48 protein-coding genes and 2 pseudogenes (2 of these 50 running past the window's edge) are annotated in these 57671 nt (G+C 37.7%); 25 read left to right on the top strand and 25 right to left on the bottom strand.

What is annotated here, in order from left to right:
- From ACQKL0_RS09640 to ACQKL0_RS09650, 3 genes are all read left to right on the top strand, one after another.
- Positions 1–146: the end of an MBL fold metallo-hydrolase gene (locus ACQKL0_RS09640; RefSeq protein ID WP_402873018.1), read on the top strand. Its footprint begins 793 nt before the window's first position; only the last 146 of its 939 coding nucleotides appear in the window; its start codon lies beyond the left edge, outside the window; its stop codon occupies positions 144–146.
- 177 nt (positions 147–323) lie between these two features.
- Positions 324–596 (top strand): hypothetical protein, encoded by a 273-nt coding sequence (locus ACQKL0_RS09645; protein WP_427687216.1) that lies wholly within the window; start codon positions 324–326, stop codon positions 594–596.
- A gap of 172 nt (positions 597–768) precedes the next feature.
- Entirely contained in the window at positions 769–2004 is a 1236-nt protein-coding gene (locus ACQKL0_RS09650; RefSeq protein WP_427687218.1) for an MFS transporter, read from the top strand.
- Positions 2005–2081: 77 nt separating this feature from the next.
- On the opposite strand, the gene ACQKL0_RS09655 is transcribed toward ACQKL0_RS09650, so the two are convergent.
- The gene (locus ACQKL0_RS09655; protein WP_402873010.1) at positions 2082–3686 is read right to left on the bottom strand and encodes an FMN-binding glutamate synthase family protein; all 1605 of its coding nucleotides are present in this window, start codon (positions 3684–3686) and stop codon (positions 2082–2084) included.
- A gap of 203 nt (positions 3687–3889) precedes the next feature.
- Here ACQKL0_RS09655 and ACQKL0_RS09660 point away from each other — a divergent pair, with 203 nt between their 5' ends.
- The 10 genes from ACQKL0_RS09660 (at position 3890) to ACQKL0_RS09705 (ending at position 14930) form a co-directional block, all read left to right on the top strand.
- Positions 3890–5029 carry a glycerate kinase gene (locus ACQKL0_RS09660; RefSeq protein WP_427687221.1) on the top strand — a complete coding sequence of 380 codons (1140 nt, stop codon included), beginning with the start codon at positions 3890–3892 and terminating at the stop codon, positions 5027–5029.
- 254 nt (positions 5030–5283) lie between these two features.
- The gene (locus ACQKL0_RS09665; RefSeq protein WP_402873005.1) at positions 5284–6495 is read left to right on the top strand and encodes a quaternary amine ABC transporter ATP-binding protein; all 1212 of its coding nucleotides are present in this window, start codon (positions 5284–5286) and stop codon (positions 6493–6495) included.
- A complete protein-coding gene (locus ACQKL0_RS09670) occupies positions 6492–8222 on the top strand; it encodes a glycine betaine ABC transporter substrate-binding protein (protein ID WP_403122831.1) in 1731 nt (576 codons plus the stop codon). Before ACQKL0_RS09665 ends, ACQKL0_RS09670 begins: the two co-directional genes overlap by 4 nt.
- A 273-nt stretch (positions 8223–8495) precedes the next feature.
- Positions 8496–8942: a HEAT repeat domain-containing protein gene (locus tag ACQKL0_RS09675; RefSeq protein ID WP_402873001.1), complete on the top strand. Its 447-nt coding sequence runs from the start codon at positions 8496–8498 to the stop codon at positions 8940–8942.
- 259 nt (positions 8943–9201) lie between these two features.
- Positions 9202–10155 (top strand): XdhC family protein, encoded by a 954-nt coding sequence (locus ACQKL0_RS09680; RefSeq protein WP_403080074.1) that lies wholly within the window; start codon positions 9202–9204, stop codon positions 10153–10155.
- The gene (locus tag ACQKL0_RS09685) at positions 10152–10757 is read left to right on the top strand and encodes a nucleotidyltransferase family protein (protein ID WP_402872998.1); all 606 of its coding nucleotides are present in this window, start codon (positions 10152–10154) and stop codon (positions 10755–10757) included. Before ACQKL0_RS09680 ends, ACQKL0_RS09685 begins: the two co-directional genes overlap by 4 nt.
- A gap of 13 nt (positions 10758–10770) precedes the next feature.
- Positions 10771–13095, top strand: coding sequence for a xanthine dehydrogenase family protein molybdopterin-binding subunit (locus ACQKL0_RS09690; RefSeq protein WP_402872995.1), 2325 nt, complete (start codon positions 10771–10773; stop codon positions 13093–13095).
- Positions 13095–13937: an FAD binding domain-containing protein gene (locus ACQKL0_RS09695; protein ID WP_427687224.1), complete on the top strand. Its 843-nt coding sequence runs from the start codon at positions 13095–13097 to the stop codon at positions 13935–13937. The genes ACQKL0_RS09690 and ACQKL0_RS09695 overlap by 1 nt, the downstream gene beginning before the upstream one ends.
- On the top strand, positions 13930–14412 hold the full coding sequence (locus tag ACQKL0_RS09700) for a (2Fe-2S)-binding protein (RefSeq protein WP_402872989.1): 483 nt from the start codon (positions 13930–13932) through the stop codon (positions 14410–14412). Before ACQKL0_RS09695 ends, ACQKL0_RS09700 begins: the two co-directional genes overlap by 8 nt.
- A 47-nt stretch (positions 14413–14459) precedes the next feature.
- Positions 14460–14930: a hypothetical protein gene (locus ACQKL0_RS09705; protein ID WP_402872986.1), complete on the top strand. Its 471-nt coding sequence runs from the start codon at positions 14460–14462 to the stop codon at positions 14928–14930.
- A 318-nt stretch (positions 14931–15248) separates the two neighbouring features.
- Here the strand turns inward: ACQKL0_RS09705 and ACQKL0_RS09710 are convergent, their stop codons facing one another.
- The gene (locus ACQKL0_RS09710) at positions 15249–15467 is read right to left on the bottom strand and encodes a Parvovirus coat protein VP1-like protein (RefSeq protein WP_427687226.1); all 219 of its coding nucleotides are present in this window, start codon (positions 15465–15467) and stop codon (positions 15249–15251) included.
- 342 nt (positions 15468–15809) lie between these two features.
- Here ACQKL0_RS09710 and ACQKL0_RS09715 point away from each other — a divergent pair, with 342 nt between their 5' ends.
- Positions 15810–16106 carry a hypothetical protein gene (locus tag ACQKL0_RS09715; protein WP_402959426.1) on the top strand — a complete coding sequence of 99 codons (297 nt, stop codon included), beginning with the start codon at positions 15810–15812 and terminating at the stop codon, positions 16104–16106.
- Positions 16107–16191: 85 nt separating this feature from the next.
- Here ACQKL0_RS09715 and ACQKL0_RS09720 read toward each other — a convergent pair whose 3' ends face one another.
- Complete coding sequence (locus ACQKL0_RS09720) at positions 16192–16944, bottom strand: FadR/GntR family transcriptional regulator (RefSeq protein WP_427687228.1); 753 nt, start codon at positions 16942–16944, stop codon at positions 16192–16194.
- Between the two features lie 401 nt (positions 16945–17345).
- On the opposite strand from ACQKL0_RS09720, the gene ACQKL0_RS09725 reads away from it, so the two are divergent.
- The 4 genes and pseudogenes from ACQKL0_RS09725 (at position 17346) to ACQKL0_RS09740 (ending at position 21119) form a co-directional block, all read left to right on the top strand.
- The gene (locus ACQKL0_RS09725) at positions 17346–18734 is read left to right on the top strand and encodes an FAD-binding oxidoreductase (RefSeq protein WP_427687230.1); all 1389 of its coding nucleotides are present in this window, start codon (positions 17346–17348) and stop codon (positions 18732–18734) included.
- A 4-nt stretch (positions 18735–18738) separates the two neighbouring features.
- Positions 18739–19716, top strand: coding sequence for a bile acid:sodium symporter family protein (locus ACQKL0_RS09730; RefSeq protein ID WP_427687231.1), 978 nt, complete (start codon positions 18739–18741; stop codon positions 19714–19716).
- Between the two features lie 209 nt (positions 19717–19925).
- Positions 19926–20174 (top strand): annotated as a pseudogene (locus tag ACQKL0_RS09735) (hypothetical protein).
- Between the two features lie 234 nt (positions 20175–20408).
- On the top strand, positions 20409–21119 hold the full coding sequence (locus ACQKL0_RS09740; protein WP_427687233.1) for a nucleotidyltransferase domain-containing protein: 711 nt from the start codon (positions 20409–20411) through the stop codon (positions 21117–21119).
- A gap of 187 nt (positions 21120–21306) precedes the next feature.
- Here ACQKL0_RS09740 and ACQKL0_RS09745 read toward each other — a convergent pair whose 3' ends face one another.
- Positions 21307–21858: an NADPH-dependent FMN reductase gene (locus tag ACQKL0_RS09745; protein WP_427687235.1), complete on the bottom strand. Its 552-nt coding sequence runs from the start codon at positions 21856–21858 to the stop codon at positions 21307–21309.
- Positions 21859–22028: 170 nt separating this feature from the next.
- Here ACQKL0_RS09745 and ACQKL0_RS09750 point away from each other — a divergent pair, with 170 nt between their 5' ends.
- Together ACQKL0_RS09750 and ACQKL0_RS09755 are read left to right on the top strand one after the other, a co-directional pair.
- Positions 22029–22391: a winged helix-turn-helix transcriptional regulator gene (locus tag ACQKL0_RS09750; RefSeq protein ID WP_427687237.1), complete on the top strand. Its 363-nt coding sequence runs from the start codon at positions 22029–22031 to the stop codon at positions 22389–22391.
- Between the two features lie 2285 nt (positions 22392–24676).
- Positions 24677–25936: a cytochrome P450 family protein gene (locus ACQKL0_RS09755; protein WP_427687239.1), complete on the top strand. Its 1260-nt coding sequence runs from the start codon at positions 24677–24679 to the stop codon at positions 25934–25936.
- A gap of 122 nt (positions 25937–26058) precedes the next feature.
- On the opposite strand, the gene ACQKL0_RS09760 is transcribed toward ACQKL0_RS09755, so the two are convergent.
- From ACQKL0_RS09760 to map, 6 genes are all read right to left on the bottom strand, one after another.
- Positions 26059–26529, bottom strand: coding sequence for a hypothetical protein (locus ACQKL0_RS09760; RefSeq protein ID WP_427687241.1), 471 nt, complete (start codon positions 26527–26529; stop codon positions 26059–26061).
- A gap of 468 nt (positions 26530–26997) precedes the next feature.
- Positions 26998–28986 (bottom strand): acetoacetate--CoA ligase, encoded by a 1989-nt coding sequence (locus tag ACQKL0_RS09765; protein ID WP_427687243.1) that lies wholly within the window; start codon positions 28984–28986, stop codon positions 26998–27000.
- Positions 28987–29375: 389 nt separating this feature from the next.
- Positions 29376–30521 carry an acyl-CoA dehydrogenase family protein gene (locus tag ACQKL0_RS09770; RefSeq protein WP_427687245.1) on the bottom strand — a complete coding sequence of 382 codons (1146 nt, stop codon included), beginning with the start codon at positions 30519–30521 and terminating at the stop codon, positions 29376–29378.
- A gap of 124 nt (positions 30522–30645) precedes the next feature.
- The gene (locus ACQKL0_RS09775; RefSeq protein WP_427687247.1) at positions 30646–31902 is read right to left on the bottom strand and encodes a GTPase family protein; all 1257 of its coding nucleotides are present in this window, start codon (positions 31900–31902) and stop codon (positions 30646–30648) included.
- Positions 31903–32043: 141 nt separating this feature from the next.
- Positions 32044–32796 carry a helix-turn-helix transcriptional regulator gene (locus ACQKL0_RS09780; protein WP_402872911.1) on the bottom strand — a complete coding sequence of 251 codons (753 nt, stop codon included), beginning with the start codon at positions 32794–32796 and terminating at the stop codon, positions 32044–32046.
- A 245-nt stretch (positions 32797–33041) separates the two neighbouring features.
- Positions 33042–33788 carry a type I methionyl aminopeptidase gene (gene map / locus ACQKL0_RS09785; RefSeq protein ID WP_402872909.1) on the bottom strand — a complete coding sequence of 249 codons (747 nt, stop codon included), beginning with the start codon at positions 33786–33788 and terminating at the stop codon, positions 33042–33044.
- A gap of 322 nt (positions 33789–34110) precedes the next feature.
- Between map and ACQKL0_RS09790 the strand changes: the two genes are divergently transcribed.
- Entirely contained in the window at positions 34111–34776 is a 666-nt protein-coding gene (locus tag ACQKL0_RS09790; protein ID WP_427687249.1) for a lysozyme family protein, read from the top strand.
- Positions 34777–34828: 52 nt separating this feature from the next.
- Here ACQKL0_RS09790 and ACQKL0_RS09795 read toward each other — a convergent pair whose 3' ends face one another.
- Positions 34829–36784, bottom strand: coding sequence for a GTP-binding protein (locus ACQKL0_RS09795; protein ID WP_427687251.1), 1956 nt, complete (start codon positions 36782–36784; stop codon positions 34829–34831).
- Positions 36785–37092: 308 nt separating this feature from the next.
- Here ACQKL0_RS09795 and ACQKL0_RS09800 point away from each other — a divergent pair, with 308 nt between their 5' ends.
- Both ACQKL0_RS09800 and ACQKL0_RS09805 read left to right on the top strand, forming a co-directional pair.
- Positions 37093–37815, top strand: a complete 723-nt coding sequence (locus ACQKL0_RS09800; protein WP_427687253.1) for a class I SAM-dependent methyltransferase — start codon at positions 37093–37095, stop codon at positions 37813–37815.
- 731 nt (positions 37816–38546) lie between these two features.
- Positions 38547–39257, top strand: coding sequence for a class I SAM-dependent methyltransferase (locus tag ACQKL0_RS09805; RefSeq protein WP_427651294.1), 711 nt, complete (start codon positions 38547–38549; stop codon positions 39255–39257).
- A 63-nt stretch (positions 39258–39320) separates the two neighbouring features.
- Here ACQKL0_RS09805 and ACQKL0_RS09810 read toward each other — a convergent pair whose 3' ends face one another.
- The 6 genes from ACQKL0_RS09810 to ACQKL0_RS09835 form a co-directional block, all read right to left on the bottom strand.
- Entirely contained in the window at positions 39321–39512 is a 192-nt protein-coding gene (locus ACQKL0_RS09810) for a hypothetical protein (protein WP_402872894.1), read from the bottom strand.
- A 260-nt stretch (positions 39513–39772) separates the two neighbouring features.
- Positions 39773–40831, bottom strand: coding sequence for a hypothetical protein (locus ACQKL0_RS09815; RefSeq protein WP_402991692.1), 1059 nt, complete (start codon positions 40829–40831; stop codon positions 39773–39775).
- A 121-nt stretch (positions 40832–40952) separates the two neighbouring features.
- The gene (locus ACQKL0_RS09820) at positions 40953–42359 is read right to left on the bottom strand and encodes an alpha/beta fold hydrolase (RefSeq protein WP_427687256.1); all 1407 of its coding nucleotides are present in this window, start codon (positions 42357–42359) and stop codon (positions 40953–40955) included.
- A gap of 21 nt (positions 42360–42380) precedes the next feature.
- The gene (locus ACQKL0_RS09825; protein ID WP_427687258.1) at positions 42381–43019 is read right to left on the bottom strand and encodes a hypothetical protein; all 639 of its coding nucleotides are present in this window, start codon (positions 43017–43019) and stop codon (positions 42381–42383) included.
- A complete protein-coding gene (locus ACQKL0_RS09830) occupies positions 43006–43395 on the bottom strand; it encodes a DUF4176 domain-containing protein (RefSeq protein WP_402959540.1) in 390 nt (129 codons plus the stop codon). The genes ACQKL0_RS09825 and ACQKL0_RS09830 overlap by 14 nt, the downstream gene beginning before the upstream one ends.
- 195 nt (positions 43396–43590) lie before the next feature.
- On the bottom strand, positions 43591–44823 hold the full coding sequence (locus ACQKL0_RS09835) for a Zn-dependent hydrolase (RefSeq protein WP_403080098.1): 1233 nt from the start codon (positions 44821–44823) through the stop codon (positions 43591–43593).
- 282 nt (positions 44824–45105) lie between these two features.
- Here ACQKL0_RS09835 and ACQKL0_RS09840 point away from each other — a divergent pair, with 282 nt between their 5' ends.
- Positions 45106–45825 carry a MerR family transcriptional regulator gene (locus ACQKL0_RS09840; RefSeq protein WP_427687260.1) on the top strand — a complete coding sequence of 240 codons (720 nt, stop codon included), beginning with the start codon at positions 45106–45108 and terminating at the stop codon, positions 45823–45825.
- Here the strand turns inward: ACQKL0_RS09840 and ACQKL0_RS09845 are convergent.
- Entirely contained in the window at positions 45820–47841 is a 2022-nt protein-coding gene (locus ACQKL0_RS09845; protein WP_427687262.1) for a HelD family protein, read from the bottom strand. The genes ACQKL0_RS09840 and ACQKL0_RS09845 overlap by 6 nt on opposite strands.
- 271 nt (positions 47842–48112) lie before the next feature.
- Positions 48113–48997 carry a hypothetical protein gene (locus ACQKL0_RS09850; RefSeq protein WP_427687264.1) on the bottom strand — a complete coding sequence of 295 codons (885 nt, stop codon included), beginning with the start codon at positions 48995–48997 and terminating at the stop codon, positions 48113–48115.
- A gap of 188 nt (positions 48998–49185) precedes the next feature.
- Here ACQKL0_RS09850 and ACQKL0_RS09855 point away from each other — a divergent pair, with 188 nt between their 5' ends.
- On the top strand, positions 49186–49917 hold the full coding sequence (locus ACQKL0_RS09855) for a hypothetical protein (protein WP_427687266.1): 732 nt from the start codon (positions 49186–49188) through the stop codon (positions 49915–49917).
- Positions 49918–50050: 133 nt separating this feature from the next.
- On the opposite strand, the pseudogene ACQKL0_RS09860 reads toward ACQKL0_RS09855, so the two are convergent.
- The 6 genes and pseudogenes from ACQKL0_RS09860 to ACQKL0_RS09885 all read right to left on the bottom strand — a co-directional run.
- Positions 50051–50318 (bottom strand): annotated as a pseudogene (locus ACQKL0_RS09860) (HU family DNA-binding protein).
- Between the two features lie 141 nt (positions 50319–50459).
- The gene (locus tag ACQKL0_RS09865) at positions 50460–51356 is read right to left on the bottom strand and encodes a peptidylprolyl isomerase (protein WP_427687268.1); all 897 of its coding nucleotides are present in this window, start codon (positions 51354–51356) and stop codon (positions 50460–50462) included.
- Between the two features lie 350 nt (positions 51357–51706).
- Entirely contained in the window at positions 51707–52294 is a 588-nt protein-coding gene (locus ACQKL0_RS09870; RefSeq protein ID WP_427687270.1) for a TasA family protein, read from the bottom strand.
- 538 nt (positions 52295–52832) lie between these two features.
- Positions 52833–55115, bottom strand: a complete 2283-nt coding sequence (locus ACQKL0_RS09875) for a M6 family metalloprotease domain-containing protein (protein ID WP_407407311.1) — start codon at positions 55113–55115, stop codon at positions 52833–52835.
- 1091 nt (positions 55116–56206) lie between these two features.
- Entirely contained in the window at positions 56207–57484 is a 1278-nt protein-coding gene (locus ACQKL0_RS09880; protein ID WP_427687272.1) for an MFS transporter, read from the bottom strand.
- Positions 57485–57526: 42 nt separating this feature from the next.
- Positions 57527–57671, bottom strand: the 3' portion of a protein-coding gene (locus ACQKL0_RS09885; RefSeq protein ID WP_427687274.1) for an aldehyde dehydrogenase family protein. It continues 1331 nt past the right edge of the window; 145 of the gene's 1476 nt are visible here — the last part of the coding sequence; the start codon falls outside the window, past its right edge — the gene reads right to left on this strand; its stop codon occupies positions 57527–57529.

Genomic DNA, 57671 nt, shown 5'->3' on the forward strand with positions numbered 1-57671 from the left:
CTTGTAAGATTCTGTTCAAACACCTATCGACTCACGAATCTCGGTTTGCAATTGGGGAGACATTGGCTCACCTAGAGTATCTCCATTCCGAAGGAAAATGCCGAAAATATAAAAGAGATGGGATTTGGTATTACCAATCGATTTAATGATTAAGCTCATTTTATGAGCTTTTTTAACGTTTTGACCCAATATATTCAATATTAAAAAACTGCCAACATTGTCCTATCCCATTTTAATCTTACAATTGAAGTTGAGATTTACCATTATTCTTTTTTTGTTTCGAAGTTTATACTAATAATCAAGTGAAAGGAAGAGGGTACTCCGTGGACAAAGTATTATTTTGGGATAAAGCGAAGAAAGAACATTTCGTTAAAGAGCTTACTAATCAAATGAAAATTAAAAATCGGCTTTTAGGATTAATAATTTCGAATGTCGATAAAAAGACTAGTAGAGTGGAGAGCAATAATAAAGCTTTTAAATATGAACAACAAATAATCGTATTACAAAAAATGGCGGATCTTTGCAGAGGAATCAGAGGAAGACATGATATTAAACAACTTAATCTGCTGATCGATACGTATAATTCTTTAAGTTAGGAAAATAGGACAGCACTAAGAGATGGAGATTATTCATACTCATTAAAAATATGAATATATGGCGTTATTTACATGACGGGGTATCGTAATATGATGGAAAGTGTTATATAATTATATTATTCAGAAAATTTAAAGTTGATTCTCTGTCACTAATTAGTTGGGAGTTTTGAGAATGAAGAACAGGCATTTGAATACCGCAACAGGAGTTTATATGAATTATTTCTTGCTTGGTATGGTGAATATCATGCTGGCATCGAATATGTCTTATTTATCGGAGCAATGGGATACGGATAGTGCTGGTATTAGTTATATTATTGCTGCTATCGGAGTAGGGAAATTGCTTACATATGCCTATACTGGTTATTTATCAGATAAAATCGGGCGGAAACCGCTAGTCTATGCCTCTGCATTCGGTATGGGCATTTTTCTAATCGGGATTCCCCTGTCCCCGAATTATCAATTGGCTTTTGTTTTTGCAATACTCGCAGGTGTTGCCAATTCATCGATGGATGCTGGTTCATATCCGGGTCTGATCGAGATTTTCCCTAATTCGGCTGGCTCTGCTAGTGTTTTAGTTAAAGCCTTTATGTCTGCAGGAGCATTCCTTCTTCCTTTCATGATTCTATTTATCTCAGATCATGATATGTTTTACGGATACGCCTTCTTTATACCTGCTGCTATTTATTTAATCAATATGCTATTTTTATTTACTGTATCTTTCCCGAGTAACCCAAAAGGTAATACCAGCATTTCCGAGAATAATACAAAGAAGAGCAAGTTCAAAGGGAAACCGGTGTTGAGGAAAGAGGGATTTGCCCTTATTTTAATTGGGTTTACATCGACTGGCTTGTTCACCGTTTCCCAAATATGGCTTCCATCATATGGACAGGAAGCGGTAGGCATGAGTATGGCCAATTCAATAAAACTATTAAGTTATTATAGTTTGGGTGCTCTCCTTTCCGTTTTGGTTCTATCTGTATTACTAAAGAAATTTTTACAACCCATTACCGTCATCATGGTTTATCCGATTATTACCTTTGTTTCTATTTTGACAATCCTTTTAGTTAAGATACCTATCATCGTGTCCATTACAGCCTTTTTTATAGGCCTTTCAACTGCAGGCGTTTTCCAATTAGCCATTACAATTATGACTGAATTCTTTTGGGAGAAAAAAGGGACCGTTACAGGGTTTGTTGCAACCGCTGCAGGATTGGCATCTATTGTCATGCCGCTTATCACAGGGATTATGTCAAAAAGTGGGAATATATCTATCATATTCATTTTCGATGCTTTTCTCTCAATAATAGGTTTTATTTCTGCGGTGTATGTCTATTATCGCCATGGTCAGTTGGTAGACAAGAACAAGAAACCTGAAGAGGAAAAAGTGGATTTTCGTTTAAATGCCTAATTCTTGATATATATATGAAAAGGGTCTCTCGTCGGGAGGCCCTTTTCTTTTATGAAAATAAAGTGTAGGAGTAGACGTTATTGTGTGGCTATTTTTTCTTTTACTTCGTGCATGATATTTTCCAATGAAGTTACGATGCCTTTTTCATCTTTATAGCTAATATGCTTTGGTTGAAAATCGACAGGTGAATCTAAACCAGCAGCAGCCGATATACGAAAAAGACCTTTTCGTAAAGTGACAAGAAAGTTAACGACCCGGTACTTCTTTTCGTCAATGACCAGTGCCTTTTGCAAGTCTGGGTCAGTTGTCGCTACTCCGACTGGACATGCGTTGGATTGACATTTCATTGTCTGTATACAACCAATCGCTATCATGAATCCCCGGGCAATATTGACCAAATCAGCTCCCATGGCTAAAGCAATTGCTATCCGATCCGGGGTGAATAATTTTCCTGAGGCAATGATTTTAACCTGATTCCTTACTCCATATTTCTCAAGGGTTGATACAAGAATGGGTAACGCCGATTTAATAGGCAATCCTACGCTATCAATCAATTCCTGATATGAAGCTCCCGTACCGCCTTCCCCACCATCCAATGAAATGAAATCAGGCCCTTTTCCAGTATCTTTCATATATTTAGCCAATTCCTCGACACTATCATTTCCCCCGATGACCATCTTGATTCCTACTGGTATCCCTGTATGATTCCTGATTTTTTCAATGAATTCACATAAAGTACCTACATCACTAAATTGATGAAAACGATTCGGGCTATCTATCGATTTATAAGGCTCAACTTTTCGTATTTCGGCAATTTCAGGATTTACCTTTTCTGCATCGATATGTCCTCCGCGAGTTTTAGCTCCTTGAGCTAATTTTATTTCAAATGCCTTGATTTGTGGAATTTCGCTTTTCCTTTTCAGTTCATCCCAATCCATCTCACCAAACTTATCCCGTACGCCAAACATTGCGGGGCCGATTTGCATGATGATATCCACTCCACCTTCTAAATGATAAGGAGACAAACCACCTTCACCCGTGTTCATCCAAGTACCTTTAGCCATGCCTAACCCTTCAGACAAAGCTGTAATAGCATTCTTACCCAGAGATCCATAGCTCATCGCAGACATTCCGATAAGACCTTTTAATTTAAATGGGTATTTTACGTTTGGGCCTATAACTACCGTATCATTGTCGTGCAATAAAAAGGCAAGTGATTCTTCATCTTCCCATTTTTCCTCTCTTTGCGAAAAGAGAGGATCTTTTAGGAGGATATACCTTTTGGTTTTCACTTTTGTTTCCCTATCGTATTTCTCTTCTTCGGCTAGTTTTGGGAACATACTATTTCGAACAAAAAGACCTTCCTCATCAAAATCACGTTTTGAACCAAACCCTACCACATCTCTTAAATATTTAGAACCTTTAACCATATGCTCGTATTCATCACGGGAAAAAGGTTTCCCTTCATTATCACTGTTAAACCAATATTGCCGCATTTCTGGTCCGATTTTTTCCAAGAAATAGCGAACCCTTCCGAGTACGGGATAGTTTCTAAGTATTGCATGATGCTTCTGGTTTCGGTCAAAGAAAATCATGTAAATCAACATCAGGACAGCCATAATTATAATGATAAAGACAAGAGCGAATCCCAAGATAATCAAAAGATTGGCTATGACATCCATTTTACCCCTCCTATATGCAGAACTATATCGTTTAATCTACGCGGTCCTTCCTGCATTTATACAATTATCCAATGGGGGCACATGCGCTTCATTTTTTCCTCATGGTCCCCGTTTACTGCGTGATTCAATAGAAGAAGGAATAATCCGTCTATTAAGTTTATAATTAACTGTATATATAAACCGCTTAGGAAGGAGATGGAATTATGAAAATCGTTCTTGCACCAGATTCCTTTAAAGGAAGTTTGACGGCCCCTGAGGTGGCACAGGCAATGGAGCGTGGCGTTAAAAGGGTTTTGCCTGCGGCAGAAACAGTAGTAGTCCCCATGGCTGATGGCGGTGAGGGAACGATGGAAAGTCTAATAGCTGCGACACATGGTCAAAGAGTTGACGTACTAGTAAATGGACCACTATTAAACAAAGTACAAGCTGCCTATGGGGTTTTAGGAGATGAAGAAACCTGTGTAGTCGAAATGGCTTCTGCATCCGGTTTATGTCTAGTTGAACCCAATAAGCTGAATCCTTTAATTGCGACGACTTATGGAACGGGTGAGCTTATTCATCAAGCGCTAAATGACGGGTATCGAAAATTCATATTAGCCATCGGTGGTAGCGCCACAAATGATGCTGGTGTCGGTATGCTCCAAGCGTTAGGGCTGAAGGTTTTAGATAAAGAAGGGGTAGAAATCGGATATGGAGGAGCGGAACTATCACGCATTACAGCGATTGAGATGCATGATTTCGATCCAAGAATAGCTGAATGTGAATTCATCATTGCTACAGATGTCCAAAATCCGTTGATTGGAGCCGATGGGGCAACTAAAGTATTCGGTCCGCAAAAAGGGGCAACCCCAGACATGGTTGAAATGTTGGAAGAGGCTTTATCGACCTGGGCGGATCTGGTGGAAATCAAGACAGGTGTCCAATTACACCATAAAGCAGGGGCTGGTGCAGCGGGTGGGATTGGTGGTGCCTTTCAAGCTTTCTTTCCTTCTAAAACGAGAAGAGGCGTCGATATCGTCATGGAATATTCAAGTCTTATAGAAAAGTTATCGGGAGCACAATGTGTTTTTACTGGAGAGGGACAAATCGATGTTCAAACGACATCAGGGAAGACGCCAATGGGAGTGGCTGAAGAAGCGAAGAAACTAAGAATCCCTGTATTTGCCCTAGCAGGCTCAATAGGCAAAGGAGTTGATGCTTTATATCAACATGGATTTACAAGTGTGCATAGCCTTGTCAACGAACCTATGTCACTACAAGAAGCTATGGAACGTGGAGCTGAACTGTTAGAGATGCTGACTGAACAAGTTCTGCGTACCTTTATTGCTTCTTCTGGACAGTAATTATTAACATGAGGGATTGAGAAAATATAGTGGAAATTTCTTAAACACAGTGTACTTGCTGTGTTTTTTTATCGTATGCCAGATAAGAACATAGCCTTATAGAACATTCCTTTTCACATCCGGTGGGTCTAAAAAGTTCCTGAATCCTCGATGGGATGATTGTACATACTTAGTTGCATACGAATGTATTTGGTTTGGAAGCACATTCTATACATAACTCGTTAAGAACACATGATGAATGAAGAGGTGAGTTGATGGAAGAACCAATTGTAACGGTTAGGAATGTATCAAAGATCTTCGGTAAGTCTCCAAAAGCAGCCATCGATTTATTGGAGAAAGGGAAATCCAAAAAGGAAATTTTAAAAGAAACTGGTCAAACAGTTGGTGTCAATAAAGTGAACTTCGAAATCTATCCGGGTGAAATCTTCGTGATCATGGGGCTATCTGGAAGCGGGAAGTCCACCTTAATTCGAATGTTCAATCGTTTAATTTCACCTACTAGGGGAGAAATCCTCATCAATAATGAAGACATTGTTAAAATGAATGCTTCTCGTTTAAGGGAAGTTAGACGAAAAAAAATTAGTATGGTGTTTCAAAACTTTGCTTTATTCCCTCATAAAACGATCTTGGAAAACACCGAGTTTGGATTAGAAATACAAAAAGTGCCGGTAGAAGAACGAGAAAAAAGGGCGATGCAATCCCTAGAGGTTGTGGGACTAAAAGGGTATGAAAATCAGGTACCCTCCCAATTGAGCGGTGGGATGCAGCAACGTGTCGGCTTAGCCCGGGCACTTGCTAGCCATACTGATATCATCTTAATGGATGAAGCATTCAGTGCGCTTGACCCGCTAATTCGAAAAGATATGCAAGATGAATTACTTGAGATACAAGACCAATTTAAGAAAACCATCATTTTCATCACACATGATTTGGATGAAGCTTTACGGATTGGTGATAGAATCGCATTGATGAAGGATGGAAGCGTCATCCAGCTCGGGACACCTGAACAGATCATGATGAACCCTGCAAATGAATACGTTGAGAAATTCGTTGAAGATGTAGATTTATCGAAGGTATTAACCGCTTCCCATGTTATGAAAAGAGCAGAGAAAATCAGTGTGGACCGTGGTCCAAGGGTTGCATTGGAAATTATGCGGAAGCAAGGATATTCAAGTATCTTTGTAGTAGATCGAAGGCTAAGGTTATTGGGCGCCATTACAGCTGAGCAGGCCCTTAAAGCTATAGACAGCCATCAACCTATATCAGAGGTCATGACAACTGATATACCGCTAGCTAAGGAAGACCAATTACTCATTGAAATACTAGATGTGATGTCCACTTCAACACTTCCGATATCTGTAGTCGATGAAGAGAAAAGATTGAAAGGAGTCATTATCCGTGGAGCCGTCATTGGTGCTTTGGCTGGTAATAAAGATTCCTTGAACGAGATGGAAGTGAATACATGAATATCACAAGAATCCCATTAGGCAATTGGGTTGATAAAATCGTTGATTGGATCACCATCACATTCGCTGGTTTATTCTCTTTTCTAACACGATTAATCGAAGGGATTTTAAATATCCTTGTTGATGCTTTGAGTATAGGGCCACCACTGGTTTTAATTATATTTTTGACGCTTTTAGTTGCCTATACGAGTAAATGGAAGTTAGGCCTTTTTACAGTATTAGCCCTCCTGTTAATCGATAATCTGGGTTATTGGGAAGCTAGTGTCCAAACTTTGGCCCTCGTTCTTTCATCGGCGATCTTAACGATTGCGATTGGTATTCCGATAGGGATTTGGGCTGCCCAAAGTCCTACTGCGAGAAAAATCATCATTCCAACTCTGGATTTCATGCAGACAATGCCAGCTTTCGTATATTTGATTCCAGCCATCTTATTTTTTGGAATTGGGGTTGTTCCTGGTATTTTCGCTTCGATTATCTTTGCAGTTGCACCGACAATTCGCTTAACCAATCTTGGCATACAGGAAGTTCCGAAAGAATTAATTGAAGCTTCTGATGCGTTCGGTTCAACAAATAATCAAAAATTACTCAAAGTTCAATTACCATTGGCTGCGCCAACCATTTTTGCCGGCATTAATCAAAGCATTATGTTAGCTCTCTCCATGGTTGTTATAGCTTCCTTGGTAGGAGCACCAGGTCTAGGTGCAGAAGTTTATCGTGCTGTAGCTCAGATCAAAGTAGGACAAGGGTTTGAAGCGGGTTTGTCTATTGTCATAATCGCCGTTATCCTAGACCGAATTACACAAAACCTACGAAATCCTGCCTATACGAATTTTTTGAGTAAACGAATCGTCTTCTCAGTTTTTGGTGTCTTGTTTCTAGGTGCCTGTATTTTTGCTTCTTTACAAGGAGAGAACCCTTCCGAGGAGAATTCAGGTAGTGTAGGCAGTCTGACCGATTATGAAATTATCGGTATTGACCCAGGAGCAGGAATCATGAAATCCACCAAAAAGGCTATGGAAGATTATAACCTGGATGATTGGACCCTTGTTGAAGGATCATCAGCTGCCATGACCGCGGAATTGAAAAAAGCTTATGGCAATAAAGAACCCATCATTGTAACTGGCTGGACCCCGCACTGGATGTTTCAATCATTCGACTTGAAATATCTTGAAGACCCCAAAAACTCCTATGGTAAAGATGAAGACATTCATACCATTACTAGAAAAGGCCTTGAAAAGGATGCGAAAGGAGCCCATACCGTACTGGATCAATTCTTCTGGAAATCGAGTGATATGGAAGAAGTGATGGCAGATACAGCAACTGGAATCGAACCCGAAGAAGCTGCAGAAAAATGGATAGCGGCACATCCAAAACAAGTAGCAGAGTGGACAGACGGGGCACAAAAAGGAAATGGAGAAAGTATCAGTCTAGTTTACGTAGCATGGGAATCAGAAATCGCTAGCACCCATGTAATTGGAAAGGTTCTGGAACAACAAGGGTTCAAGGTTACTTTACAGCAAGTAGAGATAGGTCCTATGTTCGCAGGAATCGCAAATGGTAGCGCTGATGCTATGGTTGCCGCCTGGCTACCAACCACTTCAGCTGAATATTACGAAGAATACAAAGAAGATATTGTAGATCTTGGGCCAAACTTGAAAGGTACGAAACTCGGGTTAGTGGTACCAACCTATATGGATATCGATTCTATTGAAGAATTAAATGACTAAAGAAAAGGGATTCTCATTTTGGGGATCCCTTTTTGCATTAGACTATTTGAAGCAGAATGTAAGGTAACAAAACCAAAATGGTGAATATTGTTTATACTTTTGTGCAGATTAGGACATTTACTTAGGCAGTCTATAAAATTTTCCTATATTAACATAAAGAAAAGGGTATACTAGATAGATAAGAATATATATATTCTTAGTAACACATGTAAGAATGGTTTCATTTAGTCAGAACTTGATTCTTACATACAGACAGAAGGAGAATTGATACGTTTGAATAATAAAGAAGCAAAAGCAATCGAATTACCAGCAAATTATGAGGAATTAAAAAAATCGGCACACCGTACTGCGAACTGGAGAGAACGGTTAGATGCTATCGAAGAGTTAGGACAGCTGAAAAACCAACAAGTAATTGATATTCTAACACATATTATGAATAACGATGCTGTATATAAAGTACAAGAGGCAGCCTACCGTCAATTAAAAGGTTTAGGCGAAGATGTCCAGTTACCTGCAAAGAAAAAAGGTGAATTGTTTAAAGGGGTAACCAAAGTCTTGGTAAGAATTAAAAAGAGCTTGCCTGAAGGCCATGCGTATAACGAGTTCAAAGAGAAGTTCAAAAAGATGAGAATTGATATATATGATGCCTACGAAGGCGAAAAGGGAGCCGACTTCGATAAGTGGCTTCAGTCTACCTGGGAAGGGTTATCGAAAAAGTAATTCGATTTAGTTTCATAGCATAGAGAAAAGGAGCAATCATTTTGCTCCTTTTTCTTATGCATACATATTAGTTTGATTATGCATCTCGTCACATATTCTAAACATTCATAAACCATTGAAAGGCCTAACCTCCTAGAGCTTGTAAATCGAATCATAAAAAGAAGTAATCCTACTTTCTCCACTAAGATTCATTTTTTTCATAACTCAACATAATGATAGTAATACCCTATTTGAATTCATACATGACCGGGGGAGGATCATGAATCAACTATTCGAAATCTTGGAAGAAGTGCAAAACACTTCTATGGAGTGTGTCTTAGCAACAATTATTCAGGTGGAGGGTTCGGCATACTTGCGTGAAGGTACCTCGATGCTCATAAAAAAAGATGGCACATTCACAGGCATTATTAGTGCTGGTTGTTTGGAAACCGATTTATTGCATCATTCTCAAAGAATATTTGAAAGTAAAAAAGCGGAAACCGTCGTCTATAACATGGAAAATAATGAAGATTTGGATTGGGGAGTATCTACAGGTTGTAATGGAATCTTATATATTTTACTTGAATATGTAGATCATAAGTTAAAAGAAAATCTTTTATGTATCAACGACACAATCACCAAGGGTAAGGATAGCATTTATCAAAGAGTACTAAGTAATGAATGGAACTTATCAGAATCCTATTTTTCACCAGAAGATTCATTCAAAGACGAATCGCTTAGATATAGTCAAACATCCAATTATGTATTTACTCAAAAGTTCTCGCCAAAACCTCGATTAATTATCTTTGGTGCTGGAGCAGATGCACATCCAGTTGTTTCTTTAGCTTCCCAAACCGGATTCTCGGTTACAGTTTGTGATTGGAGAGAATCACTTTGTAACGAACATAATATACCTGAAGCGGATAAGTATATAATTGGCTTCCCAAAAGAAATCGAGAAACAAATTTCCTTCAAAAAAGACGATTATGTCATTATAATGACCCATAACTTTAAAAGAGATAAGGAAATCCTTTCTTTTGTTAAAGATGAGTCATTATTCTATTTAGGCATTTTAGGTTCAAGAAAGCGAACGGCAAGTCTATTTGATGATGAAATTCCTAAGAATATACATGCACCCATTGGTTTATCGATCGGAGCTGTAGGACCATATGAGATTGCAGTAAGTATCATAGCTGAACTAATTCAAATAAAAACAAGGAAGACCGGTCAATGAGAATTTCCGGTATATACTTGGCTGCTGGTAATAGTTATCGTATGGGAACAAATAAATTAACCTTAACATTAGGTAATAAAGAAATAGGTAGATGGGGTTTAGAAAAGGCCCTCGATTCAAATCTGGATGATATTATCCTCATTTCTCAACACCAAAATCGACTAGACTTATCTGGATTATGCACCCAAAAAGTAATGGAAGTAGAAGTTACCAAATCTAATGCGGGACAATCTCACTCACTTAAAGTCGGTATAGAACAAGCGAACATCTTACATTCGGATGCAGTCATCATTTTACTTGCCGATCAACCTTTTATTACGACAGATATGATAAATCAACTCATTAAAATATATAAACAAAAACCTACGACCTCCTTTGTTGCCTCTAGTTTTCTTGATATTATCCAGCCACCCATTCTTTTAGATAACCAGCTTTTTTCCAAGATACTTCACTTAACAGGAGATCAAGGTGCAAAAAAGATATTGAAGGAGCAAATGGAGCAAGGAATTCTTTTACCCTTTAATGACGAACAACTGTTTACTGACATTGATTGTATGAAAGAGTACTTGTTTTGGAAAAAACACGTAGAATCAAACAGATAATGAGGGGATTTCTATGGATATCATTGGAAAAGGTGTGATTCGTAAAGATGCGTGGGATAAGGTGACCGGTCAAGCCAGGTATACAGGAGATCATCATCATGCAAATATCCTTTCCGTTAAAAAGGTAATCAGTCCTTATGCTCATGCACTAATTAGAAAGATTGATATATCGAAAGCTGAAAAAATCGGTGGGGTCCGTGCAATCATAACAGGTGGAAATTTACCGCTAACAGGAGAAGAGATTAGAGATCGTTATCCCATAGCTCAAGACAAAGTCCGTTATCACGGTGAAGTTGTCGCACTTGTAGTCGCGGACACGCCTAAACAAGCAAGAATGGCTGCTGACCAGGTAAAAGTTGTTTATGAACCTTTGCCTGTTGTCAATTCTCCGACTGAAAGCATAGACCCTTCATCCCCTCTACTCCATTCCCATTTAGGTACATATACAAAAATATCCGAGGTATATCCTGAACCAGGTACGAATATAGCAAATCATTCGAAAATCCGAAAAGGTGATAAAGAAATTGGATGGCAAGAGAGCGATATAATCGTTGAAGAAAAGTTTTCCTTTTCTCCTTCTGATCATGTTGCTATGGAAACAAGATGTTCATTGGCAGAAATACATGCAGATCAAAAAGTCTTTATCACTTCTTCTTCGCAAGCTCCTTTCATGATCAAGCGGCTGATAAGCGATTACTTTGGCGTTGAAATCGGAAAAGTCGTCGTAAACACTCCTTTGGTTGGAGGGGGATTCGGCGGTAAAGCCTCAGTACAACTTGAGCTATTAGCCTATATCGCTTCTAAAGCGGTCGGTGGAAAGTTGGTTAAGGTGGAAAATAGTCGTGAAGAGGATATTATTACATCCCCTTGCCATATAGGTTTAGATGCAACAGTGAAACTGGGATGCACACAGTCTGGGGTCCTTAAGGTAGCTGAATTGACTTATCTCTGGGATGGGGGAGCGTATGCTGACAAGGCTACAGACCTTAGTCGTGCTGGAGCAGTGGATTGCACGGGACCCTACCACATTGAAAATGTTTGGTGTGATTCTTTTTGTATGTATACAAATCATCCATACGCCTCTCCATATCGAGGGTTTGCCCATGCAGAGGTTTTGTTTGCTTTTGAGAGGACCATGGATTCTCTTTCAAAAAAACTTGGCATGGATCCACTTGAACTTCGTGAACGGAATGCGATACTTCCTGGACATTCTACTCCAACTCAAGTTACGTTGAATTCAAGTACCGTAGGGAATCTTCCTGAATGTATACATGTCCTCAAGAAAAAAATGAATTGGGAAGAAGGACAGTTCATTAGAAAAAGTGACAAAACAGTATTGGCGAAGGGGATAGCTTGCGTATGGAAAAATTCCACCATTGATACAAACGCAGGGTCCGGTGTGATTTTAACATTCAATCCTGATGGGAGTGTTAACCTTATATCAGGAGTAGTGGAAATCGGCACAGGTACGAAAACGGTGTTGGCACAAATTGTATCAGATAAATTGAAGATAGAAGTCGATCGTGTGAATGTTCAGATGGGAGTCCATACGCTAAGTACTCCTGAGCATTGGAAGACGGTCGCTAGTCGTGGAACGTTCATGGCTGGAAGAGCAGCGATCCAAGCTGCTGAAGATGCTATCTTTCAAATCAAGAAACTTGCTTCGGTTGTATTAGGAGTTCCCCTGGAAGACATTGAAATCGGTCAGGAAATTGTATATCTCAAGGGTGATCCAACAATACGCATTCCTTTCAAGGAGCTAGTTTATGGATATACTTATCCAAACGGAAATGCCATTGGAGGACAAATCATCGGTAGAGGACATTATATAACTCCCCATATTTCCAAATTAGATTCCGAAACGGGAGCAGGGAACCCAGGACCTGAATGGACAGTAGGCGTACAAGGGGTGGAAGTAGAATATGATACCCATGAATATACCTATAAGGTAGTAAGAGCCATATCCGTCATCGATGCAGGGAAAGTGCTGAACCAAAAAACGGCAGAAGGTCAAATAATGGGGGCAATGAGTATGGGCTTAGCCTTTGCTGGTCGTGAAACGTTCTATTTCGACCATGCAGGCAGGGTCCTTAACCCGCAATTCCGGACGTACCGACCCTTAAGATATGGTGAAAATCCCGAATACATTTGTGAGTTTTTAGAGACACCGCATCTAGAAGCACCATATGGGGCAAGAGGTCTCGGTGAACATGGCCTGTTAGGAATGCCAGCTGCATTAGGTAACTGTTTATCCCTTGCTGCGGGTATACCTTTAAATCACTTACCCTTACTTCCCGAACTAATTTGGGAAGGGAAGAAAGAAGGGAGGCATCACTGATGTTACCCTTCCATTTTGATTATTATAAACCAGAATCCATACAAGAAGCTCTAGACCTTTTTCAAACATTAAAAGGTCTAGGGAAGACTCCTTTGTACTATGGTGGAGGAACAGAGATTATAACATTAGGACGACTGAATCTTGTATATGCCGATGCTATTATTGATTTAAAAGGGATTTACGAATGTAATATATTTGAATTCCAAAATAATGAACTCATTATTGGTTCTACAGTGAGCCTAAGCGCTTTTGAAGAGAAAATGCTTTTCCCTTTATTAACGAAGACTTCAAAGGAAGTTGCAGATTATACTTCAAGAAATAAGATTACCATTGGTGGGAATATATGTGGGAACATTTTTTATAGGGAGTCTGTTCTGCCATTCTTATTAGCGGATAGTGCTGTAATTATTGCAGGACCTAAAGGAATAAGAAAATTATTATTAAGCAAAGTTTTTCATAAAGAATTACAACTGGAAGAAGGTGAATTTCTAGTGCAAATCCTTACAGAAAAAGAGTATCTTCCTGCTCCCCATCTGAGTATTAAGAAACGGAAACAATGGGATACGGGATATCCACTTTTAACTGTGGCCTCCCTAAAAAAAGACGGTTATGTACGTTTTGCATTTAGCGGAGTTTGTCCATTTCCCTTTCGTTCGATCCCAATGGAAGAAACCCTCAATGACCAGAATTTATCCTATAAAGACCGAGTTTTGGCATCTTTTGAATACTTGCCTAATTCAATTTTAAATGACATTGAAGGATCTAATGAATATCGACTATTTGTATTGGAAAATACGCTAACTTCTATTTTGTCTAAGTTGGGTGATGAAGAATATGAATAGGAATTTGGGGAATCAAAATACAACAATTCGCTTAAAAATTAATCAGGAGAGGTACGAGAGAGAGATACTGGCCTCAGATCTATTACTAGATGTATTGCGAAAAATAGGATTCACGGGAGCCAAGCCAGGATGCTTAAATGGTGATTGCGGGGCATGCACGGTAATCATGGGTAAACAGCCAATGAAATCATGTTTAGTATTAGCGATTGAAGCCAATGATACAGAAATCATTACTATTGAAGGTCTTCACAAAACCCCCATACAACAGGCATTCGTTGAGCATTTTGCTTTTCAATGCGGGTACTGTACACCTGGATTTATCATGAATGCTACGGCTTTACTTCTTAATGACGACGACCCAACCCCTGAGAAAATCAAAACATGGCTTTCTTCTAATATTTGTCGATGCACCGGGTACAAAGAAATTGAAGAAGCGATACATTCAGCCATACACAATATAAAATTCATTGAATGAAGTGACAGATTTCTGTTTACCTGAATAAAATGCCTACATGGGGAGTGATGATATTGAATGAATCCTGTGAGAAGGATACCAATTTAACAATAATTCACTCCTTTCAGCGTAGTATTGAAATTACGACAGCCATCCTATTATTGACCGGACAAATCACAATTATTGGCGTGTTTGTAAGACCGGGTAGATTTAGCCTCTCTTTAGGTGGGCCACTTTTTGGAGGGCATCGTTTAGAGGGAAAGAATCATGAGGAAGTGGGAAATCTTTTCATCGATATACTTGATATTATTTTAGCTATATTACTCATCAATAACGTCATACATGTTACTGGCACATTCGTTTCATCCGGTGACTTCTCCATTAATGTTTCGGGCCCCATTTTTGGTTACCCGGAAGTTGTCCCTGCACTGCCTTTTGAAGATTATGACTTTTTTAATAAAATCGTAAGTAAACATTACAACGTTCCTCCAGAAATGGTAACTAAATTAAGAGGGAATGAGTATAATGTCATTAACTGATATACCTACCGTAAAAAATTCGAGGTACAATGTATTTCTAATAGCTCTTCCTATAATTTTTTTCATTTTTTTCTTCACTCAACAAAAAACCACGGACCAATAAACTACAAAAAGGAATTGTCATCATTTTATAGACATTTAGAGGTAAAGCATATCAAATGGCTTTACCTTTCTTATTTCATACACTTCATGGACCAAAGTGACAGGTAATATTGGACTCTTCAATGGAAGAGCAATTAAGTGACAGACACGTGATCAGAAGGTATCCACTAAATACAGCTCTGCTTAACCAGAGTTCCTGATTAGAGAGCATTATTTCTAGCCCATTTTGTTACGTGTATTCATGTATGGACGAAGACAATTCTGGAAGATTCGATCACAGTGTTCTGAAGGTCCATATTTTTCATAACAAATATCATGTGATTTGCAGCACGAATCGACCGCGTTAGTAGGTGCACCAGGTCCCGAACAACTCGGACCACACCATCTATACCCTGGTACACAAAAACCTCGATTTAATCGTTTACTTCTGTTCAAAATACCGCCTTCTTTCCTAAGAGGGATTAGCTATAATACTTTATGTAGGAATACCTGGAAGCGGTAGGGCTTTTTGCAGACTGTCATAAAATATATAGGAAAAGGGCATTGGCTTTAGAAATGAGAAAATGAAATGAAGACAAAGCACGCTATCCTATTTTCAAAACGTTATTCTATATGGATAGATATCGTTTGATTACTGATACTATGAGGTTTTAAAAGGGTAATAGCTTCCTCTTTCGGAGGTTGGTTATAAGTTCCAAACCCTTTCTCTTGAACTCGTTCCTTTTAAGGAGTACATTATTTTGTGACTTATGAAAAACTTACTAAAGGAGAACTAAATTGAACAGAAGTGATAGATTAAAAAAGCGTCAATGGACTTTATATATAGCCATAGCAATCTTTACTCTTATCCTTTTTCTCGGCACATGGAATCAGGTAGCCAATAAGAAGAATACTTTCGTTCCAGCTGGGGGAAGTTCAAATGAAAGTGATCAAATGTTAATAATTGAATTGCCTGATGGTAACGTGATGACTACTGAACAAAAGAACATCTATTATAAAGGGGACAAAGTATATTATAAGAGTAAATATAATGAAATTGATATTTCCGGTTCCAAAATTAAACAAAAAAAGTAGATAGCTAATCTTCCAATAACTGTATGAAATGAAGTGGGAAGCGAAAATGGGGACGATAATACAAAATATTTCCTTTCCGATTCTTTTAAACAATTGGAAGCTTATTTTCTCCGTTATCTCCAATGCTATCAAGTGTAGCTGTGGCCATTTGTTCTCTAATACGTTTAATATGGACATCCATTAGGTGCTTGGCTTTGTCGGCATCTTTTAATGCGATAGAAATATAGATATCTTTATGTTCTTGAAGGGTTTCTTGAAAGTGACCTGGTTTTGAAAAACGGTGCTGTCTAGTCGCTTGAATCGTTTCTTTCATTTGACCACTAAGGGTATGTACCAGTCCTGCAAATATGGAATTGTTTGTAGCTTGTGCAATGCTATTATGAAATAACAGATCTGCTTGTAAACCCAATTCCTCATCGTGTTCTGAATTCGCCATATCTTCTAAAGCCTTAAGCATTTTTTGTAAATCTAGCGAGGTCGCTTTCTGTGCAGCTAAAAATGCACACTCCGTTTCAATTACTCTACGAACTTCGAGCATTTCATAAACCATATCATTCTCAGCATCAGTGATGGTGGTAGATAACTGATTGATCAGTGACTGAACTTCAGAATGTCTTATAAATCTCCCATCGCCTGGTCTTACCTCTATGACTCCGTTAATCTCCAATACCCGAAGAGCTTCTCTGATTGAAGTTCGACTCACCTTAAAACGTATGGATAGATCCCGCTCAGAGGGTAATTTATCACCAGGTTTGAGTTCCCCAGTAATAAAAGATTCTTTAATTTGATTGAAGATTATTTCGTATACTTTTGGCGATTTAACTGGTATAGAATCCATTACTCATTACACATCCTTATCCCACTATAAGTGGACTCATTTTAACAAGCATTTCTCATTGTAGCAAGCGGATAAGCGGAATGTTATTTACACTTTACATAATAAATACGAGTTTTACATTGGTTAGACCAATGTTAAGAATATCCCACCTTTATTTTAAAATAAAAAAAGATTTCATAGATGGTGATATTGTTGGAACCTACTAATCTACAATAAAAATGTGTGTTATTAGCATTCATTTCAAGGAAATGAAAAGTTATTGAAAAAATCAAAATATTTAGTATAATGAAAATTGGTTGGACCAATCATAAAGGTTCATAATGAATTTGACAAATCATTCATTTATGAAATCGTTTACTTTTATTATAATCAAATATTTAAGTAGAAAGTGGGAGATGGGGATGGAAGCAACTAGCATAGATTTGGTAAACGCTTTAAAAGAAGTGCTATCGGAAAGTCAAGTAACCGAAAATCAGACAGTAAGAGAATTGCATGGCAGAGATGAATCCTATCATGCTACAAGCCTTCCGGATATTGTTGTGTTTCCAGAAACGACGAAGCAAGTGAGCGAAGTTGTAAAGGTGGCTAATATGCATAAGATTCCAGTGGTTCCTTTTGGATTGGGATCTAGCTTAGAAGGGCATGTCATCCCATATCAACATGGTATCACCATTGACTTTTCACTAATGAATAAAGTATTGGAAGTACGTGGTGATGATTTTCTTGTAAAGGTGCAGCCTGGCGTGACTCGTTCTCAACTGAACAAAGAATTGAAAAAATACGGTTTATTCTTTTCCGTCGATCCGGGAGCAGATGCTACCCTAGGAGGAATGACTGCTACCAATGCTAGTGGAACTACATCAGTTAAATATGGCGTGATGCGTGACCAGGTCCGTGATCTTGAAGTGGTTCTTGCGGATGGTTCAATTATACATACCGGTAATTTGGCTGCCAAATCATCATCAGGTTATCATCTAAACGGCCTATTCGTTGGTTCTGAGGGGACCCTTGGATGTTTTACTGAATTAACCCTTAGAGTTTACGGGATTCCTGAACATATTATGGCGGCAAGAGCATCCTTTCCTTCATTGAATGATGCAGTTGAGGGCGTAGTATCCATATTACAGTCTGGCATTCCAATCGCAAGGGTAGAGCTAGTGGATGAGCCTTCCATGAAACAGGTAAATCTCCATAGCGATACAAGCTACAACGAAGGCCCTACGCTATTTTTGGAGTTTCATGGGAATGAAGCTGGGTTGAAACAAGATGTAGCCTTCACAAAAGAAATAGTAGCAGAACATAATTGTCTCGATATTGAATTCGAAACGGATAATGCTGCTAGGAACCGCCTATGGGAGGCTCGTCATAATCTTGCCTATGCTTATATTCACGGCCATCCCGGAAAAAAACTGATGGTAACGGACGTCTGCCTGCCTATATCGGAGTTATCTGGAGCCATTCAGCACGCTAGGGAAACGGTGGATTCATTAGCTCTGACCGGAGGAATCGTTGGCCATGTAGGGGATGGTAACTATCATATCCTCTTAATGATCGATAACGAAAATCAAGAAGAGGTTGAAAGAGCTAAACAGTTAAATGAACAAATTGTTCTATATGCTCTAGATCGCAACGGAACATGCACCGGAGAACATGGGGTAGGGGTCGGTAAACAAAAATATCAGAAACAGGAACATGGAGAGTCACTCTTGGTGATGGAAAAAATAAAAAAAGCCCTTGATCCTGAAAATCTATTGAATCCACGCAAAATATTCATGCAAGAAGGAGAGTGATGAGATGAAAGTTCTAGAAACACTCAGTGCGTTAGCCGGAAAATATTTTGCTGTTTGGGTAATTTTAATCTCCGTCATTGCTTTTATGTTTCCTGAACCATTTTTGGGTCTTGGGGGATATATCACGATTTTGCTAGGCGTTGTCATGTTCGGAATGGGACTTACGTTGAAGGCAGTTGATTTTAAAATCATCATTACAAAACCTCTGCCTGTAATCATTGGCGTTTGCGCACAGTTTATCATCATGCCACTTGTCGCTTTCTTTATTGCAAAGATCATGAATTTGCCAGCTGAATTAGCTGCAGGTTTGGTGTTACTTGGCTGTGTACCGGGCGGGACCGCCTCGAACGTTATGGTATATCTAGCAAAAGGGAATGTTCCCTTGTCCATAGCTATGACTTCGGTATCAACCTTACTGGCTCCAATTATGACACCTTTGCTTCTGCTGTTACTGGCAGGCCAATGGATGCCGGTTAATTTTTCATCCATGTTCATGTCCATCGTTCAAGTCATCATTCTTCCCATTGTTTTAGGTCTGATCATTAAAAAGTTTTTCCCTGTTATAGTAGAGAAAAGCTTAACCGTGTTACCGCTTATATCCGTTGTAGCCATTATCACTATTGTCAGCGCAGTAGTTTCAGGAAATGCCTCCAGTATTGCTACATCTGGGTTCTTTATTTTCACGGCAGTTATGCTTCACAATGGATTCGGACTTCTTTTAGGTTACTTTGCAGCAAAAATGTCAGGACTTGACGAAGTGAATAGAAGGGCGATATCGATTGAAGTGGGCATGCAGAACTCAGGATTAGGTGTTGCCCTTGCAACTGCCCATTTCGGACCGTTAGCAGCGCTCCCAAGCGTTCTGGCGGCTGCTTGGCATAATATATCCGGTCCCATTCTTGCAACATACTGGTCAAAAAAGTCTGCTGGTAATAAAGGAATCGAGGAAATACCGGTGCAGCCAGTGGAGACGAAGGCATAAATGTGAATGATTTAAGAATCCCATTCTTCATGGGATTCTTTTTTTGTCTGAAATTGAAAAGTCCAGAAAGCCAATAGTAGAAGAGATAATCATTAAATTAATACTTACGACAGTAACAAAATATTATCGTTAAATAAAAGGAAATATGTAAAGTATCTCGAATGGAATGTAGATTCGGAGTTTATTAGGGAGGTTTATAAGCGGGAAATATTGATAATAGAAAACGATTAGATGAAGCTCGGTTTAGTTACAGAGTTACCAAAAATAATACTGTTTTTATCGATTATAAGGGAAAATAAGTAAAATTATTAAAAGGTAAAGATGCCTAAAAAATTTTAGAAAAGATTAACATTGCTGAAAATGAAAAAGCAGTGCAACTGATATTGGCAAAGATCACAGGGAACTTTAAAAGAGGAAATGAACGTATTGTGAATTCAAAGAATAATGGAAAATCCTAAAAAAGTAATACACTATTGAGCTAATAGGGGCTTTAGTTCAATAACGAGTCGGCCACTTCCACTTACTTTGTTGAAAATAGTGAAATCAATAAAGTTTGACATATCCCTCTTACTCAAATTGATCGTCTCGTGCTTAAGTTCCTTGATTAGAGAGCTTCTTGAAGTTTGTAGCGGTACACTGCATAACAAAGAAGAGGAAAAAAGGTAGTTTAGTTGAATAAAGGAGTAAGTAATATGAAAAATAGACCTGATCCAATAGAAGCGGCCTTTCAGTTTATTGAAAAATATTTTCCTAATTGTCAGGGTGCTATCTTGGCTGGCAGTGTTGTTCGTGGAGAAGCAACTGAAACATCTGACTTAGATATAGTGATTTTTGATAAAGTTTTATCTTCTTTTCGTGTATCACTTATTGAATTTGGATGGAATATTGAACTATTTGCACATAATTTATCGTCTTATCAATTCTTTTTTGAAAGTGATTGTAAAGAAGCAAGACCTTGTATGCCAAGAATGATAAGCGAAGGAAAGACTTTAAAAGATACAGGTGTGTTGTCGAAAATCAGAAAGGAAGCAAAAAACTTATTAGAACAAGGACCAGAGGAATGGTCAAAAGAAATAATTGATATGAAGCGATATTTTATCACGGATGCGTTAGATGATTTAATCGGTTGCCAAAAGAGAGGAGAACGAATTTTCATTGCAAATAAACTCGGTGAATTAGTAAGTGAATTCATTCTTCGTAGTAATCGTAAATGGATTGGATCATCAAAATGGGTTGTTCGTTCTTTAGTTCATCATGACAAGGAAGTTGCAAACGAATTCGTTGATGCATTTGACACGTTTTATAAAACAAATGATATTGATAAGATAGTAATCCTAACTGAACAAGTCCTTAAACCTTTTGGTGGAAGGTTATTTGAAGGCTTCTCTTTAGGTGAAAAATAAAACAATCGTTTAAAACACGAGAAAAAAAGGATTTTTTTTCCGATTTTCTCTCGTGTTAAAGAGCATTTTTAATATGATTTTGCTTATAATAAATTAGGATAATCTGGATTATCTCGCTACACAGTTTCCTCAGCAAGTAATATGGAAAGTGGAAGATAATTCATCAAATGCTTTCTTCAAAACCTGATTAGTCACGAACTGTTTTTAAAGCAACACTCCAAGAAATCACTTCATTGAGCATTGTTTCAACAACGGGTATGTGCAAGTCAGCTGGCTTGAATGTGAAACGATCTTCGAAGTCTGTAAATACAGAAAGTGCTGGGTGTGTACGTACATCCGCGATCGCTAATTCACCTAAAATGCCACGTAAATGTTCCGCTGCACGTGCTCCACCTACTGACCCATAAGAAACGATACCTGCTGCTTTATTATTCCAAGGTTCACGTGCTAAGTCTAATGCATTTTTCAGTGCACCTGTAATACTGTGATTATACTCTTGCACGATGAAAATGAACCCATCATAAGTTCCTACTGTTTGATTCCATTTTATGATACGCTCATCGTCCATCGCTGTTGTACCGAAGAATGGTAAATCAAAATCTACAATATCAACTATTTCGAATGTAGCATCTTCCTGTTTATCTGCTAATGACTTTACCCATTCACCAACTTGTGGACTGTTTCGTCCATCACGTGTGCTTCCTAAAATAATCCCGATTTTAACTGCTTTAATAGACATTCATAATTCCTCCTCATATTCATTATCAACAGCACGAATAAATGGAAATAATTTACTCTAAGAGTTATTATAAATTCTAAGGTAATGAAGTAAAAGGAGGCACTTCAAATATACATAGTTACTTTAAAGTGACTATTGGTTTTGGAGGGATTTAAAGAGGAGTGATTAAAATGGAAACAATAGAAAACACACATAACAGCGATAATTGTGCCAATATTGAAATCGCCCTGGATATAATTGTTGGGAAATGGCAACCAATTATCCTTTTCCATTTAATAAATAACGAAAAGTTACGTTTTAGTGAATTCCAAAGGGCGATCCCGAATATTTCAAAAAAAGTGTTAACGAATCAACTGCGTGAATTAGAACGTCATGACATTGTACATCGTAAAGTGTATGCCGAAGTACCGCCACGTGTTGAGTATTCGATGACGGAATATGGCATGAATCTAAAAACTGTCTTACTTTCGATGCACACATGGGGACTAGAACATTTACAACATTTAAAAGAACTCCATGGTGGTTCGAAGTGAAATTTACCATATTCAGTGATAAGTTAAGGGACCAAGAAAGTTGGTCCCTTTTTGTGTGAGAATGATGCAGGGTCTGTTGCAACATGGGGATACTTTTATAGCTTGTAACGCCAGTAACTCTTTATTTCCTTACAGCATTAGTAAGCGTTGCGAATGTATGACGCAAATGTTGTACGAAAAGCGGGATGGAGGAAAACCTGATTTTCGTAAAGCAATTTTATGTAACCCACGGTGGTTCAATAATATCTCCACTTTATTTAAAAATACTGGTTCAGAAAGTTGGAATGAATGTTTCTTGCAAGATTACCTTAGAAGCTTGAAGTAGGGGAAGAACAAGTGGATGGAGGGGCAAGGAGTTTGAACAGGACTTGATTTGGGTGGATAAGACAAAGGTTCCTCGCTCAGCATCTGAAATAATTGTGGAGGATCGTAAGAATCATATAAACCGGAAGTTTTTTAACCGTTTTAGGTGATTTTATAGAATCCTAAAGTCACTCATTAAGTAATTTTCCTGTATGCAATATTTGGAGAACGATTTTAAACAGTATATCTTACGATGCATGGAACGGGACTTTTGTTTATATGATGCTACGTCAAACGACGGACAGCGGTCTTAGTAATCGATGCAACATCCGTTGAAGCATTGATATGCGTAAAAAAGATAGAAACTGCACCAAATCGTAATCATCAATAACAGCTTTTAACTTCATGGAATAACCGCCGATACAACATTATTCGTAAGACAATTAACCTGCCAAAAGGAGAAATTATCGGACAATAAGAAGGAGAAGTCATTATAAGGAACTGGAAGAAGAAAACTTATTATAGGAAGGTTAGGATAGAAAGCCAGTCTCAAAGCAAAATAATTCTAGTTTACATAATATATATTATAGGAAGTTATAAAATAATATCAATCTGTGTCTCATATCATAAGAATACTTAACTAAGTGAGACTGAATCAAAATTTATGTTTTTATTTAAAGCTCTAACATAACTATGATTTTTATAACACATACAAGTTTTCATCTATTTAAATGATTTAAGATTTAATGTAAATAATTTATAAAACTATTATTGATTATTCTTGATCAGGATCACTTACAATTTTCATTCATTTTAATGCACTCACAGTAAATGTAATCTGGAAACTCCAGTGTTATTTTATTTCCATAACAGAAATATATTCATATGAGCTCCTGCTTATATTATTAATATTGTCTCGCTTTAAATTACTTACCAGATAATAACAAGCGTTTGTATCACATTTTGTATCAAGCCTGTATATTATCCCCATACCATACGTTATAACAGCAAACCGCCAAGAGTCTTTAATTCTAAATGAAACAACATCCAAAATACTTTTTTATTGTTATGTAAACTTTGGTTTACCATACGAGTAATATCTCTCAATTTTGGATGTGTATTGACTTGAATTGTTTTTAAACCCACTATCAATATTACCCGCCCTTCCCCTTCTATCTCGTATTATATATATTAGTAAAATCCGTTTACTTCACTGGCTTCGATCAATCAAAAGTATAACGAATGAACAAGATATTCTTAAAACGCCCATTACTATATCAATATATATAAATATAACTAAAATGATAAAAATCACGGGTTAACACTTCAATAAAAGTATTTCAGAATAATAAATTCATTCGAATTTATTAGTGATTTCCACTTTAACACTAATAATATCTATAAATTCTTTTCAACATCACAACCTTCCCAATTGTTAAATATAACTGTAGCCGCTTTCCATAAATTAAACTGAAAATGATAATTATGTTTCCTTTCCGTTTTCCCTCCAGTCTGATTTTTTTACGAATGATAGCAATTCCGTTAATACGTTCACTAATAAGTTCGCTGAGTATAAATGGACAATTGCCACTCCTAACTAATTAATTGAATACATTCTTTAGTCGATTAAATAGTTAGATATAGATTTCTTTTATAAGCAAAGTTATACAGATTTAAAACTATATTTCTAAACATTCCTCCATTATACCTACTATCAGTAAAGTACTTTACTCGCATTGACTAAGAAAAAAATCAATTGTAACCTTTAATAATATCTTACTCAAATTAAAGTAATGTGTTTTGAGTAAGATGAAGTTCTAATTAAGGAGGTTAGTGAAATAAGTAATCATAGTACATGTACTTATTACTAAACTGCAAAATTAATTAATAATTTTGGATTCTTTGATGAAGTAGTTTTGCTTTACGGTAACTTACACGAGTATGAACTAATAACCAATATTTATTAGGAAGGATGATAGAACATGAATAAGTCAGATCAAATGATGCCAGAGCAAGTTCTAAATCTATTAAGTGGAGAAAATAAAGAGAATCCATTTTCTATATTCGCGCAAATACGTAAAGCGGGATCTGTCATTTCTATTCCAAACCCTTTTGGCCAAACAGATAGTAAAGCATGGCTAGTTGTACATATGGATGAAGCGATTCAAGTTTTGAAACAGCACGCTATATATACTGTAGACCCAAAAACGATTGAGAATGACAAAAGCTTTAGGGATAAAATGGCTAATGATGTAGATTCATCGTCGCCCGATACCTTTTTCACTGGGAAATCCATGCTCTTTGCTGATGGTGTAGATCATAGAAGATTACGTATGTTAGTTTCAAAAGCCTTTACACCTCGATACATGGAAGGGTTACGTTCTCGCGTTCAAGAAATCGCCGATGAATTACTGGATCAAGTTCAGTCTCAAGGTGAGATGGACATTGTTAAAGACTATGCTTACCCCTTACCGATAAACGTAATTTCAGAAATGTTAGGTGTGCCCCATGAAGATCGTGAAAAGCTTAAAGTTTGGTCCACCGCAATCGCTAATGGCCTAGGTTTGGGTAAACAAGACCCGACAGTTGGGAAGCACTTACAAGAGTTCGGGGAATATACTGAAATGTTAGTTGAAGAAAAAAAGAAGAATCCTTCCGATGACTTAATTAGCCAGTTGATTGCCATTGAAGAACAAGGTGAGCGTCTTGATAAGTCAGAATTGATTTCGATGATCACTTTACTTATTTTTGCAGGTCATGAGACAACGTCGAACTTAATTGCAACTGGCACTATGATGTTATTTGAACATCCAGAACAGTTAGAAATGCTTAAGGCTGATTTAACTTTAGTTCCTTCAGCTGTTGAAGAACTATTGCGATTCAATGGTCCATCAACGATTGTAGGACCACGTTTTGCTAAAGAAGATACACGATTGGGTGGGCAGCAAATCAAAAAAGGAGATTTACTACTTGTGATGGTGAAAGCCGCCAATCGTGATGAGAACGTCTTTACTGACTCAGAAGATTTAGATATTAAACGTAAGATAGATCGTCACCTCGCCTTTGGACATGGCCTACACGTATGTCTAGGGTCTCCGCTTGCTCGTATAGAAGGAGATATTGCCTTCACTACTCTTTTAAAACGAATGCCCAACTTAAGGTTAAGTATTCCTAAGGAGAAAGTTGAGTGGCAGTTTTCACTCTCATCCCAAAGTCTTGATTCACTTCCTGTTGCTTTTTAGAAATGTATTCACTCTTCTAGTTTCGATACTTACCAAAATAAAAACCCAAACCACTAATAGGTATTTATTGGTTTGGGTTTTTCACTATTAGAATATAGGTATCATCAACCAACATCCCCTTCCTAATTAACTTTTAGTACAAATGCATACAAAGCATCACCTTTGGACACAGTAGCATCCTCTCCATCCATCCACCACACACTATATGAATAATAGTATATGCCTTTTTCTTTAGGAACAGTAAACTGATCATCCCTTAAATGAATGTCTGTTTCTTTATTTTTCTCATTCGCATTAAACTGTGTTATATACATTTCATTTGGTTTAGGTTCATAATCCATCTTTATGGTAACCTTCTCACCTGGTAGTGCCTCAATAGGCTTTTTATCCGCTAATAGTTCCACTGGTCCTGCCATATCTACACAAGTATTTACTTTGTTATCGCTCCAACAGTAAGTACCTAGTTTCGTTTCATATGCTTCATTAGCCAGTTCAATCTGAACCTTTGGGGGCTTTTCCCCATCCATTTCATTACTGTTTGAACACCCCATTAGATTAAGCACAAAGAATGATAATGCTAACCATTTCTTCATATAGAATCCCCACCTTTATTAGATAGACGTTAATTCATATGAAAAGTTGCTCCAATTCTCCATTAATGAAGTATAGAACTATAAATAATTTTTCATCAGATTATGAACCTCCGAGTTATCAGGTACGAATTCAATTAATCATCAATGTACTCTACAAAATCCACTTAACTCCTCTCCCTATGTATGCATAGCTTCAAAGTAGATGTCCTTTCTCTTAATCTAGTCTGAACCTTCCAATACCAATATCGTTTAAATAAACTTGTACGTTACTTTGAATGGGTACGTCTTTAATGGCCATAAAGCCACTATCCTTGATTTTTTCTTCTAATTTGAGCCCAACATATTACTTAAACCCCTTACGTCTGCAAAGCCTCACCAGTCAACAGTATGAGCTTAACAAAATGATAGATTAAAATAGCATTAAGAAAACGAATAAAAGACGGAGTTTTTGAACCCCGCCCATCTTTCTTAAAAGATTCTCTCCTCGTTTAACTCGATTGCCAACTGTTTGAAAAACGACAGTGATTCAGGATTGCTCATGGAATCGGGATTTACTACTTTATCGAATTCGAATCCTAATAGTAGTTTACGTATTGGCACTTCCATCTTCTTACCATTCAACGTTTTTGGTATTTGATTGACGAGATAAATCTCATCTGGAATAAAGCGTGGGGAAACATGTTCCCTAATTTCATTTTTGATTTTTGTCATCAGATTCGAATCGAGAGTGTTCTCTCGCTTAAGGACAACGAATAGCAGCAAGGATGATCCTCGACCAAGTACCTCCCTATCAATAACCAGGCTCTCCATCACTTCATCCATCGCTTCCACGACACGGTAAATATCGCTGGTCCCCATGCGTACACCTGAACGGTTGATGGTAGAATCTGAACGTCCATAAATGATGCAGCTGCCTCTATCATCAATCTTAATCCAGTCGCCATGCTTCCAGATGCCTGGATACGTATCGAAGTAACTATCGAAGTATCTTGCACCATCATGATCATTCCAAAAATATAGCGGCATGGAAGGCATCGGTTTAGTGATCACTAGTTCACCGACATCGTTTACTAGTGAGTTCCCTTGTTCATCAAATGCTTCAATATGGACACCTAACGAGCGACCCTGTATTTCTCCAATCCTAACAGGAAGTATGGATACACCCCCCACAAAGCCGGAGCATACATCAGTCCCTCCACTGGATGAACTAAGCCAAATATCCTTTTTAACATGTTCATACACCCACTTATAAGCATCACTTGATAAGGGGGCCCCCGTAGAAAAAAGAGATTTTAATTTTGATAGATCATATGTTTCGATTGGTTTAATGCCTAGTTTCATCGAGCTGGTAAGAAAAGGAGCACTAGTACCAAATGAAGTCACACCTGCATCTTCTGCCAATTTCCAAAGTGTATCCATGTCAGGATAGGAAGGACTGCCATCATAGAGGACAATGGTCGCCCCATTGAGTAGTCCGGCCATCAACAGGTTCCACATCATCCAGCCAGTCGTTGTGAACCAGAAAACCATATCTTCAGATGTCATATCTTGATGCAGGCGCGTGGCTTTTAAATGCTCTAGAATGATTCCTCCATGTCCTTGAACAATCGGTTTCGGCATGCCCGTGGTACCTGAAGAATAAAGAATCCAAAGTGGGTGGTCGAATGCAACGCTTTCAAAGGACAACTCTGATGATTCTATTAAAAGTGTTTTCCATGGAATGATATTTTCTATTTTTTGTTCTAGATTCTTTTTATCTATGTAAGGAACTAGTACGGTATGTTTAACTGTAATCAATTCTTTTTGTAACTGGGCAACTACGGATGTTTTATCGAACGACTTTCCATTATAGTGATATCCATCAACAGCAAATAAAACAACGGGTTCTATCTGTTTGAAGCGATCAATGACGCTTTTTGCCCCAAAGTCAGGTGAGCAGCTTGACCAAATGGCACCTATACTGGCCGTAGCCAAGAACGCAATGACGGTTTCAGGGATATTTGGCATGTATGCAACAACTCGATCACCCGATTTCACCCCTAGTTTTCTTAATGAGTGAGAAACAGAGGCAACTTTTTCTTTTAGCGCTTTCCAGCTGATTTCTTGATTGACTATATGCTCGGAACGAAAGAAAATGGCCGTCTTGCCTTCTTGTTCTTTCGATAGGGCATTCTCCGCATAATTTAACCGCGAGCCTTCAAACCACTTAGCACCTGGCATCGTCTGATCCGCTAAAACCCTATCATATGGTCTAGTTGCAATCACTTCGCAAAATTCCCACACAGATGCCCAAAATTCCTCGAGTTCATCGACTGACCATTTCCATAGTTGTTGATAATCTTGAAATTCCAAGCCTTTCTTTTCTTTCAACCAGTTTGCATAGTGTGTCAATCCCGTTTGCTCAATCCGCTTTTGTGTCGGTTCCCAAATGATTTGTCCTTCTGTAAGTGACTTCATATCATTTTCCCCCTTCGCTATCGAAAATCAAACAGTTTATTACTAGTTGTTTATCAATGCACACATACTATAAATGGTAATTCAACTTGATGATACTGGATTGTTGAAATACCGTCAATCCGTATACAGTCAAGAAGGCTGAATTATTCGATAATTCCCTTCAAACACGCCTATAGACCTTCACGTACTATAAAAGCTAGATTGAATATTTACTTAAAACGAAGTGATAAATATCTCAATTAATTTGTACCCATGAAAGCTAAGAATGAGGTTCTTCTTCTGAGAATCCCTCACAAGTTTTGTCTTAAAGAAATTTAAAGCTTCCCTATAACTAAACGTAAAAAACACTGAAACGAATGGTCCATTTCAGTGTCTAAATAGCTTTTTTCTTAATAAAGGGCTGATTTCGCAAGTGTGGTAATCGTAACATCATCCATGGGTGGATTATGAAGTCCTGCACGTACATCGCGGTAATATCGTTGCAGCGGATTAGACCGTTGCAGACTCTTCGCTCCAACGACTCTCATCGCCTTGTCGACAATGGTTATGGATTTGTTGACGACCGATAATTTAACCGCTCCTAATTCTTTTGATAATTCGTCATGATTTTCGGGTTGCATTTCCCATTTTTCCGCAACGGAAAAGAGAAAATGTCGCGCTTCCATTAATGCCAATTCAATTTCCCCAATTGTTCTTTGCACATTCGGAAGGTCGCGGATGGGTCCGGGTAGACTATTTGGGGAATACGTCTTTGCAAATTCGACTGCATAATTTCTTGCTGCGGTCGCAATTCCCAGATAACAAGCTGGTATATGCAGTAGCCAAGCATCCGGTATTCTTTTACCGGGATTTTTTTGCATGACATAGTACTTTTCTGGAATGATAACGTCATCTAGGACAAGATCATGACTACCTGTTCCCTGCATGGAAATCATATCCCATGTTTCTTCTATCGATACTCCTGGAACGTCTCGATGGACCAAAAAAGTACCCATCTGTTCTTCTTCCGTTACCCAGGCGGTAACAAGAAAAATATCAAGGACTGGGGAAAGCGTCGTAAACGTTTTACGACCACTAAGTATCCACTTATCGCCTTTCTTACGTGCCGTCGTTTCAGGACGTCCTCCACGTGTGGGACTACCTGTTCCGGCTTCTGATGCAGCCGTATTGACAAGGGCTCCTCTAGATATTTCTTCGAAAAATTCGTCCATGACCTCTTTTTTCCACGGCCTTTTCTCCGTTAAAGATAAAACCGTCCCAACATGCCAACCAATTCCTAAAGCGGTTGGTCCACAATATTCTGCAATTTTCTCCTGGGCTAAGAGAAAATCATATAAGGAACCGCCCTGCCCTCCAAACTCTTTAGCCAACGTTAATGTTGGATAACCGAATGCTTTTAATTCCTGAATGTTGTCAAAAGGAAAACCTTTAGACTCATCAAGTGATTCGGAACGATCCGGGAAGGACTGTATCGCTCGCTCTAATTCGTCTATATATTTTTTTTGCGCGTCTGTTTGATAAAACATGTCGATCATCCCTTCTAGATATGTAACCAAATACTCTTACAAGTATTCGCGAGTATCATTCATCACTATAACTCACCTATATCTTATCACTTTAGTCATATATATGATTCGAGAATTCCCTTAATCGAATTGATTAAGGGATAATTTCTTCTGTTTCTTCTTTTTCATATACATTATTAGCATGCTTATATGCTTCTTTCGCTTGCTCCATGCTTTTGTCTTCAATGAAATAAGCGATTGCAGCCTGACCAATGCCATATGTTACGGCTCCTGCTACAGCACCCGAAACAGCTAGACCTGCGCCGGGTATCAAACGGACTGCGGCACGCACGCCTTCTCTAACAAGGAGGCCTAATCCGACATTAATACCTAGAGCAGCGATGAATTCACTTGCTGTTTTTGTGTTAATTTCTTTATCCGCGATAAATCCAATCACTACAATCATCAGTCCTTGAATACCGGTCAATATTGGAAAATCAGCAAATGGGATGGGTTCAGCGCCGATTAAACTGGCAATAGCGGTAAATGTGCTGACGATTGTCCGTGCGAATTTCTTCTTGACGAAGTGACTTTGCATGGCCTTAGCCGTCATTAATTTCGCTTCACTGGGTAAGGCCTCGATCAAGTAGGTAGATAACTCATCGATGTTCCATCTCATGTCGTAATCGATATTGCCATTTTCATCAAAATCAATATAAGAACAAATCGGAATGATATTCAAAAGTGGGATGTCGCTTTCTTTAAATCGCTTTTCCATCAACGAAACTGCTTCATCTATATGCTGTTTTTTCTTAGGGTGGGCATCAAATGGCACTTGTTTATAATGAGGTGGATCCAATTCATCGACTTGGGTAACCACACAGATTACTGGTACATCATAGTGATGTTTATTTTTCACGATTTTCCGTAGCTTATTTAGCTCTTTTAAATCTTCTTCAATCCGTGAATCGGTTTCTTTCGCTTTAATCAAGAAAAGAAACACATCCGGCTGTTCCCCAGTAACCGCACTAATTAACTCATCCATTGGTGTTTCTTCTTCAAACGCCTCTGTAGGCGCCTCACTTTCTCCCAAACCGCGAGAGTCAAGCAAACGGATTTTTGGATTGTTTTCACTAGGGTACCACAGCCATTTGCCTTTACCCGTTCCAGACTTAACAGAACTGACATATTGCCGTTTTTCTCCGAACATCGAATTAATAAGAGAGGACTTTCCTGAACCACGCCTTCCGACAAGAGCAATCCGTGGCTCCCTAGCATCAACCGTCATCGTTTTTACTTTTAAGAGTTGGTCCAGCATTTTATTCTTTTTAGATTCTGAAATAGGAAGTTTATCGACCTGGCTCTTAATCAATGTATATATACTACTCATTTCATCGCGCTTTTCTTTCATTGTGATTCCCCCTTAATTAAGAACAGTTTTATTAAACTTTACCCCTGAACGATTCGTCTTAAGCATATACATGAGATGATTGATCTTTTCAGTCACTAGGCATTAGTTGTTCTTAACGAAGTAAATGGAGATTGAAAGATGTTAGGATTTTTCTTCGAGAAAGGTCACTACGCTTGCCAGGTACTTTTGGATTTCCTGCACTTGGTAAGCCGCAGAATCGGCAATTTGTTTATAGTGATGCTGTCCTTCATCTGTAATCCGTAAATAACGCTTCGTTCGTTTTTCACTTTCCCATCTACCAACAAGTAACCCATTCTCCTCCATTTCGTGTGATAAATCATATAAGTATCCATTGGAGGCAATCCAGCCGAATTGATTTTTTAACAAGTCGGCAATTTCCCCCATATAAATCGGTCTTTTAGTGAAAGCGGCCTTCAAAGTAACGTAACGGACTAGATCCTTCACAGAAATGATTTTCGAGAAATAAGAGCGGTATTCTTCTGGTAGTTCATTCACAACCGGAGGATTCGTACCAGAACCTTTTAAATCGAACATAAACCTGTCAATGACCTTTTTCACTTCAGAAAAACGTTCCAGGAAATTTTCTTGGTACCATGTATAAAGGTCTTTCCCTTTTTCTGTTATTTGATAATAATTTCTTCCTTTACTCGTATATAATGATAAATGGCCGGATTCGACGAGATTATTAGAAATTTTACATAAGTAGTCATAACTATGGACTTTCCCTGTAAACATATTTTTCAGGTCTTGATGAATGGCACGTGGATAGTTAGCTTTATCCGTCAAAGAATGCAGTAAAAAAATCGTTAAGAATTCTCTCTGGCTTAATCCAACAGACTCAACCGTTGTAGATAGTTTTTCCCCTTTCTTCACTGTCAACCCCCCCTTATATATTGTTTGTCACAAAATAGTTCAGCTTCTTCTTATTATCCTGCGCACCCACAAATTAGTAAAGGGTTTCGTGCCTAATTACCTTAGTACTTAAACTATGTATTCCGTCCATTTTAGTTGTCAAATTCATTCATAGTATTCTGACGAGGTATTTACTGGAATAAATTTACACCGAGGATATAACAAAAGCGATGACCATAAAATTAGGTCATCGCTTTTGTTATCTCTTATTGTTCTGTAAGTATGATTGGTCCTTCTTTTGTAATAACTATCGTATGTTCATATTGGGCGGAAAGTTTGCCGTCTGTTGTTCTTGCTGTCCAGCCATCCTTATCCACTTTCATATGCCATGTTCCGGCATTCAACATAGGTTCGATCGTGATGACCATGCCTTCTTTTAAACGAGCTCCTTTACCAGGTTTACCGTAATGTAACACGGTTGGATCTTCATGCATCGTTTTACCGATACCATGTCCTGTGAAATCACGTACGACAGAGAATTTTTCTCCTTCAGCATACGATTGGATGGCGTGCCCGATATCTCCAAGACGATTGCCTACTTGCGCAGCCTCGATCCCTTTATAAAGAGCATTTTTCGTTACATCCATCAAGCGCTGTGCTTCCTCGGAAACTTCACCCACACTATATGTCCAAGCTGAATCAGCTAATCCTCCGTTAAGTCTTACAACCATGTCGATCGTTACGATATCTCCCTCGTTCAATGGCTTCTTCTGTGGGAAACCGTGACAGATTACATCATTAACAGATGCGCACGTCGCGTATTTATAACCTTGGTAGCCTTTTTGTTCCGGAGTTGCACCATGATCAGCCAAGAACTTTTCCACGAATTCTTCAATTTCCCAAGTCGTTACGCCCGGCTTGATCATTTTTGCAATTTCTCTATGCGTCTCAGCAAGAAGCTTGCCCGCTTCATGCATCAAATGTATTTCTCGTTCACTTTTCAATGTAATCATTTAAAATCCTCTTTCATCTTAAATTATCTTTTCTAGTTGAGACTCCTTATTTATCATATGCCTTCCTTTATATAAAAAGCAACCAAAACACCGGTAAAAAACAATGGTTTACTCATTTCATGAACTTATATTTATCCGGTAAAGATAAATCGATCGCACCCTTCAGTTTAAAAAATGATGGGAGGCGAAAAGATTCTGATACGTTACTTTCTACGACTAGACTCATTCTATATATTGTGGATGTTTAAAAGAATACTAAAATAGTTATTACTCATTCTTTTTGGTAGAATAGGAGAAGATAAAGTGATAATAGGGAGAAAACATGAGAAGATTACGTAAAAAATCAAAGGTCATTCTGATACTATCGATGATGCTTTTCTTATTTCTGTTTATAAAGCAAGTGTTGCAGACGCCCTTTTCAGTAAAACTATCAACACCCCTGAATAAGATGAACTCGTTTGCAATCGTTGAAAAATATAGCACCCAAATTCATTCTGAATTGAAGAAATATGGTCTTGAGGATCAAACGCTAACGTTGATTGCCGTGATGCAACAAGAAAGTCGAGGAAAAGGAGGAGATCCCATGCAGGCATCCGAATCTGCCGGTCTCGCTCCCAATACAATAACCGACCCTAATGAAAGCATCGAATATGGCGTGAAACATTTCCAGAGAATCATGAAATATGGGAACGAAAAAGCCGTTGACTTCTCAACCATCATCCAATCTTATAATATGGGGATTGGATATATTGATTACGTTGCAAATTCCGGCGGCAAACATACTGAGGAGCTAGCAAAACAGTTCTCTGCCCTGCAAGTTGAAAAGAACCCTGAACTCTACGATTGTGGGGGCAATGAGGAAAATTTCCGTTATCCATATTGTTACGGGGACTTTTCTTATAGTGATAAAGTAGAAAAGATTCTTGATACACTTACAAAAAGCACTCCAGCCATTGCCATTGAAGAGAAACCAGATGAAGCACTTTAGCTGCGACATCTGGTTTCTTTTTATTTTAACTCATAATTCCATATGATTTTTCTTATTGAAGTCCATGCATATTTCCCTCGGCCTCTTCCCACGTTACTGTATACCCTTGTCCTTTGGAACAGAAAATGGAAGATGAGGTGTAATCGGGATCAGCATTTTTATTATAATCGGTCCGTTCGATGACCTCTTTGGGATTATGACACAAGTCATATCCAGCGAAGGTCAAGTTTATGGTCCCTTTCCCTTGGGTGAAAGAAGCCAGTTGGCTACTATAGTCCATAAATGTGGCAACTGGTACGAGACCCGTTAAAATCGCTTTGTCACCTTCCATTTTTGGAGAATTGAAACTCCCATGTGCCTGTTGAATATCAGAAAGCACACGGCCCATCTGGTCCAGGCCTACTCTGATCTTAAATAGGTATACAGGTTCAAGCAAGATATTTTCCGCCTTTTCCAATCCCTGCCTTAATGCCCGGTATGTAGCCTCTCTAAAGTCCCCACCTGATGTATGTTTATTGTGGGCACGTCCAGTAAGTAGTGTTACATGTATATCCGTAAGGGGAGAGCCTGTAAGTATGCCATGATGTTCCCGTTCAAAGAGATGATGGCGGATTAAGTTCTGTATTCCCACAGTAAGATCATCAGCATGACATCTATTATCAAACGTAATCCCGCTATTTCTTTCTCCCGGCTCTAATTGAAGATGAACTTCCGCATAATGTCCTAAAGGCTCAAAATGTCCATATCCAATAGCGTCTGTACCGATTGTTTCTTTATAGAGGATTTCAGGCTTTTCAAAAGTGATATTTAATAGAAAACGGTCCTTGACCAACTGCACCAATACTTCTAGCTGTATGGTCCCCATGACATGAACGTGTATTTCTTGAGAGCGTTCTTCCCATGACACATCCAATGAGGGGTCTTCAACATTCATAGTTTTAAAATACTGTAATGCTTCTTTAATATTCACAGTAGGTTCAAATGTAACTTTTGACTTTAATGTCGGTATCATGTCAAAAACGGATCTTTCTTTAATCATTCCTAGACCATCCCCCACTGATGCCAGGGATAAACCGGTGACTGCAAAGAGTTCCCCAGCCGCAACCTGATTTACGTTTTTAAATGTACTACCATTATAGAGGCGAATGGATGTGATTTTTTCGAAGACGGAATCTTCCGCTTCCCCATATTCAATTTCATCTCGTACTTTTAACGTTCCACTTAATGCTTTGATAAATGTTATTCTCGTTCCGTTACCATCATGACGAATCTTATATACACGCCCAGCAAATGGTCCTTGGCTGCGATAATCCGTGGCCGTTAACTGGTCAACCTTTTTCATAAAACTCTCTACTCCGACACCATGCAGTGCTGACCCACATGCAAGTGGGAATACTTTATTATCATGAAACAAATCTTTCATCGTCTTAAACCACAAATCCTGGTTATAACCTTGATTCATATAATGATCCAGTAAGAGTTCATTACGTTCAGCGACAAATTCCACAAGCTCCTCTTTCATCACTCCATCTGTGAAAGAGTCTGTGATATTACAGACGTCCTGGGTTAAATTCAACTGTATATCTTTCATTACAGCATCCACATCTGCTCCTACACGGTCAATTTTATTGATAAAGAAAAAAGTGGGCACTTGATACTTCTGGAGAAGCCCCCAAACGGTTTCAGTATGACCTTCTATGCCTTCCACTGCACTGACGATGATGATTGCATAATCCATCACCTGAATACTCCGCTCCATCTCCGGTGAAAAGTCAACATGGCCCGGCGTATCGATGAGATTATAGTTCGAATCTCGGTAAGAAAACATGGCTTGATCTGCAAAGACCGTAATTCCTCGTTGCCGCTCGATATCATGGCTATCGAGGAATGCGTCCTGATGATCAACACGCCCCCTATGTTTAATGCTATTCGTATAAAAAAGAAGCTGTTCGGAAAATGTTGTTTTCCCAGCGTCCACATGTGCCACTATTCCAATTGTCTTATTCATTTATGTTCCTTCTTTCAAGTGCCTTCACACCAATTTCTTACCTTTAAAGATAGAGAATATCTGTGATTTTGAATTAAACAACGAGTATATATTCTAGAACTAATGATCATTTCCTTAGTGCAAGCTCGCGGAATGAACTTGATAACACCGATTCCACATACAAACCGCCCCTTATTTCTGAGGCAACTCCTAATACGTCCACTAATATTCAACCTAGGAATATTCAACCTAGGACATGAATGTTTTAGTCACCCTTTCATTCTAAAGCATAAAATATGTATATGACTACACCAAGGGAGATAAAAGTTATGTATCACACATATCTAGATGCCTTAGCCTTCTACGGGATTGAAAGTGCTCATCCAGGCGGTTTCGATTTGACATCAAACATCATGATGAATGAGAGAATTGATGCGAATACCACAATACTCGACGCAGGATGCGGGATAGGGCAAACATCACATTTCTTGGCTGAAACCTTTAAATGCCACATTTATGCGGTGGATAATCATCCACAGATGGTTAAAAAGGCAGCACAGCGATTTCAACAAGCCAATCTGCCTATTCGAGTGTATATGAGTTCCTTAGAAGAATTACCGTTTCCCAACGATTCATTTGACTATATTGTGGCTGAGTCCACCACAGGTTTTACGGAAATCAACAAGTCCATTGCAGAATATTATAGGGTATTAAAACCTGGCGGAATTTTGCTTTCAATTGATATGACTGCGGAAATTGCATTGCATGCCAATTTGAAAGTTGAATTGATGAATTTCTATAAACTTAAAAATATTCCGACTGAATTGGAATGGGTACGTGCCTTTAAAGAACAAGGGTTCAAACATACGGAAATCCTTCATTCCAGTACAGTTTTAGAAGAGTTAAAAAGATACTCTGCTGCCAACCAACGTTCGAGCGACTCTACGGTTTTCAAAGGAACATTAAATGATATCATCAAAGAGCATTATCGCCTTATGCTTACTCATGGAAATAGTCTTGGTTACCGTGCGTTTAGGGTGAGCAAGGGATAGCAGTCTTACTTTCCAATGGTTTCTGTCTCCTTCGAAGGATTCTCCAATAAATTGCCGTATCATCTAATAATCTAGCGAAATGGCTGTAGTTTTATGTGAAGCTGTTATAAAAGAATATCTTCTCGAATGAAATGATCCCCCTAATAATAGATCATTTACAATTTTTATTAAGGGGATTCTATTGTTTAGAGTGATTATACTTATTGTTAGTACCTTAATATTTAATTGTACCTTTCCGCTTAGGAATACAAAGATAGAAAAAAAACCTGTGGCCATTGCCTTACAGGTTTTTAAAGAATCTTTTTCTATTACCAAAGGAATGCAAGGAAGATTAATGAGGTGATTGCTCCAAAAGCGAACCCAGAAGCCGCTCCCCAACCGAATCCCCCATAATATCCACCATAGCCAAATCCACCAAGGTTACCTCCATTATTAAATGGGCGAATATAGACTTTGTTGGGTGTTACCCTATGAATAATGCCCCTATGGATTGTTCCTCTATTTGTACGGATTTCTACCGGTCTCCCAATTCCTTGGCTGCACTTATGAAAATAGTTTTGATTGTTATATCCCACTTTAATAAACACTTCCCTTATATTCGATTCTACATGGTATGCAGAAGGGGACTAGCTTGCATAGATAAACACCTACTATAAAAAGCAATTATCATATCCACTTTAACTTCCGTGACATACTATGAATCAATTACATGGAAAAAGGAGACAACAGGAATGAAACACTCTTACCAAGATGCCTTGGTCTTTTATGAATTGGAAGGGGCCCATCCAGGCGGTTTTGAACTAACCAAAAGTATTCTAAAAAATGAAGACATTCATAAAAATGATAAGATCCTCGAGGCTGGATGTGGACTTGGCCAGACTTCACAATATCTAGCCGAAACTTATGGTTGTCAGGTTTATGCAATGGATAATCATCCGGAAATGGTAAATAAGACAACCAAAAGATTACAACAAGTTCAATTACCGGTGAATGTATTTATGGGCTCCATTGAAAAAATGCCCTTCCCCAAAGATTTTTTTGATTTTATCATAGCTGAATCATCTACATCATTCACTACCATTCAAAAATCCATTCGGGAATACTACCGTGTCCTTAAACCTGGAGGCACGTTAATCTCTATAGATATGACAGCGGAATGTATTTTGCCTGGTGAACATAAAGAGGAAATCATGAATTTTTATCAGCTTAAAACCATCTTGACACAATCTGAATGGATAAGTGCTTTTGAAAAAGAAGGATTTTCACACCTGGAAATTCTAAAATCCAATACGGTTATAGAAGAATTAGAGAATGCTCAAGCGGAACATGTCAAGCCTCTGCCTTCTAATGAAGCCTACAGCCGAATACTGGAAGAACATTATCGTCTAACCCTCACTTATGGAAATAGTTTAGGCTACCGTGTATTTAGGATGAACAAATAGCATGGATATACCAACTTAAACTAAGAGGAGCGTTTCTCGGTTAGAAGAAACGCTCCCTTAGTTTTATACAGTGACTATATAAATCCCCACTCCTAGAGCTAAGACAATCCCTAGGACGGCATATATCCAAGTTAGCCTGGTTAAATTGCCTCTAACAGCGCCTGAATAATTTTCATCGCTTTTTCCACCCAAAGCCATGGTACCAAATAAGGCAGCAATCATGATGATAAAGACCAATATCATGGAAAATTTCATGTTAATCCCCCCGCTCATGCACCTTCATTTTGAGATACATTACGTTCTCTCTGTAACTCCTAATAATATAAGTATACGGAATATTGAGAAAAAATGAAACAGGCAAAGTCTACTAAAAAAGGCATCTTGGTGTCCTTATGATTTACAGGATTTCATCGCAACTAATAAAAGGCCAACCGATGTCGGTTAGCCAAATAATTGCCTATATAGTTTACCTTATCGAAGTTTGACATGGGTATTGATATATCAACTTTAAGGTGTTATTGGACCCCCAAATCCACCAGATAAGCCTTAGAATTATCGCTATCTTCGTTAAGATCAATTAATACATTCGTAAAACCTGCTGTTCCAACTACTTTTGCTTCGTAATCAACACTTAATACGATTAAGTCATCGTAAAAAAAATTAATATGGGCAAAGTTGACACTATCCGCTTTTAGATTAAGCTCTTTTGCTATATCCATAAAATCTATTTTAAATACTTTTTCGTATTTCTCATTTCCTTTTTTATAATTTTCTATAGTCTGTATCCTTTGTATCCCATCTTTAAAGCTTTCTTTCGTTCCATTTAAATAGACAAACTTCCCATCATCACTAAGAAGAACATCTTTTTCATGAATCCTAAAAACAGTATGTTCCTTTTTATTCCATATCGTTTCGGAATGCAGGATGTTAAAGAATTCCCCTGATGGATCAGTCTTAACGAATAAATCTTCAAAGTTTTTCAATTCTTCAGAATCAACGACGTTTTGAAGTTCATCTGGTACCAGTTTACTGGCGGTTACCGTTGAAAAATCACTTTTTACGAAAAGAAAAATTGACCCACTTTCTTTTTTATTTAATTGTTGTATTTCAATTGCCATTGATTCCTTACTTAATCCCCTTATATTAAAACTGAGCCGATCGGTCTCCGTCAAACTATATCGATTTAAAATGCCAGGCAAATTGAGTGTTTTCTCACCTTCCATGGTCTTAATTCGTAATCTATTCTTTTTTTCCAATTCAACTAAAGGGAGATTATATTCATGCAGTGGTTTTACTGGTAGAAAAACCTCCTGCTTTATATTTTTATTTTGTAATGAGTTCAATGTTGATGACACATCCTCTAAACCTAACAAGGGCTTGTAAAAGTCACGGAATACCTTACCATACGAAAAGTATTGAATGGGGGAGAACTCTTCAGACCCTTTTCTTATGGCATTTACGCTAACGCCGTCTTCCATAAAAAGAGGATTACCATAATTCGGAGCGAAAAAATTGATCATAAATCGAGAAAGTGACTCATTATCCGTTTCAGGGAATCCCTTTATATAAAGCAAGTCCTTCACTTCCTCTTGTTTTTTTGTTGTTGAAAGATCCGGTCCGCATCCAATGAGAAAAATAATGATTAAAAGTACGATTCCGTTAAAGAAACACTTTTTCATAGATTTTAGCTCCTAATTATTTGTCTGTATTAACTTGTCTTATGAGTTCAATGAATTCTTCATCTTTAATTTCATTACCATGACCTGGATTCTTTATTGTGCTAACACCCTCTACCTCATATTGCGGTCTTTCATCAATCAATGATTCAAGATTGTTTGCATTTTGACTTTCCAATGAGACTACATCGTCGCTTTCTGTTTTAACTTCCATAGACCCACCCTCATAATATACCGTCTCCATTCGATAACCGGCAGAAGCTATTATATTCATCTTTTCAAGTTTAGTATATACTTCAGGATTTGCAGATTTGAGATTTTGTAAGTCCTCTTTCATTTCTTCCTTAGATAGATCGGTATAGACATTGCTATGGAGAATTCCATTATCCTCCCTTTTATTTTCTGGATTGAAATCCAAAAAATCTGTAAATTGCCGTGGGTCTTGCCCTATTTTTCCAGCAACATAAGGTAAACTGTTTCCCGTTTTAGCTAGTTTGTTTTTGTCATAAGGTGTGCCGATAGTAGTAATGCTCTGTACATAGTCTGGATAATCCATTGCAAATTGCATAGATCTTCTGCCTCCATAACTATGACCAAACAAATTAAGTTTTGTCGTTTTGTTTATAAGCCCCATTTCCGAGAGCAATCTAGTTAAATCATCACTGGTTTCCTGTCTATGTTCATTTGACTGTTCTGTATCATAAACTAAATGAATACGTCCTTCAGGATATTTAAAGGCATCTTCCTTTTGTAAGGATTGAAAATCGTCTAGTGCAAGCACTTCCTTTTCGCCATATTCATTCATTTTCACAACATAATATTCTTTCTTTCCGTTACGTTTCACATGAACGATTACGTCACCCTCAACAGAAGCCTTTTTAGCACTTTCCAAAAACTCGTTCCCGTTTGATTCGATTCCATGAATATAAACTGATACTTCTTCAAAGTCCCCCATAGGTCCTTTAATATTTTTCATGGAATTATAAATGATTGAAATATCATTTAATCCCTGTCGCATCGGCGAACGATAATAGCGGACAGCATTTTCGAAATCTAATTCAATTTCAGATATTTCACTTTTGAGCATATTATAATAAAGTGAAATTTCCTGACATTGAGAAATAATATTCGTAAGTTTTAATAGTTCTTCTTCAATCTGATCGCCTTTTAACTGAAGTTTTTTGTTCTCCGACTTCAACCTTAACTCGTCTAAATCACTTATGTATTGGTCCACTTCAGCTTTCAAATCAGAGAAGTCAAACATAATCATAGTACCAGCCAATTCCGTTATACTGCCTGAATCAATAAAACCCCAAATCTTTGCATATGCATTTCTTACAAGTTTGGAATTTGCTAATAATACCGTAGCATTTGCGCGGCTAGTGTGTAAATTGATCAAACTCGTTACTTCTGGCTCTTTATACATAGGTTCTTTATCCTTTCCTGGTTATTCACACTTCCCTAGGTTATGAGCAATGAGATTATCTACTCGTTCAAGCTCTTTAATAATTCCATCCGCGTCAGTGCTAAGTTCTTCGACACTTTTTAAAAACGTGGATAAAAGGAAAGTAATTTGCACCTTTCCTTCCTCCCACACATCGGCAACATCCCCCCAAGGAAACTCCGTATGAAAAAGTACATCATTCAATAATTTTTCAAAGTCTTTTAACAACTCGTTTAAGCTAGCTAAGTTAGAAGAAAATTCTTTTTTTGCTGTTTTTAATGTGTAGGCATTTAGTTTAATTTCGTTACTCATATTTTCATAAGAAAACTCGTATTGCTGCACTGCACGGTTGTTCTGAGGTACAGTCTCTACTGAACCTGATTCATCCGTACTCAAAATCATTGATACAAAGTTCATAACAGTATCAGCAAAATACAGTAAACCAACGCTAGCTTTGTTAAAAAATTCGATATGATTACTCAATTTTGTCTTAAGCGCAGTAACAGCTTCACCGCTATGATTCTCAAGTTCCTTACTAAAAAAAACGATGGGTTTATAAACGGCTAATATCGTATCTTCTAATTTTCGGACGCTTCCAGAAACCATATCAGGCAAGTCTTTATTAAATTTAAATACCCCCACTTATTTGGCCTCCTTCAATTTTCGAATCGCCTCCCTTTGTTTCCGCCTCTTTAAGTAATTGATCAACTTTTACTTCCATTTCATCCACATACCCATAATGATACAAAACGTCTATATCATCCTTGTTAAAAAGAATGAATTTTTCTTTCGAATGGATATAACCATTTGGATATTCAATAGCTGTATAATCTTTAACCACATTATGATTTTCAGAAAACACCAGACGACCGATGATTAACAAACGCCTTGAATCACCTTGGACTCCAACTACACTCCCTATTGGTAAAAACTCCTTAGAAAAGAACAATTCCATCTCTCCTTCGCATCCTCTTGCCATTGAACACCCTAAATATATTTGTTTTTTTAAATTACCCATCCTCTCTATTTTAAAACCATTTTTTTCCTATTATAGAATTCCGACCCTTCATTTAGCTAAATCCGGAAGGCTCCATTATCTTTAGAAATACATTTCACCAACATGGTAAGTTGCAATAAAAAAAGGCATGATTTCATATGAAATCTGCCCTTTTAGGAAACCACGTAATATATTAGTAGTGTTTTTTCAATCTGCCTATTTAGCTTGTATCGCAAGGACTGTTTCTAAGATGACATTCACACCTTTTTCACAATCTTCCCAAGATGTCAGTTCGTTTTCGCAGTGGCTTTTTCCGTTGACACTTGGAACGAAAACCATCGCGGTAGGGATATAGCTTGCGATGAATTGTGCATCATGCCCAGCTCCACTTACCATTCTTTTGTAGGAATACCCCAATGAATTAGTAGATTGCTCTAATAAATCGCAAAGTGACTCATCAAACCAAACCGTATCGCGTCCCCATAGCTTTGTGGCAGTGACTTCACACCCATCATTTGAGCCTGACTGTATTAGCCCTTTTATAATTTCTTCTACACGCTCAATAACCTGTTGATCCTTATGTCTCGCTTCTAATGTAAAAACTACTTTATTCGGAATGACTGTATGAATATTAGGATGCACATTTACCCGCCCTATGGTAAAAACTAAATCTTCATCAAGAAGATTTAACTTTTGAATGGCTTCTGTGACAAGACTATTTGTCGTAAAGAAGGCATCTTTTCTCATATTCATAGGAGTGGTTCCAGCATGGTCTGATTCGCCAGTCACTTCTATTTCGTAGCAGACCATTCCAAGAACACATTCCACTACACCAATCTTCAAAGCTTCTCTTTCAAGGATAGGTCCTTGCTCAATATGTAATTCTAAAAAGGCTGTGGCCTCTTTTAGGCGGGACTCAATGTCTCCTGCATACCCAATCGAGTTCAGGGCATCTTCGAAAGTAATTCCATCACTATCGTTTTTTTGTATCATCGTAGTTTTTTCAAATTTCCCCGAAAGGACCCCGGAGGCCATCATCGAAGGCTCGAATCTTGCTCCTTCTTCATTTGTAAAATTGACGATCGTGATTGGAACATTTGGTTTGATATCATTATCTACTAAGGTACGAACCACTTCCAACCCAGCAGCCACCCCTAGGATTCCATCAAAGCGCCCACCTTTTTTCACGGTATCCATATGTGAACCCATGACGATTGGCGGTTTATTCTCCAAACCTTCTAATGTAGCGTATATATTACCCATATCATCAACTTTAATCGACATTCCTAATTCTTCACAACAAGAGCAAAAGTAATCTCTGACTAAACGGTCTTCTTCAGTCAACGAAAGGCGGGTGACTCCATTATTTTCAGTACGTCCGAAATCTGCAAATTTTTCAAGTGAGTCACTTAACCTCTTACCATTTATCAGTAGTTTTTGCTTTTTCATAGAGCACTACTCCCTTCGAATACTTACTAAAAAACATCATGACTTTCTATAAAACTTAATTTTCGGATTATTCTTTTTATTATACTTGCATAGACTGTTACATTCATTAGACAAAAAGTTAATTCTTTGGACCGTTTTTTATACCTTTTATCTATTTTCAATTACTACTATCTAAAACAACAAAAAACACTACCAACAATTGTTTTTTACTAAGGGATATGAAATGTTGTTGTATTTTTAAAAGTTAACTATAATGGAAAAGCTAAAGGAAGGAGTGATTTAATGCGAACAAATGAATTAGCAAAAAAAGTGAAAGTTCACCCTAACACTGTAAGGCTTTATGAGGATTGGGGGTTTATTTCTTCAGTTCCCAGAGAAGCAAATACATACAGGAGATATTCAAACATCCATCTAATTCAAATGCAAATCGCTCGCTATGCTTTTCGACAAGAATTCATTCAAAATAACCTGCGCAAACAAGCTACCCGAATTGTCCGATTAAGTGGTAGTGAGCTGTTTAGCGAGGCATTAATAGAATCAAATAAATATCTGCAATTTTTAGAAGCGGAGTATTCTTATACTTGTCGTGCTGTACAAATAGTTGAAAAGATTTTAACGAAGGTAGTAGTCCATACTGAGACATACACTCATAGAGAAGTAGCAAATAATCTGCAATTAACGGAAGAAACCCTTAGGAATTGGGAAAGAAATGGCTTATTTACGGTAAAACGAAATTCCCAAAACCGACGTCAATATTCAGAGCGTGATATTCAGAAACTATTAATTATTCGTACGCTTCGTACTGCTCATTTTTCCATTGCAGCCATACGTCATTTAATAGAAGGTATTGAAGAGGTGCAAACCGCACGGGATATTCAATCCCTTTTAAATTCACCAAAGTTTGCTGATGAATTTTTACATGTTACAGATGAACTTGAGATAAATTTAAAAAATGCGATGAAAGACGTAAAGTCAATCATCGCATTATTAGAGGACTTATAATAAAGGAGACGGATTTACTTCGTCTTTTAAAATGGTTAGTTCATGCATTGCTCTTGTCGTTGAAATATAGAGTAACCCACGATCGAATTCATTCCGATAATTCGTGCCATTTACGAATGGCACTATTACCGAGTCAAATTCAAGTCCCTTTGCATATTGGATTGTTGTTAAAATAATCCCCTTTTCAAATTTTTCTGTATGAGCATCTACTAGGTGAATCGGCAAATGGTTTACATGTTCTTTTAACAAAACAAGTTCTGATTCCGTTTTACAAATGATGGCTGTAGATTTGAAATCATTTTTAATAAATCCAAGCAATCTCAAAATCATTTCATTCAATGTTTTATAGGGGATTTCTTTTGGTTCCTCTCCGTGACGAGCGATTGGATGAATTGTCGAATTCCGCATGAATTTTTTCGCATACATTGCGATTTCATAAGATGACCTGTAACTAGTCGTTAGTTCAACATATTCTAGGTTTGAAAAAATTTGCTCAAAACCTTCTTTTGAAATTGTTTCGTATGGTAGAAGTGCCTGACTAAAATCACCAATAATCGTACGTTTACACTCAAATACTTTTTCGAGTAGTGCATATTGAATGGGTGTATAATCTTGCATCTCGTCTAGGACAAAATGCTGTATCATATCAAATATCTTTGTACCCTCAAAGTAAAGCTGACAATAAAGATAGGGATATACATCGGTAAATTCAAAGTGCCGCTTTTTGAAATAGAATGTTTCTTCACTGAATTCCGACATAAATGCTTTATAAATATCGATTGCGGAGTTAATAAGTAGCCGTTTTTTTAATCGTTTTACGATTTCGTTTTTACTGGGTAGTTTTAGTTCACCTTGGCGCTTCGTCTTGAGAACATTCATTACATCATCAGCTATCATCTCTAAGCGAATAAGTACGGGTTCTTTTGCATATTTGCTGAAACGATTCTGCAAATATTCTGTTGTGAATTCATAATCAGCAACCGAAAGGGTACCATTTATAAATAAGGTTGAGTTCAATCTTTGTAAAAAAGCATTTAACTGTTCTACAAAAGCATAAGTTGATTTGATCGAAGCTCTTATTGCATAGTCACTTTTGGGATCTGCTAAAATATCTTTTACCTCTTGTTCAAACGATACGTAAGTTAAGTGGTTAGGAAGTAACTGTTCCGTTAACTCATCTATAGTAAAGGAACGGATTGGCTGCTCGCCAAGTTCCGGTAGGACTGAAGATATATAATCACCGAAAACTTTGTTAGGGGATAGTATAAAAATTCGATTTGCTTGTAGTGTATCTCGAAATTTGTATAAAAGGTACGCAATACGATGCAGAGCAACTGCCGTTTTCCCCGATCCCGCGACACCTTGTATGATGACATTATAGGCAGAATCATTACGGACAATTTTATTTTGTTCCCGTTGAATTGAGGTCACTATAGTTTTCATTTTATCATTCGCATGCTCACTTAAAGTCTTTTGTAACACAGCATCTTGAATTGTTAATGAGCTTTCAACCATATACTCAATTTTGGAATTTTCGATTTTGAATTGCCTTTTCGAAACAATTTCACCGTCAAAATGATTTTCTTTTGCCTCATAATAAGCTTTTCCTATTTCAAATTCATAGTACATATTACAAACTGGAGCACGCCAATCATAGATGAGATTATTACTGGCTTCATCACTAAATCCAAAACGGCCTATATAAAATGATTCCACTTCATCTGGTTCATCGCCTTCATAAACAAAATTAAATCGACCAAAGTATGGGGAATCGATTAGTTTCTCTAGTTGCTCTCGTTCGGTAACTTGAGCAAAACCCCGTCGGTCAATCATATTTAACGTTTGGCTATAATCATATATCTCAAATTTATCGATTTCACTTTTGTAATCAATCATATATTTTTGTAACTCTTTATAGGAGTGGTCTTGTTTTGTAATATCTTTTGAAACTTGTTCATAAGCTTCCTTTAGCTTTTCTATAGTATGTTCGAAATATGTTAATTCTCGTGAGTCCATCATCATCGTCCTCCTTTTTACCAGTAATCACTAGTTTAACGATTCAAACTTCGCTGGTGTGTATATGGAGGGTTTAAAAAGTTTATGAAAAATCTTACAAATAATATATTTCCTATTTTGAATGTGGCAGATAACTAGTAAGGTTTTTCAAAAATAAAGAGATCCCTTCTATTCGATTTCTAGTAGAAAGGATCTCTCTTTATATGAAAGTAGGATTTTGATTTTTTTGATGCAGGTCTGTGCTAATATCCTTATTGTCCTCTGATGTTCCTTAAACTTGTTTCACTTTTCCCAATAGCCCGATTGATAAATATTGCTTATTTTCATCGAAATCCCATAACCAATGGCGCAAGGAAAAATCTTGCCGATCCACTTTACTCATATAATGCTGGATGGCAATTAATGCGGCCCCATACCCGACATTGGAAGCTAATGAAAAAATGGCGTTTATTCCTTGATTGGTAGTCTCAATGTATTCTGGTTCCATCTTCAAGATATCGGACCAGGTTATGTAGAACCCATTTCCAGTACAACACTTGAAGGCTACATCCTGCAAATTAAGCACAACCTGATCTCTTACATCCAAAAATCCATCTTTTATTCTTACTAAATCCAACTGTTCATAGTGGTGTTTATTCTTTTCAAGAGTATCTAATGCCCAATTATAAAATAATTGAGTATAAATGGCCGATGTTGCGAATATGTCAAATTGGCCAATATAATCATTGAATTCATTATGAACGATTTCTGATAACTTACCCTTCATATTCAATACGTATTGAATAATGTCTTCAGTCTTTTCACCATGCTCCAACATGGAAGTCAGTGTTTGTTCGAAATTTATTTTATCCAATCCGGTCACATCCATTGCAACTAACTGAATTTTATTGCGAGTACTTTCTGAAAAGTTCTTGATTCCATTTACCATGCTTTCTTTATCTATATCGAATAAATAAATCGAATTACATTTTGTTGATAGATGATTTAAATCCAGATCATCACAATTGCCCGCTCCAATAATTCCTATTTTATTTACAAAAGCTTGTTTGGAAAAAACGGTATCAAATAATTCTGTTACCCGTTCACGATGTTTTCCCCATTTAATCCTTCTATATTCGTCACGATTATGATTCAAATCCCTTTGGAAGGCTTCCAAGACTTAACACTCCTTTATGTACAACTGATTAAACTATTGTATCAAAAGACTGCTCTAATGTAGAGATTCTCAGCAACAAGGAAATGGTATTTTTCCAAGAGATAAATCAGTAAATTTGGATATCTTTTTGTATATCTAAAACATTAGAATATAATGGAAATAAGAGAATGGATAATAGGGGGCATATCGTGAGTAAGACAAAAAAGATTTTATTGATTTTACTTGTAATTTTTCTATTTATATTAGCCGGAGTAGTCATCCTGATGTATTCCTTCACACAAGGTATGAAGGGTGATCCTGACGAAGAAAAGAAAGTCCGGGTGCAAGCGGAACAATATCTAGTGGAAAATTTTAAAGAAAAAACGTATGTATACGACGTGTTATACGATAACATGGGTAACTTTGATGAGTTTGAATACGCCGCTAAAGTTAGAGAGGAAAAGTATGGTACAGAATTTCTTGTGTATTCTAACGTGCATACTGGAAAAATGGAGGATTCCTTTATTTCCAATAAATGGAGAGGTGATTCAGAAAAAGAAATAAAGCCCTATATCGAAGAAAAAATTGGGGATGTAAAGTCATCAGTGGAAATGAAAGAAATTACTGATAGTAACAATTATGAAGAAATCCAGGCTAAAATAGGGGATTCTAGTGAATTAGTTGTCCTTTTTGATAGGGAGATTGGAAGAGAATTAGATATTGACCCGAATCATCCAAAAAGTTATAAAGAGTATGATGTTGCACCATCTATCCTTCTTACAATTCACCGTAAAAAACAAGATTCAGATGAAAATGATTTTAACAGTATTATTCAATCCATTAAAACCGACCGCGCTCTTGTTCGAGGTGAACTCATCGTGAATTACGTCAGCACTGATGGAGTGGCATTAGAAGATGACGAATGGCGAAAAACGTTTTAATTAATCTATCTATGGAATGCTAATATGGGTCCTGTTCAAAATTTCAGGGGGCTGTCCTATAAGTACCTAAAATAACACGAAAAAAACCCCCTTGATACATAGAGTCCCAAGACGATTTTAAACAAGTATAAATTTATTTAAGAGCTTCCTTTAATTCTTTATCTGCTTAAATGCTGGGACTTTAGAATCCGCAATTTGTAGTTTTTCTCCTGTTTGCGGATTCCTCCCCATTCATGCTACACGGTTACGCACTTCAAATGTACCAATCCAACTAACTGGATTTTCTCCTCTTTCGCATGTAGTAGAAATCTGTTCAAGTATTCTTCTACCATCTTTTTAGCATCATCTATTGTTGGTTCTGCTGGTGTCGCTACAGTATTTACTAGATCAGTTTTGTTCAATTGTAACAATCCTCTTATTAGACTCTTATAACAAAAAATACAACCATTTCATAACAACTATACGCCCGTCAGTTATGGAATAGTTCAATAACATGCATTATGTAAACTGAAGTGAAAAAATTATAGTTGAACATTTTAACCTTAATGGGACATATTTGGTTCTTTTGATTCTACATTCTTAAATACATCTTTAAATACATCTTCTTTTATCTCAATTTCTTTATTCAAATTGTTTAATACCTCTTGTATCGGTTTTGCGTCTTTTTCCATAAGTGTTTGTTTAATTTGGTCTTCCACTTCACTTAATGGTTTCTCCTTTCTATCTGTTACCTTAATTATGTGATAACCAAATAGTGTCTTGACTGGCTCACTCACTTCACCTTTTTTTAATTTCATAGCCGCAGCAAGAAAAGTCGGATCCAATTCCTGGCTTCGACCGGAAAGATAACCCAAATCTCCGCCTTGTGATGCAGACACCTTGTCTGTCGATTGTTTTTTTGCTAATTCAGTAAAGTCATTTCCTTTTTTGAGTTCTTCATCTACTATTTTAGCATCTGACTCATTTTTCACGAGAATATGGCTAGTTCTCACCTTTGTATATTGATCTTTATTTTGTTCATAGTAATCTTTTATTTGTTTATCCGAGACTTTTAACCCTTCTGTTGTTGCTTTTAAGAAATAAAGTGATTGTTCGATATAATCCTTTAGTTCATTTTCATTATTAAATCCTTGTTTTTGTAGAAATATTGTAAATTCATCTTTATCACCGACTTGTTCTTTAATCTCTGTTAATCGATGATTCACTTCATTATCAGATACCTCATATTTACCTTTCAATATTTGCATATAAACCAATTCCTGAACCAATTCCTTTCCCCGTTCGGTATTTACCACTTCCTTATATAAATCATCTTTGGAGATATTTCCACTTTTCGTTTTAATAAGTATATCGTTATCATTGACAGAGGTTAAAGACGAACAGGCACCAAGTAAACATAACAATGATAAAATAGATAAAATTGTGATTTTATTCCTCAATTATCTTCACTCCTACTTTTGATAACTTTCCAAAGTCATTGTCGCTGACTGATCAGACTTGAGTTTACCCATCAAATAAAAAGCTTAATAAGCTTTAAAATGCCTCCGATATTTTACTGGGTATTGTAAAAACGTAACTTTATAGGGCAAAGTTCAAGCAGCAAATAAATGCCAATTTGGTTTCTCAATTCTAAACTTTCTTAAATGAGACGGGACAGTTCTCCAACTGTCCCATCCATTCTATTGGTTTTTTCCTATGAATCTCATAAATGCGAAAATCTATAATTAAGTTTGATAGAGAAGTGTCCCAATCAAAATAAATAAACAGCCATGACACCGCTTTTTTTATCTTATAGGTCTCTACCTTTGCCTTGTGTGGCGTTAAAAGTCCATGATAGTTTAAGTTTATCCCCTTGGAATTGATTTTGATCTCCCTCGTTATCAATGAAATTGAACTTCACTACTAAATCATGTTCATCGCCCACCTTAAGGATGCCACCATCAAGAGCTTCGTTAAATATCTTTTCTGACACCGCTTTTGGGCTCATACCCTTTAGCTTATCCAATGTTGTTTTGTAAATGATTTCATTATATTGGTCCATATTGTACAGAAATTCCACTTCAATATACTTGCCAAAATCCTCCGTGTTATCCCCTTTGGTATCAACCACGGAATACTGGGTACCCAACGTCACGTCTTTGATATCTAGTGTCCCGTCATTATGCAGTTCAAAAACACGCGTCATCGAGTCTCCAGGAGCGATGTTGCTGATATCAATAATCTTTGTGGGTTGCACAGATAAATCGAGTGTCCCCGCCGCAAACGTACCGCTCGCATCTGCACTGTCACTAAAGTACGCGAAAGTTCCCCCCCCAATTAAAGATATCCCCATTATTCCTGACATAATTCCCATACCTAACTTCTTTTTCAATTCCATATTTACTCCTCCTTAAACTTTTTCCCCTTTTTTAGGGGTTTTATTTTTGAACGGCTATTAAGTTGTAGTTTTATAACCGAATCTAATTGATATTGTTCCTTCGCTATCTTCTTTACTTCCAATTCCCCTTAAGATCTACCAAATGGTAAAACCTGCATTAAGAATAACAACACCCCCAGTAGAATAAGCAGTAAAGCGCTAGTCTCACTTGAATTGATAAAGTGACTGATATAACCAGTATAAGGAATTGTAACCCCTGTATAGATACCCACCATATATTGGGGAATCCGGTGCATTGTTGTGATCGCCCTTTGTTATGTATTGCGTCCCCCCGCCCCTTAACAATCCGATGGGTAATCAGGATTCCGTCACTTGTTTTATAAGTAACGACCTCCCCTTTTTTAACATGGGTTTGTACACTAACCGGCTTTTCTCTTCAATAATTTGCCACCTTCACGTTTTAAAAGTTTTTGAGTTTGTTACCCCCTATGCCGGGCCGCCCCCGGCACAGAAGGCATATCCTGACATGTAATCTAACCTACTGCCAGACCTCAATCATTGCATCGGCATTCGCTTTCAAACTGTTATACGCTTTCGCGGAGATCACATTCGTATTTTTTTGATGATCCAACAGCACTTTAAAACCAATCATTTGTTTGACAACCTTATCCGCAGATCCTGATTTTTCAAATTGGTCAACGCCCGCCAAATGAAGTTTCAAAGCTTGCGCTGCACCTGCTTTAAAGGCTCCCTCTTTGGCAAAGCTATCAATAATAGAACTTAGACCGGTTGCGCTAAGATTGCTTGCCAAAAGATTCGTATCGGTAATACTTTGATTAGGATCTGTCTCTGAAGTAGCCGTAAAGGCAAGGGTGGCCGGGGCAGTCTTGCCCTTCGGAATTTTCACGTATACCGGTACATTGACGGTTGCTCCAGGCTCCACAGCCACTACGTTTTTATCAAGTTGAACTGTCCAATCATTACCTGCAGAGGCGTTGACACGAATAAGATCCTTTGCCTCGCCGGTGTTAGTGACTTTAAAATTATATACTGCCACTTTGTCCTGGACGGCAGGCTTTATAGTTCCAGCGCTTACATTTACCCCGCGTTTATAGGCACCTGCACCATCCGTGTTACGGATGGCAACTTGATAACGAACTACGCCATCATTGTCTTTATGATTCCCTAAAATATAGAAATGAAGTTTGTTGTATGGATCGTTATACTCACTGACAATAGTATCTTTATCAATTGAACCATCGAACTTTCCTGCAACTAAACTTGCCCCACTCCCAGCTTTAAATAAAGCATCAAGAGTTTGACGGGGGTCCCCTTTGCCAACCATTGCTGTTGTGCCGTCAGGTCTTGTAAAATCTTTCAGATTGATATCCTCAGGATGTGAATCAACTACCCAAATATTCGGAGCAGTCTCCGCATTTTTTGTCTTGGCTATCAATACACCGGAGTCTGCTGCAAAGGAATCCGTGCCAAATCGGTCTACAACTTCAAGGGTATAGTTATCGTACAATCTATTGTTTAGAATATCATTACGCCAGTCACCGGCAAGGTAATCTGTAGGTGTTAAATCTTTCATGCTGATGTTGATACCGTAGAGTCCGGTCCGGCCAAATTCACTGCCAATTGGTGCTTGACGCGCGATAATATCTGCAAATACTGGTCCAGATTCTTTTAATTCATCACGGTTTATCTGCAAGACTTCATCTTCTTCAATAAATCCCTGCTTCATCTTATTACGAAGCATATGCGCTGCTGGTAAAGAAGCACCAAGAGTAGAAGGAATCATCCAGCGAGTATGTGTTCCACCGGGACCATTAAATGATCCACGGCTCATTGTTTCCCAATAACCCGAATAGGTTCTAGGGTCAAGAGCTGCATTATTATAGTTGTCGCCAAGGCCCCGGATATGACCAAATTCGTGAGCAAATGTGCCCATTCCATCACTTTCACCTTGAGTAGAAACACGAATCCTTTTCCCATTAATCGTTGCACTAGATGCAGCCGACCATATCGTTTTAGCTGCATAATAAGAAGTCCATGGTACATAACGAGTTTTTGCCCAGTTTGGCATGTTTTCAAATCCAGGTAAATCCGGTGGACCAAATGCATCAGGCACCGATTCTGGATTCAGGAACATCATTTCGCCGAGTTCCTGCCATACAGTTGACTCATCATAGCCGGCATGAACGATGAATGCAAAGTCATATTCTTCTCCCAAAGCGGCTATATCGGCGGCAGCGGCATTTATGCCATCCTGAAAAAGGTTTCCGCTTGTATAGTTACTTGGGAGTGTATTAGAGTTATGACTGCTTTCTAGCCCATATTGAAATTCATTTTTATCCAAACGGTATGGACCAAATGATTCAAGGGTTACGCCCCATTTTCCATTAGAGTTTTCTTTCCAAAAGCTATCTATTGTCTGGTAGTTGTTGAGTTTGCTAGGAACATTCAAGAAATTTTTCCACCACTCCCCTAGTTCTTCACGAGGAACAGCAGCCACTTGTGGGTTACCGACAAGTTCTGAGCCCTTAGGTTTTGTCAAGATAAAATCCTGATCCGGAAAGTCGACCAAAATCAAGGCCCCTTTAAGTTCTGTTTCCGGTTTAATATCGGTGTTATTCCAGTCAATACCCGGAATTGGATTATAATCATTCCACATCATATCCTCCGGATTCACCCATGACTGTGGGTCCACTGGGTCTGGCATTTTATCCAGCCCTGGCTCCACAGCAAAAGCGGCTGTTGAAGACATTGCAAGCAATAATGTGGTCGTTATTACTGTAATCTTATTTCTAAGTTTCAAATAAATTCTCCTCCTAAAATGGCCTACTTTATATGTAGGCTTATCTTTTCAAAGATTACCTGATGATGAACTCATGTCGTTCGTGTTATTAGCCCATTAATCGCCTCCTATTCACAACTTAAGGACATACTTGGTTATCTACCCCATCAAAGTCAGAAACCATAATCATTAATCGGACAATCACATGCAAAAGAAGCCATAATACTAATTTGGAAAGTTAAAAGAGAAGAATCTTGTAATGGAAGTTTTGTGTTGTGGAAAAATTTATGAGTTCTAAAAAAATATTCATAGATTCTCTGAATGGGGTAGTGTTAATTATAAGTATCTCACAATTAACAGAATATTAAAACTATTAAAATACTTTTACCAAAAAGCGTTTAATAAAAATGGGTTAAAAATGATAGTTAACTATCCATGTGTTATAGAAGTGTTTTTTTATGAAGATCTCTTTCCTTAATAAGCCTAGGTGTAAGCTTACTGTTTATTACCTGTTATATTTCAAATGTATGTAATAATAAAAACTTGCTTAGGTAATGCATGTTGGCATGTGTATCGCACTTTTAGTCACAACCAAGATATAGGGGGAAAATCGAATTATTTAGAAGGAAGTCCAGATAGATAGATTGGTGCTTAACTTTTTACATAAATGAGGAACAGATATTTATCATTGTGATTTTCTTTGAGGAGCCTTAAGATTTCCAAGTGAGTTTGAGTGTTTCTTAATCATTTATATTTTATTACTTTATTGCCTGTTCATTATTTCCCTCAACTCTCAACCCCATTTTGTTGATGCATAAAAATGGTAAACTCTCTTAGAGTAACTATATATGTATAAACAACGAAAATCCCTATAACGTTTATAGAGTGGCCTTATGGGATGGAAGATTTTAAAAAAAGCATGAAGCACATGATAAAACCGAATGGGGCCGTCTAAGTCCTTTTCGAGTAAAATAATGGAAAAGTGAGGAGGTGGAAATGTTGTTAAACGTTTCTACCTCCTCACTTTTTGTTCAATTTGGGCTAAATCACCCCTCAGCCTAATTTTACTGATTATTCAGTTTTATAGTGATGAAAAAGCTCAAAACTACCCCTTATGATATGATTTCTTTATTTGACTCCATTGTAAATTTATCTTTTGTTTTCCCTTTCATGCTGTTAGCAACTAGCACGCAAATCATACTGAAGATAAATAAACCAAGAAAGAAAATCCATGCAACACGGTAGCTTTCAGTGAGATCATAGATTAAGCCGGAAACAATGACACCTAAGGAACCTGCTGCAACAAAGAAGACTTGTACGACTCCAAAAATTGCTCCGAAATCCTTGTTACCAAAAATATCGTTTGTCATGAATGGAGGTCCTAATGTCGAGATAACGACACTGAATCCAAAAGCAATCGCAAATAAGTACGCGAAAGCAGGGCCTTTTGCCAACAGGAGGGATAACATAGCAATAGTCATACATATCCCTACATAGATAGCTCCTCCAGCGGTACCGAACTTATCCAATACAGTACCTAAAATCAATTTCCCCACTGTGTTTGCGAGGGAAAGCAGGCCAAAAATCGTACCGGCAAAGATGGCGGGATGACCAATATCTATTAAATAAGCGGGAATATGCATCTGTACACCCCCTGCTACCAATGCAAAACAAACGATTCCTAGTACAAAAATCCAAAACATTACTGTCTTCTTGGCTTCGCCCATCATTAAGCCGCTCTTCGCTGTCTCTATTTTCTCAGTTGACTCCATTTTATCGGCACCAAGTGGGGCTAGTCCTTTTTCGGAAGGACTTTTCTTGGCAAATAGTAAAACAAACGGCAATGTTAAGACAATGAGAAGTATTCCCGCTATAACATAGGCCGTTCTCCATCCGTAGTTTGTGATGATGGTAGTTAATACAGGACTAAGCACCGCAGCGCCTATTCCTGATCCTGCAAAAGCAAAACCCATGGCCTTTCCCTTTTTCTCATAAAACCAGTTCGTTACCATAATGGAAATGGGAATATTTGAAAAACCCGCGACACAGATACCTATCATAAAGCCAACAATACAAAAGTATAGAGCTGAATTGGCTAATGAGTATGACATGAATCCCAAGCCCGCCACCACTACACAAATGGACATGATCAATCTCATATTACCCTTAGCCAGTAGCTTTCCCATAAAGGGGGAAGCTACTGCCACGCCAAGACCAGCTATGGAAAGAGCAATTGAAAAAGTGGTTCTACTTATTCCTAAATCTTCAGTAACAGAAACCATAAATAAGCTGTGTAAAGAATTTATTATAGAGTAAGCGGCAAACATTATAAAGAACCCACATAATACAACATACCAACCATAGAATACGCCTTTAGCTCCTTGCTCCATACATTACCGCCTTTCTCCAACCACTTCAATTACCTTCGAAGATTAACCGATATCAATATAACATGTTTTCTCACGAGTGAATTCCATAATAGAATCCACACCGTATCCACTACTTTTTTGTCCACCGAAAGGCAACTCAGGACCTACTGTCCGGTATGTATTGACCCAGACATTTCCTGACTCCAAT

Origin of the sequence: Peribacillus sp. NPDC097264, assembly GCF_050277925.1 — a bacterium.
Lineage (GTDB): Bacteria > Bacillota > Bacilli > Bacillales > DSM-1321 > Peribacillus.

Coding starts and splice junctions, on each gene's coding strand:
- ACQKL0_RS09880 (WP_427687272.1), bottom strand. CDS start 57,484: ATGGAGCAAGGAGCTAAAGGCGTATTCTATGGTTGGTATGTTGTATTA.
- ACQKL0_RS09650 (WP_427687218.1), top strand. CDS start 769: ATGAAGAACAGGCATTTGAATACCGCAACAGGAGTTTATATGAATTAT.
- ACQKL0_RS09870 (WP_427687270.1), bottom strand. CDS start 52,294: ATGGAATTGAAAAAGAAGTTAGGTATGGGAATTATGTCAGGAATAATG.
- ACQKL0_RS09670 (WP_403122831.1), top strand. CDS start 6,492: ATGAATATCACAAGAATCCCATTAGGCAATTGGGTTGATAAAATCGTT.
- ACQKL0_RS09750 (WP_427687237.1), top strand. CDS start 22,029: ATGGAAACAATAGAAAACACACATAACAGCGATAATTGTGCCAATATT.
- ACQKL0_RS09840 (WP_427687260.1), top strand. CDS start 45,106: ATGCGAACAAATGAATTAGCAAAAAAAGTGAAAGTTCACCCTAACACT.
- ACQKL0_RS09820 (WP_427687256.1), bottom strand. CDS start 42,359: ATGTATAAAGAGCCAGAAGTAACGAGTTTGATCAATTTACACACTAGC.
- ACQKL0_RS09835 (WP_403080098.1), bottom strand. CDS start 44,823: ATGAAAAAGCAAAAACTACTGATAAATGGTAAGAGGTTAAGTGACTCA.
- ACQKL0_RS09755 (WP_427687239.1), top strand. CDS start 24,677: ATGAATAAGTCAGATCAAATGATGCCAGAGCAAGTTCTAAATCTATTA.
- ACQKL0_RS09795 (WP_427687251.1), bottom strand. CDS start 36,784: ATGAATAAGACAATTGGAATAGTGGCACATGTGGACGCTGGGAAAACA.
- ACQKL0_RS09740 (WP_427687233.1), top strand. CDS start 20,409: ATGAAAAATAGACCTGATCCAATAGAAGCGGCCTTTCAGTTTATTGAA.
- ACQKL0_RS09775 (WP_427687247.1), bottom strand. CDS start 31,902: ATGAAAGAAAAGCGCGATGAAATGAGTAGTATATATACATTGATTAAG.
- ACQKL0_RS09705 (WP_402872986.1), top strand. CDS start 14,460: ATGATATTGAATGAATCCTGTGAGAAGGATACCAATTTAACAATAATT.
- ACQKL0_RS09810 (WP_402872894.1), bottom strand. CDS start 39,512: ATGAAATTTTCCATGATATTGGTCTTTATCATCATGATTGCTGCCTTA.
- ACQKL0_RS09700 (WP_402872989.1), top strand. CDS start 13,930: ATGAATAGGAATTTGGGGAATCAAAATACAACAATTCGCTTAAAAATT.
- ACQKL0_RS09730 (WP_427687231.1), top strand. CDS start 18,739: ATGAAAGTTCTAGAAACACTCAGTGCGTTAGCCGGAAAATATTTTGCT.
- ACQKL0_RS09655 (WP_402873010.1), bottom strand. CDS start 3,686: ATGGATGTCATAGCCAATCTTTTGATTATCTTGGGATTCGCTCTTGTC.
- ACQKL0_RS09765 (WP_427687243.1), bottom strand. CDS start 28,986: ATGAAGTCACTTACAGAAGGACAAATCATTTGGGAACCGACACAAAAG.
- ACQKL0_RS09665 (WP_402873005.1), top strand. CDS start 5,284: ATGGAAGAACCAATTGTAACGGTTAGGAATGTATCAAAGATCTTCGGT.
- ACQKL0_RS09790 (WP_427687249.1), top strand. CDS start 34,111: ATGAGAAGATTACGTAAAAAATCAAAGGTCATTCTGATACTATCGATG.
- ACQKL0_RS09685 (WP_402872998.1), top strand. CDS start 10,152: ATGAGAATTTCCGGTATATACTTGGCTGCTGGTAATAGTTATCGTATG.
- ACQKL0_RS09845 (WP_427687262.1), bottom strand. CDS start 47,841: ATGGACTCACGAGAATTAACATATTTCGAACATACTATAGAAAAGCTA.
- ACQKL0_RS09660 (WP_427687221.1), top strand. CDS start 3,890: ATGAAAATCGTTCTTGCACCAGATTCCTTTAAAGGAAGTTTGACGGCC.
- ACQKL0_RS09760 (WP_427687241.1), bottom strand. CDS start 26,529: ATGAAGAAATGGTTAGCATTATCATTCTTTGTGCTTAATCTAATGGGG.
- ACQKL0_RS09695 (WP_427687224.1), top strand. CDS start 13,095: ATGTTACCCTTCCATTTTGATTATTATAAACCAGAATCCATACAAGAA.
- map (WP_402872909.1), bottom strand. CDS start 33,788: ATGATTACATTGAAAAGTGAACGAGAAATACATTTGATGCATGAAGCG.
- ACQKL0_RS09770 (WP_427687245.1), bottom strand. CDS start 30,521: ATGATCGACATGTTTTATCAAACAGACGCGCAAAAAAAATATATAGAC.
- ACQKL0_RS09800 (WP_427687253.1), top strand. CDS start 37,093: ATGTATCACACATATCTAGATGCCTTAGCCTTCTACGGGATTGAAAGT.
- ACQKL0_RS09690 (WP_402872995.1), top strand. CDS start 10,771: ATGGATATCATTGGAAAAGGTGTGATTCGTAAAGATGCGTGGGATAAG.
- ACQKL0_RS09805 (WP_427651294.1), top strand. CDS start 38,547: ATGAAACACTCTTACCAAGATGCCTTGGTCTTTTATGAATTGGAAGGG.
- ACQKL0_RS09830 (WP_402959540.1), bottom strand. CDS start 43,395: ATGGGTAATTTAAAAAAACAAATATATTTAGGGTGTTCAATGGCAAGA.
- ACQKL0_RS09680 (WP_403080074.1), top strand. CDS start 9,202: ATGAATCAACTATTCGAAATCTTGGAAGAAGTGCAAAACACTTCTATG.
- ACQKL0_RS09745 (WP_427687235.1), bottom strand. CDS start 21,858: ATGTCTATTAAAGCAGTTAAAATCGGGATTATTTTAGGAAGCACACGT.
- ACQKL0_RS09720 (WP_427687228.1), bottom strand. CDS start 16,944: ATGGATTCTATACCAGTTAAATCGCCAAAAGTATACGAAATAATCTTC.
- ACQKL0_RS09725 (WP_427687230.1), top strand. CDS start 17,346: ATGGAAGCAACTAGCATAGATTTGGTAAACGCTTTAAAAGAAGTGCTA.